Origin of the sequence: Paenibacillus sp. MY03, assembly GCF_002165585.1 — a bacterium.
In the GTDB taxonomy this organism is placed as follows: domain Bacteria; phylum Bacillota; class Bacilli; order Paenibacillales; family Paenibacillaceae; genus Pristimantibacillus; species Pristimantibacillus agaridevorans.
This window is the reverse complement of the sequence record NZ_MXQD01000032.1, coordinates 1-57,671: the sequence shown is the minus strand read 5'-3', so window position 1 is coordinate 57,671 and position 57,671 is coordinate 1. Positions and strand designations below refer to the sequence as shown.

Sequence of the window (57,671 nt, the reverse complement as noted above, 5' to 3'; positions counted from 1 at the left end):
AAATTTGGACAAGCCGTTCGCAGCCAAGACATTTGTACGGAAGTATCTCTCCCATACCTCGTCTTGCACGTCGGCGTAGTTCATCATTTCATAAATCCCCATGTTGTTGATTAAAATATCCACATGAGGAAAAGCTTCGAACAACCGCGCCCTCTGCCCGCTATCGACCAGATCGGCCGCGGCATTGCGCGGGTTCGTATCCGGGTAACGTTCCTTCAGTTCCCGGACGACACTTTCAGCTTCATCCGCATTCCGACCGTTTACGTATATATGCACGCCTTCCTTGGCAAGCTCCAACGCGATCGCTTTCCCGATCCCTTTGGTGGATCCCGTTACCAACGCCGTTCTATTCGCCAACCCCATCTCCATATCACATGTCTCCTTTTTTTTCGGTCTATGTAATAGGTTACCTTGTTCGAGGCGAAGGGTAACTAGCATGATGCGTCAATGTTCTTGCGAAACGCGCCAATATGCCGGCGTAACGCCCTCCCAGCCACGGAAAGCGCGATAGAATGAGTTTTGGTCCTCGTATCCGACTAGGAAGGCGACCTCCTTAATATCCAGCATATCATTCGCCAGGTAGTGCAGAGCCTGTTCATGCCTGGACTGCGACAACAGCGCCTTGAAACTTGTAGCCTCTCGTACAAGACGCCGCTGGAGCGTTCGTTCGCTCATGCCCAGCTCTTTGGCGACGGCTCTCATCTCGGGTCTTCCACTTGAAAGCATACCCTTTATTATATATTTCACCGCATTGCTGATGGTGCGGACGGCATTACGCTGGTCTAATGCGTCCTCCAGCACGGGAGTCAAGATTTCCAACAACTCTTCGTTGTAAGAAAGGAAGGGAAGATCCAGATCGCTCCGCCGAAGAGTCAGACGATTGTTCGGTGCGCCGGTCCGTATTCTACAGCCAAAATAAGCTTCCAACGCTTCCACGTCGTCACCCATGTCTTCTGTAAACTCAACACTCTTCGCCGTTAAATGACGGCCTGTTCCCCGGCGACCAAGCTCCATCAGGCATGCCAGCGTAATCCCTGCCAAGACGGGCGGCCCGCTCTTAAAGGTTTGCTGCCATCCAAGCTCGATCCTGCATATATCCCCTTCTTCATGGATAGTCAGACTCTCGGGAGGACATAGCTGCTTGTACTTGGTCATTCGATTTAGAGCATCCCGGAAGTCGCGGGCGTGATAAGTAGCTAAGACGGATGGCGGATACTTTGCCGTCTCGAAAGCTGTTGCCAGACCAATGATTGCCTGGGCGGTACTGCCCACAAGCTCCGCAAACGCCCGCCAAATCGCGAAATAATGCGAAGCGGACACCTCGGCACCAGTAATTTCGTCCAGCGGAAGTCCCGTTTGCCTGGCAATATCCCCAGGCTGTATCCCCATTTGGCGAATGCTTCCCCATAATCCAAGCGGCACCTTCACGCGGTCAGAGGTAAACGTCATGTTCCCTGAGAACCCCCCTTTTGCAGCAGTGTGATACTGTTTGTTTTACATAGCAAGTGTTTTAATTTGCCGGCGCATCCTCCGCTCCTACCGGCAGTCGCACCTGGAATTTTGTACGAATGACGTTGCTGTCCGCCGTTATCCTCCCCTGATGCTGCTTCACGATATTGCGCGCGATGAACAGGCCGAGCCCCGTGCTGCCCTCATGATAGGTTCGAGCCTTATCGCTCGTATAGAACATGTCGAAAATATAGGGCAGATCCTCCGGTGCAATAAAGTCGCCGTAGTTCGTAATCTCGACGACAACCTCTTCGCCCTCCAGTCGGCCATGGATGTCGATAAATTGGCCGCCGCCGCCATAATGGACGGCGTTGCTGATCAGATTCTCGAATACCCGGGCCAGGAGTTCTCCATCGCCTTGAATGACAAGCGAAGGAGCCACATCCATTCTCGCGGTCAATCCGCGGTTCTCCAGCTGTGGATAAAACTCTTCGCTCATCTGATGCAGCAGCTCGCTCAGATCCATGGGATTGCGAACGATATCGAGCTTTCCGTAGTTCATGCGCGTCACTTCGAACAATTCGTCGATCAGATGCTCCAGACGCTGAGACTTCGAATAGGCTATCATCGCATAATGTTGAATCTGTTCCTGCGGCAAGTCCCCGTTTTTTAGAATAAAGTCCAAATAACCGATCACCGAAGTGAGCGGCGTGCGAAGATCATGCGCCAAATTCAATACTAGCTGCTCCTTGCTGCTCTCGGCGGCATCCCCCCGCTCCTGCGCTTCCATCAGCTTCTCTCCGGCCAGATTGATATCCCGCGCGATATCGCCGAATTCATCCGTCGAAGCAATATGGACCTTAGCATCGAACTGCCCCGCCGCAAGAGAACGAATGCCTCCGGATATGTCGTGGAAGTAACGAGCGTACCGCTTCGTCAGCAAGAAAAAAAACCAGACCGCCAATGGGATAAAGAAGATCAGGAAGAAGTTGACGTCACCGACCTGGCGGATGAAATACCGGATCTTGGTCGACGGGTCTTCTAGCTTGGTCGTATAGTAATAAAGCTGGGAGACTCTGTAGATCGCGAAGGTGATCGCGGCCGCGAATCCCATGCTGAGTCCGAATAACAGCAGCATTCTGAACCTGAAGCTTCGGAATACGTTACCCATGGAATGAATACCCGACTCCCCATATGGTTTTGATCAGCTGGTTCTTGCTGGTATCCTCGCCCAGCTTCTTGCGCAGAGTGCGAATATGCACCATGACGGTATTATTGCCTTCGTAATAAACCTCGCCCCATACATGCCGGAAAATATGCTCCGAGCTGAACACCTTCTTGGGATGGCTGGCCAATAGATGAAGAATGTCGAATTCCTTTGGCGTTAAGTTGACGGGACGTCCGTCCACGACAACCCTTCGTTCGTCAGGATGGATGACGACGCCTCCGGCGCCGACAACGGGTCTTTCGGCAGCGTCGGCCTTGCTGAACTGAAGCGACCTTCTCAAATGCGCGTTTACGCGTGCGACAAGCTCCATGGGGTTAAACGGCTTCGTCATATAATCGTCGGCCCCTTGAACGAGGCCTGTTATTTTATCGAGATCGGAGCTTTTTGCGCTCAGGAAGATGATGGGCATATGATGACGATCCCGAATATGTTTGGTCACCTCATAACCGTCCAACTTCGGCATCATAATATCCAGAATCGCCAGATCGATCCGATGCTTGACGACTGCCTCCACGGCAGCCTGCCCATCCGCCGCCTTGATGCAGCTGTATCCTTCCTTCGACAGATGCATCTCCACCAGATCCGCGATCTCCGTGTCGTCGTCCGCGATCAATATCGTAATGGCTTTCAATTACTTGCCCTCCTATGGCTGCAGTTGTCCATTTATTGTATCAGATTGTCCCAATCCGCGCAGCCCGCGGCTTCTCTTGAGCTTTGTCCTGGCCCTTGAGCCATCCTCGACATCGAAAATACAGCCTATAAACCAGGTATCCGTTAACGCCTCCGAAAGTGTTCAAAAGGATATCGTCCACATCGAAAGAGCCGATGGCAAACGTAGCCTGCAGCAGCTCCAGAAACAAGCTTAGGACGAACGCATTTTTCGCCGTTGCGGCCAGGGCTCCCCCACTTCGATTTTTCATCATGCCAAGCAGCATGCCGAACGGGACGAAGATGGCGATATTCCCGTAAACGTTCAGGTACCCATGGTTCGTTCCCAATTCTAACGCGCGCTTAATCTCATGCAAGGGAACAAGATTCCCCTGCCCCATCCGATCCGCGATTCGAAAGGGATCCTGCAAGCTGGCTCGAAGCTGCTCTCCCAGATACATGAGATCAATGCTATAGCCCTTGAATAGGACTATTTTGAACAGCGCATAGATATAGAAGGCAAAAATCACGTACAGCAAGACGATTCTTAACTTCATGCTAGATAAAACTCCTTTCCAGGATAATTCGCTATATTCGTTAAGGATAAGGATATCGGAGAATATTTAAATAATTGAACGGTTAGTTCTAAAAAATTTATTAAATTGGCATCATAGCCCAGCATGTTGACTCCATTACTGCAATATTTCCTAAACAGAAATAAAACGGCAGTCCGAATACGCTCATTCGGACTGCCGTTTGTTGTTTTCTACACCTTGATCTTAAGCAAAGCATGCTGCAAATGCTGTGCCATCTCGCTCATCGCTTGCGACGAACGGGTCATCCCCTGCACGGCCTCCAGCTGGGAAGCGGCCAAGATCGCCACCTCTTCGGAACGCTGGGCAGCCATCGCGGCAATGTCGGCGATCGTATGGGCTGCGGATGCAGCCTCCTCCGTGCTCGCGGACATCTCCTCGGAAGCTGCCGAGAGCTCCTGCGATTCTTCCGCGACGAATTGGAACCGGTCCACAAGCGCCCTCATCGTCTCTTCCGCGTCCTGAGACAACCGCACCCCTTCCCGGATCTCGTCATTCCCGGCTGTCATACGCTCCGCAATCGTCGAAGATTCCTCTTGGATGCTGGTCAGGAGCGAAGCGATATCCGCCACGGCCGTACCCGACGAATCCGCCAGCTTGCGGACCTCGGCCGCGACGACCGCGAATCCCTTTCCGTGCTCGCCGGCTCTGGCCGCTTCTATGGACGCGTTTAAGGCCAGCAGCTTCGTCTGTTCGGCGATATCCCTTATGGATATGAGCGCGTTGACGATGGCATCGGAATGGCTCTCCAGCATATGGACGGAATCATGGGTCCCCCGAGACACGTCCTCGATTCTGGCCATCTGTCCTCTGATGCCGGCGATGGTGGCCAAACCTGCCGAAGCTTTTTCCAGCGCGGAACGCGATGCATCTGCAACAAGCAGGGACGAGCGGGATACACGCTCAACGCCGGATGTAATATCCTCCATCGATCGGGATGTCTCCACCGTGCTTACTTGCTGGGCACGAGCGCCATCCTTCATCTGCCCCATCGCTTCATCGATCGTACGATTCATGTCCAGCAGTCCGGCGGACTGGTCGGCAAACTGCCCGCTCGTCTCCACAAGCTGCCGGGAAGTCCGATTCGCCTGGGATACGATGTCCCGGAAGATAACGTTCAGCTTGCCGGACATGTCCGCCATCGCGCGATAGGCCGCTCCGATCTCGTTTCGGGAACGGAAGTCGCTGCCCTGCAGCAGCTTCTCCGCCTCTGCCAGCCTGCCTGAAGCCATATCCTCTGCAGCCGTGACGATCACCTTAAGCGGACGCAGCGCCCGCGACAGCAGGAAGAGAATGGTCAGGATCGCGATTAGCGTCAATATTGCAATCGCTATGAAGACAGGCACGCTGTCCCCGATAACGGAGTCCGCGATTTCCTTAACATCCGCAGCTGCCGTATCGATGCCGATTACGCCGATCACCTCTCCCACTTCGTTTCTGACGGGAGAATAGGTTGAGATATAATCTCCGTATTCCGGATTGCTGATCATAGGAGAGGCCGCAATCTTGCCCTGCTGCAAGTTCGCTATTGCGGCGGGAGGGATATCCGTCACCTCTCCGATTGGCGAAGCGAGCTCGGAGCCCTTGGGCTGACCGTCGATTAATATGACGGGGTTGTTCTGTTCGTCAATAACGACGAAATATACATATAAAGCGCCGATCTGGGATCTGTACCGATCCAGCTCGGCCCGAAGCGTCCAATATTGTTCGTTCTCCTTCGGCTGCTGCAGGAATTGTTCATACGCAGGCGCATTCATTCCGGCGGCATAACTCTCCGCAAGCTTCATTCCGTAGCTCCGTATGGCCGACTCGCTTGCTTGTTTGGCATTGCCGATCTGGGTTACGGCGGCGGCCGTCAACAACAACAGCATGATGGCCACAATCGCCGATGCCAACCTTACGACCAATCTCCCTTTTTTTCTGTCTGCAGATTCCATGAGCGCGCATTCTCCTCAATTTCACGTTTGTTAAGATTGCATTTGACAAAGTTCGACCTAAAGACCCTGTTTTCCTGCTAGTTCGCTATACCTAGTCCTACGAAATTCAGCATCATTATCGTCCTCCTCACCTCAGTGAAAGCACAAATGGGTGAAGATTAAATGAAAGTTTGATTTCTTCATTGATATCGGACAGGAATCGTTTTATAAAGAGAGTAGAGCAATGATTAATTTGCTACTTCATGAAGAGATGAGGAGATGAACGCATGGACGGAACAGTTACTACCAGCGGAGGCAAATGTCCGGTAATGCACGGCGGCGCGACCAGTCATCAATCTAGCGGAACAACGAACAGACATTGGTGGCCGGGACAATTGAATTTGAACATCCTGCACCAGCACGATCGCAAGTCCAACCCGCTAGGCGAGGACTTTGATTATGCCGAGCAATTTAAAAGTCTGGATTTCTACGCGCTTAAGCAGGACCTTCGCGATCTGATGACGGACAGCCAGGATTGGTGGCCCGCCGACTACGGACATTATGGCCCCTTCTTTATCCGCATGGCATGGCACTCCGCAGGTACGTATCGTACAGGCGATGGCCGAGGCGGAGCTGGCTCCGGCACACAGCGTTTCGCTCCGCTTAACAGTTGGCCCGACAACGGCAACCTTGATAAAGCACGAAGGCTGTTATGGCCAATCAAACAAAAGTATGGCAACAAAATTTCGTGGGCGGACTTGTTCGCGCTGACCGGCAATGTCGCCATTGAATCCATGGGCGGAAAAACGTTCGGCTTCGGCGGCGGACGTCCCGACGTCTGGCATCCGGAAGAAGACATCTATTGGGGAGCCGAAAAGGAGTGGCTCGGCGATTCCCGCTACACGGGCGACCGTGAACTCGAGAATCCGCTCGCCGCGGTACAGATGGGCCTCATCTACGTTAATCCGGAAGGGCCCAACGGCAATCCCGATCCGCTCGCGAGCGCGCGCGACATTCGCGAAACGTTTGCGCGGATGGGAATGAACGACGAAGAAACCGTCGCGCTGGTTGCGGGCGGCCATACTTTTGGCAAAGCGCATGGCGCCGGCGATGCGGCGCTGGTGGGACCGGCTCCCGAAGCGGCGCCGCTCGAAGATCAAGGCCTGGGATGGATCAGCGCACATGGCAGCGGCAAAGGCCGCGACACCATTACTAGCGGCGTGGAAGGCGCCTGGACCGCTAATCCGACGCAATGGGACAACGGCTTCTTCGAGTTGTTGTTCGGCTACGAATGGGAGTTGACAAAAAGCCCGGCAGGCGCCCACCAATGGGCACCGGTAGATCCCGCCGATGAGCATCTGGCACCGGATGCCGAGGACGCCTCCATCCGCGTGAAAACGATGATGACGACGGCGGATATGGCGCTCCGCATGGATCCCGCTTACGAGGCGATCTCGCGCCGTTTCTACGAGAATCCCGAGGATTTCGCGGACACCTTCGCTCGCGCATGGTTCAAGCTCATGCATCGCGACATGGGGCCTCGCTCCCGATATCTGGGTCCCGAAGTACCGGACGAAGTGCTGATTTGGCAAGATCCCGTACCGACTGTCGATTATGTATTAACGGATGCGGATGCCGCAGAATTAAAAACCCTGATTCTGGATTCCGGCTTGACCGTAGGCGAACTGGTCACGACCGCTTGGGCTTCCGCCAGCACCTACCGCGGTTCGGATATGCGCGGCGGCGCCAATGGCGCTCGCATCCGGTTATCCCCTCAGAAGGATTGGGAGGTCAACCAGCCGCTCCAGCTTGACAAGGTGCTCACGATTCTGCAAGGGATTAAGGACGACTGGGAGAAGGAGGTCAGTCTGGCCGATCTTATCGTACTGGGAGGCAGCGCAGCCGTCGAGAAGGCAGCGCGGGATGCCGGTTTTGACGTTTCGGTGCCATTTACTCCCGGGAGGGGCGATGCTTCGCAGGAGGAGACGGACGTTGACGGCTTCGCCGTGCTGGAGCCCCTATCCGACGGATTCCGCAACTACCAGCAGAAACACTATGCCGTTACGGCGGAAGAATTGTTGTTGGATAAAGCGCAGCTGCTGGGCCTGACGGCGCCGGAATTGACCGTTCTCGTTGGCGGCATGCGCGTGCTTGGGACCAACTACGGAGGTACGAGGCATGGCGTGTTCACGGATACCGTAGGAACGTTGACGAACGACTTCTTCGTAAACCTGCTGGACATGAACGTCGCTTGGAAGCCCGTCGGAAGCAACACGTACGAAGGCAGAGACCGCCAGTCGGGCGAGGTAATCCGCACGGCGACACGGGCCGATCTTGTATTCGGCTCCAATTCCGTTCTGCGCGCCATAGCCGAATTGTACGCTCAAAACGACAATCGCGAGAAATTCGTGCGGGACTTTATTGCCGCTTGGGTAAAAGTGATGAACGCGGATCGATTCGATCTGGCTTAGTAATACTCAAGGCTAAACGGCTGACTCCAAAGTGTAAGTATGACGTGAGAATATTCACATATACAAGCGAAAGCCACATATACAAGCGAAAGGACCTCAGTTCCACTTCAAAGTGGGGGCTGAGGTCCTTCTTCTTGAAGAAAGGTGTTTCCAAAGGGGCGGAAAAAACGCCATTCCATAGACGTTTATAACGACTATGGAGCATGAAAAGGCTGCAAAACCATTCCATAGGCGTTTTTAACGACTATGGAGCATGAAAAGGCTCTGTCAGGGATAAAACACACAGACTGTTCTCAACCGCCTAGGTATGAATATCCGATCGGACAATCTCTTACTTATAGGTTTCACCATCTCCCATAATAAACTCGTTGCCGGGGCTGTAAGTGGCATGGTCCGAAAATCGGCCTCTCATCACATTTGTGCATTTCTCCCCAATTTCTTAGACAAATGGGAACCCTGCAAAGGAAATTGTACGAAAATACACAAATTCTCGCTTCCCATAGGCGTTCGGGGCCTCTTTGAACCAATATTTGTGTATATATGTATAAATGTACGAATAAATGGCTCTTTCCTCATCATAATTGTGTATTTTCGCTCAATTGTTGTACCGTAAGTGAAAATAGCCAAGGCGCACACTAGTGCCAGCACTCCGCCAATCCAGCACTGCTATAAAACAAGGCGTCTGCAAAGCCATCCCATAGACGTTTATAGCGACTTTAAAACTTTCAAGAGCATCCAGCGGCCTGCCACTTTTAAGCCCCTGAATGCGGCCAGCCAATAAAGTAAAGGCCTGTGACCAGATGTTCCAGCATGGAACAAACGGCGTCACAGGCCAAGTTCATTTTCCTTCATGGGGGTCGCCGAATGGACATAACAGCAGTTAGAGATAGCCCCTTGTCCACGCGTACGTTTATTTGTTCCCCGTCACTCCCGCTTTCGCTACCTTAAAGCGGTGAGCGGCATCCTTTAATTCCGTTGCCATGACATGAAGCGCCTGCGAAGATTGCGATATACTTTCCATCGATGCGATCTGCTCCTCCGTCGAGGCGGAGATCATCTCCGAGCTTTCGGCCGACTGGCCTGCCACGCGCTCCAGCTCCTGCAACGATGCGTAGATTTGCTCCGTGCTGGCGGACATCTCTTCGGCAGAAGCCGAGGCTTCCTGAATTTGCGCAACCACTTCCTGGGTCGCCTCCACGATCCGGGAGAAGGAATCGCCCGTCTCTTCGATCTCAACCATGCCCTGCCGGAACTGATTGCTTCCCGTCTCTGTCGAGCTAAACGCAGCCGAAATGTCGGCCTGGACATCGTTTACGAGCGTATTGATTTGCTCCGCCGAGAGGCTTGACATCTCCGCCAGCTTTTTCACCTCCGCCGCCACGACCGCGAAACCTCTTCCCTGCTCTCCCGCTCTCGCCGCTTCGATAGAAGCATTTAACGATAACAGGCTTGTCTGCGAAGCAATCTCGGACATCGTCGTCACAATGCCGCTAATCTCCCTCGATCGTTCGCTTAACACGGCCATAATGCCGGAGATATCGTCTATCGCCCGTCCAGCCGTCGCCATTTTGTCGACGGTGAGACGGATGTGCCGGAATCCTTGCTCCGCCGCTTCCTTGGACCGAACCGACGTTTCGTAAGCCAAGGTTGAAGTATCCGCGATTCGCGCGATGCCAAGCGCCATCTCTTCCATGGCCTTCGAGCTTTGTTCCGTGCTGATGGCTTGCGATTCGATCCCCGTGACAATCCCTTGCGTGGACTCCGCGATTTGCCTGGATGCTTGAGTCGTCTCCGCGATTGAGGTCTGCAGCCCGTGCGACGACGAAGAGACGTTGTCCGAGCTTTGGATCACTTGTCTGACCAGCTTGCTTATGGATTGTTTCATCGTGTTGAAGTCATCCGCCAATTGCCCGATCTCATCCTTGTTCCGAATGGCAAGCGGCTCCGAGGTTAGATCGCCCCCTGCAACCTTGCGCGCCTCTGCCGCTACTTTTTTGACCGGTCCCGCAATATGGTTGGAAAATAAGATGACCAGGATCGTGCCGACGATGATGCATAATACGAGAGTCGTCAACGTAGAATACAAGATTCGAGTCTGGCCTTCATTGTAATCATGGTAGTAGGACCCCGCGACGATATTCCAGTCCCACTCCGGCATGTTTATGGCGTATGTAATCTTAAGCGCTTCATGACCGTCGCCCCCAAGCGGCCAATCGTAATACGTAAATCCGCCGCCGCTTTGACCTTGCCGAATCACATCCTGTATATAATAGAAGCCGTCCGAGGTTTTTTTGTCCCATAGATTTTCGCCTTCTTGCTTGGGATGCGCGATAAGATCGCCCTTGGAGTTGACGACGTAATAATACCCGTTTTCGCCGAGGTCGATATTTTCGTTGATAGGCCTGGTGCCGTCCTCGTTTCTGCTCCCGAGCATGATGCTTTTCACTTCTTCTTGCGCCTCTTCCAGCGACAATTGTCCGTTCTCCACCATATCATTGAAGGCGGCAACGTTCTGCACCATCAGTTTTACGCTATTCGCCAGATTGTTTCGAATTAATAAATCCGTTTCGGACTTCGCATCCCTATAGGTATCGAATGCAATGATTGAACTTGGAATGATCAGCAGCAGTATGCAGAATAACAACATCTTTTTGCGGATCGTCCAATTAAATTTTGTAACGTAAGCACCACCAGTCTTGCCCATTTGTTCCAGCTCCCCCAGAGATAAATGATGTCGATCAACCCGTCTTTTTTATGTATGATCGCCAATATAGTACTATATTCCTATTATTATAAGATAGTTTTCTGCCAGTGCGGTGTGACATATGTCACGAATTTTCAAACGATTAACGATTAAAATTGACCATATGATTGCCAAATGATAGCGTTAATCATGCAGTTATTCATTTGATATTGCAGGAGGGAATGACATGTCGGAAATCAAGCTTAAAGTTGAATACGACGAATACGAGGACGGCAAACGAATCGAGACGGAACTGGAAAAGCTCGCGGCAAGTCCCGAGGGCGCGGCCCTCGAAAGTTTGATCATCGGAGACTGGGGACAGGCTTACGAGAACAGCTCCGAAGACATTGTAAAGGCTCTCGTAGAGCACAAGGATCGTTTTCCTGCCTTGCGCAAGCTGTTCATCGGCGATATGAGCTTCGAGGAATGCGAGATTTCGTGGATCGTGCAGAGCGATCTCTCCCCTTTGCTCGGCGCGTTCCCTGAACTGCAATCGCTCAAGATTCAAGGCGGCAACGAGCTGGTGTTGAGCAGCCTGAAGCACGACAAGCTGGAAGAGCTGATTATTATAAGCGGAGGGCTGGGCAAAGACGTGCTCGCCTCCATCGCAAGCGCCCAGCTCCCGAACCTGCGCAAGTTGGAGCTCTATCTCGGCGTCGACGATTACGGCTTCGACGGCGGCTTGGAAGACGTGCTTCCGTTGATCGAGCCCGATAAATTCCCTAAATTGACCTATTTGGGTCTCAAAAATAGCGAAATCCAAGACGAAATCGCGCTGGCTGTCGCCAATGCGCCAATTCTGGACCGGCTCGAATCGCTAGACCTGTCGCTCGGCACCTTGACGGATGAAGGCGCGGAAGCGCTGCTCGCCAGCGAGCGGATCAAAGGCTTGAAGGGAATCGACCTGCACTATCATTACATGTCCGAAGAGATGGTGAAACGCTGGCAGCAGAGCGGACTGCCCGCAGATGTCAGCGACAGGCAGCAGTCCGACGACGACGAGGATTGGCGTTATCCTTCCATTACAGAGTAAATCGGCGGAGAGGCCGCTCATCGTCATAGGCATGCCGGGCGACAAACGAACCGGCGGCATCGCGCTCGCGCGGGAGAGGCTTGGACTGCCTACGGCGCTGATTATCCCGTTGGCGGGACTGCTGGGAGAGCAGCCGCTCGACTTGCGTGAGCAGGCGGAGCCATGGCTAAAGACGCAGCGATCCGAGAACGCTCCGCTGCTGCGTCTGGAATCGCCCGGCGGCAGCTTCGAGATAGAGCGTGCGATTATCGCGCTCGGCGCTCCCGACGGGATCGCCTGCGAGGAGGATGACTCGCTGCACCCGTACAGCGGACGCCCGGACCCGCAGCCCATGAGCGCCGTTGCCGCGCTGCGGCTGAAAGAATCGCCCGGCCGGTTGTACCACCCGGCGCAATGGTATCGCGGCTACTGCCGCTTGCTGGCGAGGCTTCGGCGGCAAGGGGCGGAGCTGCATGGTGCGGAATGGCAGAACGATCCCGCGGATATTGCGGCGATGACGGATAAGCGACGAACCCAGGAGCTGCTGGCGGCTGCCGGCATCGCGATACCGAGACCGGTCGTCGGTGACGAGCCCATCACAGGCTATGAGTCGTTGCGCAACGCGATGCTGAAGGCGCGCATGCACCGCGTCTTTACTAAGCTGGCAAGCGGCTCCGCCGCTTCCGGAGTTATCGCTTACCAGCTCCACCCCGTAACGGGTGCCGAGATCGCCATGACGACGATCGGCATGGAACGTTACAACGCCCGTCCGCCTATCTTTTACAACTCTGGCAAGTTGAAACGATATACGGAATCCGCTGACATTGCCGCTATTATGAACTGGCTCTACCGACATGGCGCATACGCTGAGCAGTGGATTGCCAAGCGAGGTCATGACGGCCGCGCGTTCGACATCCGGCAGCTCGTCGTAGGCGGCAAGCCTTGCCACGCCATCGCTCGCGTCAGCCGGACGCCGATCACGAACCTTCACCTGCGCAGCGAACGAATGTCGCTGGAGGAGGCGGGCTTGGCGGAGGAAGCGATTCGGCGTGTCGGAAGCACTGCGGCGGCCGCGGCGGCCGTCTTTCCCCGCAGCGCGGTCGCGGGTATCGATGTCCTCGTTGCGGAAGGCTCGGACCGCTGCTACGTGGCCGACGTCAATCCGTTCGGCGACCTCCTTTATGGGGCCCTGCACGAGGGTTTGGATCCCTACGAATGGGAAATGCGCGGACTGTTCGGACATCAGGATAAGCTGGCGCAAAGGATGAATGAAACATGATCACAGATATGAATGCCATTGTCGGCACGCACGATATTTTGATGATTACGCTGGACACGCTTCGTTACGATGCGGCCGTGCTGGAGGAGAAAAACTGCCCGAATTTGTGCGGCGGCGGCTCCTGGGAGAAACGCCATACGCCCGGCAGCTTTACGTATGCCGCGCATCACGCGTTTTTCGGCGGCTTCCTGCCGACTCCCGCCACGACGGACAAGTCGGGGCATATCCGTCTCTTCCACTCCAGCCGCACCGGCATGAAGACGGATCCCCGCACATGGCTGTTCGATACGCCGGATATCGTATCTGGACTTGCGGCCGAAGGGTATAAGACGGTTTGCATCGGCGGGGTTATTTTTTTTAGCAAAAAAGTGCCGTTGGCCCGCGTGCTGCCCGCTTACTTCCAGCACAGCTATTGGCGCATGAACTTTGGCGTAACCAATCCCAGGTCCACGGAGCATCAAGTGAACCATGCTCTGGGGCTGCTTGACGGAACGCCGCTGGACCAGCGGCTGTTTCTGTTTATGAACGTGTCCGCGATTCATGGACCGTCCCATCATTATGTCGAGGGAGCGCGCCGGGACTCCGTCGACACCCAGCGCGCCGCCCTTCGTTACGTGGACGGCGAATTAGGCCGGCTTTTCCAAAGGCTCCGTGAGCGCGGCAAGCCCGTCTTCTGCCTCGTCTTCTCCGATCACGGCGAAGCGTTCGGCGAAGACGGCTACCATGGGCACCGGCTTGCGCATGAGACCGTATGGGACGTGCCTTACCGGGAATTCATTCTTTAAAGGTTGTTCAAAAAGTCCGCTTCCCATTACAAGTATATTTCACAAGTTCCGAAAGGAGGAATGCAATATGTCTGGGTCGATCCAGCGTGCTTCGGCGGACCGACAAACTTTGGGCCGTCCTTGCTCCGATTCCGAAGTTGATCAGTGGGCAGAGCGGATCAAATCCAATCCTTACCGCTCTTACCTCTATTCTTATCCGCACAAGATGGCGTACCGCGAGCTTTCTCCCGCCTTGCCTCTGGAAGAACTGTGGCGGCAGGAGCCGGCGGAATCGTATTTCCTATATATGCACATCCCGTTCTGCGGCGCCCGCTGCGGGTTCTGCAACCTGTTCACGCTGCCGGACAAACGCGATGACGTCCATATCCGGTACGTGGACGCGCTGGAGCGGCAAGCGCGCCAGTGGTCAAGCATCATCACCGGCAAGCCCTATGCCCGCTTCGCCATTGGCGGAGGCACACCGACGTTGTTGTCCGCAGAGCTGCTTAGCCGATTATTCTACATTGCCTATGACGTGATGGGAGTGGATAAAAACTCCGTCTCCATTTCGGTAGAAGCGTCGCCGGAGACGATTACGCCGGAGAAGCTGGATGTCCTGAAAGCCGCGGGCGTCGACCGTGTCAGCATGGGCATCCAGAGCTTTGTCGACGCGGAGGCGTCGGCCATCTACCGGCCTCAGCCGCCGCAGGTCGTGCATCAAGCGCTTGCGATGCTGACTTCGTACGATTTTCCCATTCTCAATCTGGACTTGATCTATGGGCTGCCCGGTCAGACGGTCGAAAGCTGGCTGTATTCGCTCGAGGAAGCTCTGCAATACGATCCGGAGGAAATTTTCCTGTATCCCTTGTACACTCGCGACCATACGATCGTAAAGCCGGAGCGGATCGAACGGGAGCCCGATATCCGTTTGGCTTGTTATACGGCTGCCAGGGACATGCTCTCGAAACGAGGTTACGCGCAATCCTCCATGAGGAGATTCGCCAAAGCTTCCGCAGCTTCCACGGTCGGCGGAGACAAGAAACTATTGGACTATAGCTGCCAGGAGGAAGGCATGGTCGGACTCGGCTGCGGGGCAAGATCCTACACGCGGGATGTCCACTACGCTTCCCGTTACGGGGTAAGCCGCAAAGCGACGGAGAGCATCATTGCCGACTATGTAGCCGCCGAACGGTACGATACGGCGGATTACGGCATTGTCCTGAGCAAGGAGGAGCAGCGGCGCCGTTTCGTGCTTAAGGCGATCCTGCATAGCGAAGGCTTGCGTCCTGCCGACTACGCTTCCCGCTTCGGCACGGATCTGTGGAGCGACCTGCCGGAGCTGTCGCTGCTGCCTAGGTCCGGACTCGCCTCCCTGGAGGACGGCTTGCTTCGTATGACTCCGGAAGGCTTCTCCTATTCCGACTCCATCGGCGACTGGCTCATCTCCGGAGAGATCCGCGAACGAATGGAAAGGTTCGTGGTATTATGAACGCCGTGCTTTATTACCGCGGCAGCCTCTCTTCTTGCAACTACGACTGTCCGTATTGCCCCTTCGGCAAAACGAAGGACAACGCCGAGACGCTGGCGAAGGATCGCAAGCAGCTGCGCGTCTTCGTAGATTGGGTACGTGAGCAAGGACAAGCCGGCCATCGGCTGTCCATCTTCTTCAACCCTTACGGGGAGGCGCTGATCCACCGCTGGTATCGCGAAGCCATGGTGGAGCTGTCCCATATGCCGCATGTGGCCAAAATCGCCATTCAAACCAATTTGTCCGCGCGGCTCGACTTCGCTCGCGAGCTAAACCCCGGCAAAGCCGCGTTTTGGGCGACCTATCATCCCGGCCAAGTAACGGAGGAACGTTTTTTGTCCCAATGCATGCAGGCCCGAGAGCATGGCGTTCCTTTCAGCGTAGGCAGCGTCGGACTTCGCAGCGCGATCCCCGCGATCGCCTCGCTCCGCGGCATGCTGCCGGAGTACGTCTATCTCTGGGTCAACGCCTACAAGGATCAGCCCGATTATTACGGGGACGAGGACATTGCCGCCTTGCAGGCGATCGATCCCTACTTCGGCATTAACGCGATGGATTACGAAAGCATGGGCAAGGAATGCCATGCGGGGAGCAGCGTGTTCTACGTGCAAGGCGCGGGTCTCGTCAAACGATGCTACAAGGACCGCGGATTGATCGGCAATCTCTACAGAGACGGCCTGGAAGGACTCTCCGCCAAGCGGGCATGCCGGATGAAGGTGTGCGATTGCTACATCGGCTATATTCATATGCCGCATCTGGAGCTGGCCGGCATCTATGGGGATGGACTGCTGGAGCGAAATCCCCGACGTGATGGCGGCAGGCTGGGCGGCCTGCCCGCAGGTGCGCAGGTGTCCGTTTCCGGAGGGAGGATATAAGGATGACCTATCTAAGTACGTTCGAGATGTCGGGGAAGATCGTCCCGGCGGCTCGTTCCGACAAGGAACTTCCAGACCAAGATAGCGGCTCGTGGAGCGACGGGAGCGAAAGCATCGGCACCACCCTTTGGTTCACCGGTTTGTCCGGCGCCGGGAAAAGCACGATCGCGTCCGGCGTCGCGGGGCAGCTTCGGGAACGGGGGCTTCGCGCGGAGTGGCTGGACGGCGACGAGCTTCGGCGCATATTCGGCCAGTCGCTGGGCTTCAGCCGCGAGGACAGGTTTCAGAACATCAGCCGTGCGGTCTACATCGCCGGTTTGTTGAACCGGCACGGCGTCAACGTCGTCGTTTCCATGATCACTCCCTATGCGGAGATGCGAGACTATGCGCGTTCGGAGCTTCCCCGTTTTGCGGAGATCTATGTGGATTGCCCGCTTGCCGTCTGCGAAGCCAGAGATGTGAAGGGACTATACGGGAAGGCCCGGCGCGGCGAGATTCAAGCGTTCACCGGCATCTCCGATCCGTACGAGGCGCCGGCGCAGCCCGACCTTGTCCTCCGTACAGCCGAAAACGATGCGGAAGACTGCGTCCGATTGGTGCTGGAGACGTTTTTTCCCTTACGCACGGGAGGTATGCCCGAGCGGTGAACGTGCTTGAACGCATTCCCCTTGGCGGAGAGGCATACTGGCTAACGGACACAAACGTCGCTATTTGGTCGATTTATCGGGTTTTGGGATTCTAACGGACCACACAGCCACTATTTGCCCGCTTTCGGCGATTTCTCGCTTCATTTTGGCCCATTAAGTTTCCTGTTGTCCGTTAGATTTTCAAAGTGTGTTCATCCGGCATTATAGCGATGCTGATGTCCGTTAGCCGCTCGTGCTCGTGCCCGTATACAAAAATCGACCTGCTCTATAGCCGATGCAGACTATAAGGCAGGTCGATTTGGTTATCGTCGACGCTAGGTTCCAGCTTTATTTCCCGTTTTATCCAGCAGCTCTTCCAACGCGTCAAGCCGATCGGACCAGAATTCCCTATAGTTCTCGATCCAGGAATCGACCTCTCGAAGCGGTTCGGGACGCAAGTAATAGATTCGCTTCTGCGCTTCCTGCCTGATCCCCACCAAAGCGGCATTTTTCAGGATGCCCAGATGTTTGGATACAGCCGGTTGACTGATGGCCAAATGGCCGACCAACTCGTTGACCGATCGCTCTCGTACGCGCAGCAGTTCGATCATCGTCCGTCGATTCGGCTCGGCGATGACCTCGAAAATGCTCAGCTTAGCGGCTCCCATGAAGCAGCCTGTCCCTATAGATTTCCCCCAGCTCTTTCTGTCTGTCCCAAGGGAACTCCCCGCTTTTGCCTTGCAGCACGAGATCGACTACGTCTAGATGTACATGCCAGCCCGACAAGAAATTCGATAGATCGTCCGTCTTGTAGAACACATGTTTTAGCGTCAACAACGTGCCCTGCCCGCTGCTTTGCAGCGCGAAGCTCAGCTCTGAATTGCCGGACGAATTTTCCTCCCACGTATAGGCCAGCAGAAAAGGAGGTTGATATGTCGTCACCCGCCCCGTCACGATGTCGCCATTTTCCCATTGGAGCTTCACATTCCCGCCTTCGGCGAGTTCCATCGTTGCTTCGGCCGTTAACCATTGCTTAATCATGGCAGGTTCCGTTACCGCCTTCCAAACGTCTTCCGTCGAATGCTTCAAATAACGCTCAAACACGATGACTTTCCCTCCGGGTACATCCGCGACCCGTCCTTCCATTATCATGCCTTATGCCTCCATCCCGGTAATTTGTATTTTTTGCTTTGTATTTCGTTTGCGATGTCTTTATATTACCACATAGTTATATAACCTTCAAATCATATTTATTTATCTCGCGAATGAACTTCGAATAAACAGGAAAAGAGCCGTCACGATCGTAACGGCTCTACCCTATCGTAACAGCTCTGCCTCTACCGGCTACTCTACTTCTCAACCCTGCAAATCGAATAACTCTTGCCCTCTTCGGCCTCAAAAGCAATGACGCCTTCCTCTATCTGTTCCCAATCCCGGCCTTCTGCCTTAACAGGCACGGAGGTCCGCACCTGGCAGCGGCCTGTTCGGGCGGCACGGATAACCGCGCGCGTAAGCTTACCGTCGCTCCATTCGAGGTCGAGCTCGTAGCCGCCGCGGGCGCGGATGCCGCCGATCCGTCCGGATGGCCATGCCTTCGGCAGCGCCGGCAGCAGATGCAGCTCGCCCGCATGGCTCTGTAAGAGGAGCTCGGCAATACCCGCGGAAGCCGCAAAATTAGCCTCGATGGTCAGCGGATAAAACGTGATTTTCGGATGCCGGTGCGCATTAAAGAGGTTAGGGAACGGGTTGCCGAGCAGCTTCGTCAAATAACCATGCGCCGTCTCCGCATCCTCCAGTCGCGCGTACAGGCTAATATTCCAAGAATAACACCATCCGATCGTATCCTCGCCTTCGTAGACCCGGCGCCGATCGAGGCTTGCGCGGGCAGCCTTGGCTAATTCCGGCGTGCCGCGCACCGTGATCAATTTACCCGGATGCAGCGGGTACAAATGGGCCGTATGGCGATGCCCGGGCTCGGCTTCCTCGAAGTCGCGGTACCATTCCTGCAATTGGCCATGCCGCCCGATTTGGAACGACAGAAGGCGCTCCAGCGCGTCCTGCAGCGTTACGCGGAAGTCCGCATCGGCATTTAGAATGCGGGCGGCCTCCGCGCAGTTCCCGAACAGCTCCCTCATCAGCGCGATATCCATCGTAGAGCTCATGCTGACCGCCGAACGTTGCCCGTCCGGCGCGATAAAGGTGTTCTCCGGCGACGTCGACGGAACGGATACGAGATTGCCTTGACCGTCCTCGACGAGATAGTCGAGGCAGAACAACGCCGCTTCCTTCATGATGGGATAAGCCGTGTCGCGAAGAAACTCCTCATCGCAACCGTAGGCATAATGCTCCCACAAATGCTGGCACAGCCACACGCCGCCCATCGGCCAGAACGCCCAGCTCGCGGAGCCTTGCGACGGGCTCGTATTCCGCCACAAGTCGACGTTATGATGAGAGGCCCAGCCCCTGCATCCGTAGTAGGCCTCGGCCATCCGCGCTCCCGCGACCCGCAGATCGCCGAGCAGATCGAACAGCGGTTCGTGAAATTCCGCGAGATTGCATACCTCGGCCGGCCAATAGTTCATCTGCGTATTAATGTTGACGGTATAGTTGCAAGACCAGGGCGGCTTCGTCATGTTGTTCCAGATGCCCTGCAGCGTCGTCGCCTGCGTGCCGGGACGCGACGAGCTGATCATCAGATAGCGTCCGAACTGGAAAAACAGTTCGGCAAGCCGTTCGTCGGTTTGGCCGCCGCTCACCGCCTCAATACGCTCGTCCGTCGGGATGCCGTCCCGATCCGGCGCGTCAAGCTCCAGCGTCACGCGATCGAAATATGACGAGAAATCCGCGATATGACGATTCCGCAGCTCGGCATAACCCGCGCTTTCAGCTTTTTGCAGCCATTGATCGCAGCGAGGTCGCGGATCCAGACCGTCCAGAACAGGGTCGCGGTCGAAGCCGTTAAAGCTGGTGGCCGCGGTCAGCAGCAACGTTAACGCATCCGCCCGCTTTACTTCCAGCCTTCCGCCATGCGCCTCGACAACTCCGCCCTCGGGTATGGCCTTAAGATGAATCTGGAACCGGATGCCTTTATCCTCTTCGTAAACGACCGTATCCTCCGAACGTTCTTGCTCGTGATCCAGAAGGCTCGGTGCCGCTCCCGACAGGATAAGGCGGTCCACTCCCGATTTCTCGACGCGATATTGGAGTCTGCTCGTGAGCGCCGCCTCCAAACCGATGGCTCCCGGACGGTCGGCTTCCAGCCGCACGACCATGACCTGATCCACCGCCGATACGAAAACCTCCCTCGTTATCCGCGCGTCGCCCGACATATATTCCGTCCGGCATAACCCGGTACGAAGATCAAGCTCGCGCCGATACTCTTTTGCCAAGGAGGGATGGCTCATGGACAGCTCGAGATCGCCCATAGCCTGGAAAGCATTTCCTGCAGGTCCCAGCATATGCTCCTCTATAACCGATTGAGCCTCACTATACCGCTCCTCGAATATAAGCCTGCGGCTCTCCTCCAAATAACGCAGAGGTTCCTCCCGCTCCGCCCCGCGTTTGGTGCCGGACCACAGCGTCTCTTCGTTGAGCGCGATCGTCTCGCGCTTGACGCCGCCATGGACCATGCCGCCCAAACGTCCGTTTCCGACCGGCAGCGCCTCCACCCATTCGTCGGCCGGCTGCCGGTACCACAGCTTCATGGAATTGCCGCCTGTATTGTCTCTCACGGGTTCAGCCCCTTGCATTGATGTGTTTGATGAACCAATCCCGCCTTATGCATCCGCAACTGACAAAATCCGGACATCCAGCGCGGCCAGCGGGAGCTTTCCGTTGTGCGGCGTACCTGTTAACAAATCGACATAGAGGTCCGTTCCCAATTCGACTTCCGTTGCCGCATCGTTGTGATTAAGCAAAAACAAGAAGGTTCTTCCGTCTTTAACCCGGACGGACGCTTCTACGCCGGGCGGCGTATCCAGCAAAGGCCTAATGCCGCGAGTTTCGCATACATGCGAGATTAATCCGTCCAGCATGGACGGCTCCGGCGAAGTCGCGACATACCAGGCTTCGCCCGACCCGAAGCTGTTGCGCGTAAGCGCAGGGCATCCCCGATAGAAGTTTCGTTCGAATACGGCCATCGTCTCGGCTCCTTCGGCATGCACGACATCGCAAAGCACGCCGCAATTATAGGAGCCTTCCAGTTCGCCAAGCCTTGCGGTCATAACGACGCGGTTGCGCTGATGAGCCATCGGCACATCGATCTCCTCCACCCATACGCCCAGAAGCTTCCGAAGCTCTCCGGGATAACCTCCCGTCGTAACCAGGTCGGTTTCGTTGACAATGCCGCTAAAGGTTGTCATGACCAGCGTGCCGCCCTGCGCCACGAATTGCTCCAAACGTTCGGCATAACCGGGATGAATTAAATAGAGCACAGGCGCCACGACGATATCGTAAGCGGTCAAATCCGCCTCCACGCCTACCATGGCTACCGGTATATTGCGGCCGTAGAAGGCAGCGTAATACTTTTCGATTTCTTGGACGTAACGCAAATCCACGGTAAGCCCGCTGGAGTGCTCCAGCGCCCACCAGTTGTCCCAATCGAACACAATGGCCGCGCGGGCTTCGGAACGCGCCCCAAGCAGCGTATCGCCCAGCTGTCCCAGTTCGCTCCCGATGTCGGCGCATTCCCGAAACACGCGGGTATTCTCGTGTCCGGCATGATCGATCAAGGCTCCATGGAATTTCTCGAATGCCCCGCGCGAGCGCCGCAGCTGGAAATACATAATGGCGTCCGCGCCGCGAGCGACGGCATGATAACTCCATAAACGGTTGACGCCGGGCTGCTTAAGCGAATTGCGGGGGCGCCAGTTCAGTTGCGACGGGCACGATTCCATCAACAGGAACGGATCTCCCCCTTTTAAGCCGCGCATCAAATCATAGCGCATCGCCATCTGGCCCGGGGTCATGTCATCGGCGGGATACATGTCAAGCGCTATGATATCCAGTTCCTTCGCCCACTTGAAATAATCAAGAGGCTTGTACGTGCCGTTGCCTTGGAAATTCGTCGTCACGACCGCATCCGGAATTACGGATTTAATAGCATCCCGCTCCAGCTTGTAGCAGGCCAGGATGGCATCCGAATTAAATCGGTCATAATCGAGCGAGATGCCTTGGAACGCCGTCTCGTCCGAATTTGTTGGACTCAGGTGCTCGCTGAGTCCGCTCGGCAGCACGATCTCGTTCCAGTCGTAGAAGGTATGGCCCCAGAATCTCGTATACCAGGCCCGGTTCAACTCCTCGAGCGTGCCATAACGGTCCCGCAGCCATACGCGAAAGGCTTTCTCGCAATTGTCGCAGTAACAGCGCAATCCGTATTCGTTATTAACATGCCACAGCAACAAGGCGGGATGATCCTTGTAACGCTCCGCCAGCTTACTCGCCATCCGCTCCGAATAAAGCCGATAGGTCGGACTGTTCGGGCAGGAATTATGCCGGCGGCCGAACTTGCGACGGCGGCCGTCATGCTCGACGAGCAGCACATCGGGGTAACGCGTCGCCATCCATGCGGGATGAGCCGCCGTCGATGTGCCCAGGCACACCTTGATCCCGTTCGCATGGAGCTTATCCATCATCTCGTCCAGCCAATCGAAGCGGTAGGTGTTCTCATCCGGCTGATTAAGCGCCCAAGAGAACACGTTGAGCGTCGCGATGTCAACGCCCGCGAGCCGGAACAGCCGCATGTCCTCGTCCCGGATTTCATTTGGCCACTGCTCGGGATTGTAGTCTCCGCCATACAATATTTTGGACAGCCTCTCCGTAAACATTAGCGGACCGTCCTTTCCGCTTCCAATAGCCTCTTGATCGCCAACACGCTGCGGCGCGGACTGGATAACACGGGTTTGCCGACGCGATCCGCCAGCTGCGCCTCCATACGCGCCATGGAGCCTTGCGCAAGCACCAGCGCATCGGCCTGTTCCGCGACCTTGACGGCTGTCTCCATCAGAATGCGGTCATGCTCATCGGGCCGTCCGCAGACAAGAGCGTCATAGGCGCCGGCTGCAAGACCGTCGATCAATTGCACGGGCTTGCCGCGCTGCTCGGCTTGCTGCCGCAAAAGCCGCATTGTCGGCTGAAGCGTAGTGGGAAGCGTCGCCACAACGCCGATCGTACGATAAGACTCAACCGCTTCTTCGGCCATGCTTTCATCGATTTTTACAAGCGGTATGTCGAAGAACGGGCGCGCGTCGCTGGCCACTTCGCCTACAGAAGAGCAAGTATTGAGAATAATGGAAGCGCCAAGATCGGCTCCATGCTGATAATATTGCATAAGACGCCGTTTCACGCCTGGCGTGACTTCTCCCTCTCGCACAACCTCGGCAATCAAGCTGTCATCGATAATATTGACAAGACGCACGCCGGGCAGCAGCTCATCGAATTGTTTTTTGAGCGGCTCCGCCAGCCCTTGGCCCGTATATACCGCGACTACTGTATCCATTTTCCGGTTCCTCCTTATAGAAAGCGCTGTCTTTCTTTCCATTGTAGTCCCGGAGCAGCCGCATTACAGCGTTCAATCTTAAGGACTTTGCTTTGAATCGCGGACTATCGCGGAATTAACGACTCTCCGTCAGTCCCGGTGCGGCGAAACCTTTTTCGGCATCATCAAGCACCAATACCCAGTCGTTGCCCGGAGCTCTTCCGCCCGGAGGAACGAACTCATGGATTCCCTCGTTGGCCACCTCGCCCAGAAATTCGCTTTCGCCTGATCGCGGATTGTACCACCAGGCAGCCGCCCGCAAACCGGAGAACTGCCCCAGCTGCAAGGTAAAGGGCCGCCCCGAGTAGATATAGGCCATCATATGGCTGCTGCCCAGATTAACGAATAACCGGTCATACCGGTAGCCCGGATCGCCGCAGATGGCCGTCTCATTAGGCATCCGCTCTTCGAACGGCCTGGAGAGAATGAGCTTCTTGAGATGGACCATCTGCGCCGCGCCGTCATCATCAAGCGCATCGTTCCAGCTTCGCGTGCAGTCGTATGCTCCGACGCCCCGCTCCTCCGTATGGAACTGCATGACCGCATTGTGTCCATAGGTATGACCAAATGCGCCGGCAAAAACGGACCAATACGCATAACGTCTCACATCGTCCGCCATCCATCTCGGAGCGTCCGGGAAATGCAAGCCGTGCGGAATATCCTCGTAGGACGGTTCGCCGTCAATCGTGGGTTTCGCCGGCATGATGGCCCAATCCGCCTGCACGAAACGCCAATTGTCTTCGCCGATCAACGTGTCGGGGTTGCTCTCCTCCATCTGAGCATAGCTGCGGTGCCCCGATTGAAACATATTGAAGTCGAGCCACTCCTCGTCGTGGAACCACCTCGAAGAGTCCGTTCTGCCGTAAGGATGGAACGTCATCAGGTGATCCGGAGCAGCTTCCCTAATCGCGCTCCCCATCCGAAGCCATACTTCCGTATTGTCGCTGCCTCGAATATCTCCCCCGTTTAGCCAAATTACATTCGGACGGTTCTTATAGCGGTTGCCAAGCCATGTCCCGTAACGTTCAGCCGTCTCGGCATCGGTGGAATAATGCTCCACTACGCTGCCCCACACGGGGACAAGCGCAACATACAGCCCTTCGCGCTCCGCCATGCCGATCACTTCGTCGGCAAAGGACCAGTAGCTGACATACGTTTCCGACTCCTCCGCATCGGGCTGGTCCAGGTCCAGCTCCCGAAACGGCACTCTCCCGTAAGCATTTTCGGTAACCAGATCATGCACAAGCATAATCTGGATGACGTTAAAACCCTTTGTTCTCCGATCGCTAAAATAGGCTAGCGCCTGTTCTCTCGTCGTTCGCTTTAACAGCAGCCATGCCGTATCCCCCAGCCAAAAAAACGGGGTGCCGTCGGCATGCCGCAAATATCGACCGTTGTCCGTGACCGTCAGTTTCCCATTATTCCATGGCATTTTATTGAGCAAGGTTAGTCCTCCCGTATTCGGTTTGCGAGTTATTTGCGAGATGATAGAGTTTCGTTCATTTTATAGTGCTGCCGGTATTCGCTCGGCGTAACGCCGCAATACTTTTTGAAAACGCTGAAAAAGTGCCGGACGCTCTCGTACCCCACTTGCTCCGATATGCGATGCAAGGAATCCTCCGAATCGCCAAGCATCAGCGTCTTGGCCTTTTTAATCCGAAATAGATGCAAATAATGAATCAGCGTCAGTCCCGTCTCCTTGCGAAAGAGCGAGCTGATGTAATTGGGATGCAAATATACATGCTCGGCAATATGATCGAGCGAAATGTTTTCCTTATAATGCGACTCGATATGCCGGATAATTTTTTTGACGTTTCTGGACATCTGATCGTAATCGACGCCGGGAACGTTGTGATCCTGATCGGCTTGGCTTGGCGAACCGGCCTCGTCTTCGGCAGCCAGCAGTTCAAGCGATAAATTGCTCATGACGTCATAAAGCTCCGCTTTGTTAATGGGCTTCAGCAAATAATCGATCACCTTGCAGCGTATCGCCTGGTGCAGATAGGCTGGGTCATCGTATCCCGTCAGAATGATGAAGCGGTTGCATAACCCTCGCTCGCGAGCTTTTCGAATCAGCTCCAGACCATTCATTTCCGGCATCTGAATATCCGTAATCAGCAAATCAGGACGGTAGTTCTCCAGCTTCTCAAGGGCATCGAACCCATCATTCGCGCTAACGATCTCGGAGCATGGCGTTTGCCCTTTCTCAATGATATTAATCAGCCCCTTCAGCATAAAGGGCTCGTCATCTACGATCATCAGATTAAGCATGTTCTATCCCTCCCGGATCTCCTATCCATCCAATCATATCATTTCACTGAAAATTCTATCAATCGCTTCTATTAAGTGACGGCATATAAGCGGACGGGACCGTAGAGGCCGCCAGCCGCAAACGCCTTCTCCCAATGCTCCGGCATGGAATCAGGCTGCCAGTAGGAAACCTTCGGATTAACGGAGCCTCCAACGTTGCTAGAAGGACGGCCGATTTCGTAATGGGTGCCCAACGTGTTCGTTACCCGAATACGTATATGGTATTCTCCGCGTCCGGCATCCAGCTTGAATCGGTAAGGTCCCCATGCGCGCACGCCAAGCGGGTTGCCGTTAAGCCATACTTCGGCCGTGCCCCGGACATGCCCCAGCTCAAGGATCGCGCCATTCTCTTGCTGCCAATCAACCGTAGTCTCGTATTCGACGACGCCGCTGTGATGGGGCAAGCCCAGCGCCGTCCGCCAATCGCCGAGCTCTCCCCGAATCGGCGCCACATCGAATCTGATCGGAGCAAGCAGCACATCGGCTTCCGTGCTTGTATCGGTAGGAACAATGCGAAGCGCGGCCATCGTTCCGGCAAGCTGCGGCTCGAACAGGGCGATGTCGCCTTGCAGCGGCACCCGCCTTCCCGCTATCCAGCATTGGCATTCGCCCGCGCAAGCAATGCGGAGCTCCCTGGCTCCGGCCGGGAGCGGAAAACGAAACCAGATCGGCCTCCCGGGCTGAGCCGCGTCGCGGACAAAAGGCAGCGGACGGGACGCCGGCTCCGCATCCGGCATCAGCCAGCCGACATTCGGCAGCGGATGCGCGCGGCCGGGAAGCCACATCGTCTCCGTCTCGGCAAACTGCAGAACCGCTTCATGGAGAATTTCGGAGTGCTGACCTTGTTCATTTAACCACGAAGGGCCTGTGCAGAACATATGCCGGGTTCCGTCCGCCCGCTCGATGACGCCGTCCACCATGGCCACGCCTTCGCCCTCCGGCATGACAAGCTCAATCACATTGTCGCCGTCACGCCAATAGGGCGTTAGATCGAGCTCTTCTTGCCCTTGCCGGATATACGGATTAAAATCGCCGTGCTCGCTTACTGGTTGGCCGTTGACATAAAGCGCCACTCGTTCCTTGGCGCAAAAGATGACGCGCACCCGGCTGATGCCAGCGTTATCCGACTCGGTTATCGTATACGATAACCGGGTTTTCGAATGCGGACTGGGCGAATAAATCCATTTGGGCAGCGGCTCTTGCTCTTCCAAGCATAGGGTAACTCCTGCCCTGACGTATCCTTCGGCCAACGCCTCCGCGCACAGCGACAGCGAATTGGCTCCGGCTTTCAGCTTCACGGTCGACGTTTGCTCTTCAGGCCCGCCTTCCCATTTAATTTCTTCGCCGTTCGCCCAAAGTGCGATTGCCGCGTTGCTCTCCGTACGGACCCAATACGTACCGTCCTCCGGAGCAACCACATGGGTTCGCGCCCATATCTTATCCCCGGCTTTCGCCATTCCCAAATTCAAAAATTTGCGCGGAATCCGTCCCATTCTGCCCGCCCATGTCCGGAACGATAAGTCTCCCGTCGTATTGCTATAGACGACCGGCCATACGGCGCCTTCCCGAAAGCGTTCGTCGCTTGATGCTTCCCAATAAGCTGCCTCGCTCCACAAACGTTTCATCCAACCCGAATCATCCAGTTCGCTCCTATGCCAGCCCGCGGCTTCGCCGTCCGCGTCGCTTTCTTCGCGCGCGACGAGCAATTCGCGTCGCTCGATCGGCGCCAAAGCCGACCTGCCGCCATGCAAATCGAAATCGCCGTAACGGTTATCCAGCGTAGGCACGACCGCTACCTGCCAGTCTTCGAGCTCTGCCGCCGGCTTCTGACTCGCGCCTAGCGCGGGAACTTCGGCTGGCTGAGACGGATTATCCAACTCGCGCGAGGAATTGGCGGGTACTTCTCCCGCCTCCGTTTGATCCCATCGGCATACGACAAATGCCGCCGGCCAACTGTCGAACGAAACTTCGAGCTCGATCCAATCGCCGTCTCTGTCGTATAAAAGCTCGGAAACTCGCCCGGTCACCGGATCCCATAGCTGCGGATATCCTGCCGTACGGAGGCGATAACGGGCACTCCTCGGAGGCGTCGCACGTTCACCCGAAGGCTCGTGCATCGGCAGCAGTTCTCCCGCTTCCGGCAGCAGCAAGAACAGGTCAGCGTCCTCTACCCTCCGCATCAACGGCATATCCGGTCCTTTGGCACGCCCCGGCAACCTGGCTTCCAGAAGCTCTATCGCTTCGCCGGCAGAGTCGACGTATACGGCGCCTTCCAATACCGGATCGTCATCCACGCATTGCACGGCAATCACCAAACCGCCGGCTGCCGTCCATTTCTCTACCTTGGCGCGGGCAGCATCATCCATAATGGCGGTGCCGCACAAGAGCAGCGCCGAAAACGTCTCTTCTCCGATTCGCAGCTTGCCGCCGGACAACTCCGCCCTCTCCAACGCCGAATCGTCCGTCACGTCAAAGTCGATGCATGCGGTACGAAGCGCGCCCGGTTTGTTGCGCTCCTTGCGATTCCAGCGCCCCGTCAACGTCCGATACACGTCTTCGATATGACGGAGCCGCTCATTAGGCATTTTGTTGGCAACGACCATGGGATGCTCAAGCGGGCCTCCGTCGGACAGCGACATCCAGCCGCATGCCGCATGCGAAGGATAATGGACAGCGACGTCTGCGATATGCGTGCCTTGCGTCAACAGCCAGCACGCGCGGCTCACCGTATCGGCAAACACGCCGTAATGCTCATAATACGGCTGCCGCCATCCCGTGTCGGGAGGCGCCCACTCCCACCAGCCCCCGCGCGTACTGTAGTAGACGGAGTGGGGACTGTACAGCGTTACGCCGGCTTGCAGCCAAGGCACCAGCCAGTGCATCGTCTCTTCCAGCGTCCCGCCCCAGCCGCTCGTATGGAACGACTCCAGAAACACGCGTTTGCCCCCGTGCAAATGAACCATCGAAGCATGCGGCTTAATCTCTCCGTCCATGTCGCAGCCGGCTGCATTATACCAGCGATGCGTCCGCATATAGTCCAGGTAAAGCCGCTGCGCCCCATGCAAATCGACTCGGCGCGCGGGCCCGGCCTGATCGCAGCATTGGAGCATATGATGGCGCTGATGCCACTTGTATTGCAGCTTGAACACCGACTCCTCCGCCAGTTCCGCAGCCAGCTCGTACACGCGCCTGCGAACAAGCTCCGCTCCTTCGACATCCTCGAACAAGGCAGGCAAAGCGGCAATTAGATCCTCGTCATAACGGTCGGCATACAGCTCGGGAAGCCCTTTCGTCCATAGCGGCATCGAAGGCAGCTCATCCTGGAAGCTGCCGCCGATCGTCCGGCCCAAATCATGAGGGAAACGCCGTTCGAACTCGCCGTAAATCCGGTCATACAACTGCTCTGTCGCTCGCTTGTCAAGCCAGTTAAATCCCTGGCGAACCGTTAAGTAGCGGTAACCCCCGATTTCCGTCAGAAGCTCGGCTCCCTCCGGCAGCCCCTCACCGCAAGCTATTCTACGAAGCTGGTAACCGGCCAATTCCGGTTGTTCCGCCACAAAATGCGCCGGCAGGTTTGTTCCCGAGAAGCCGATCTGGTCGTAGAAAAAAAGGCGCATCCCCAGCTTCTCGGCTTCGCGCAAAGCCACCTCGAACATGGACCACCAGCGTTCGCTGAAATAGGGCGGATCGTCGGCTACGCTACCGTATTGAGGTCCCGTCGGCGCAATATTGAGGATGCCGATATTGCGCAAGCCGCCGGCGCGAAATTTTTGCAGTTGCCAGCGCACGCGTTCCGCCGTTATCTCTTCCCCGCTCCACCACCAGAACGGCAAGGGACCGAAGTCCGGATCCGGAGAAGCGAAACCCTCTTGCAGTTTTTTGACATTCATGTGAGGTTCCTCCCGAAATTCCAGCATGATGACTGAAGTGGCCGAAATGCTGGAGCATTCCGGCCACTATGTCGTTCATCCGCTTTGGTTAGAAGTTTTGCTGATATTCTTTATACTTCGCAGTAGCCCATTCTTCCAGCTTCGCCAATCCAAGGCTTTCGGCCTTCTCGAGCAACGCTTCGTATGCCGCTTTGGCCTCTTCCTCGGAATTGGCCATATAAATTTTCACTTCTTCGGTCGTAACCATGTTCATGATTTGAGCTTCGATCGTCTGCTCTTCCGTATCCGGCTCCGTAGAGACCAGCCCCAGCGCCGGGTTGAACTCAAGCGCTTCCCTTGCGGCCAGACCCCATTGCGTCGCTTGAGTATCCGGGCTGTAGCGCTGCAGCGCTTCGTTAACGCCGCTGCTTCCGATCAGCCCCCACCAAACGACGCCGTTTTGTTTTTGAATATCCGTGTTATTGTAGTCATAATTCATGACGGGATATTTTTCGGCTTCGTTCCACTCCCAATCTTCGCCCTCAATACCGTAAAGTCCGAGCTTTTGACCTTCTTCGCTGTACATGTACTGCAGGAATTTAATTGCGGCTTCCGGATTTTTGTTGTTTTTCGTAATGTACATGCCCGCCCAGCCGGATCCGCCCATCGGAATCCCCGCTTTGTCGCTAAGCAGCTTCGTTACTTGCTTCATTTTAAACGGTTTTCCAAGCTCCTCTAATTGAGGGTTGCTTGTTTCGGCTACGCCGCTGCCGTGGGCGAAGGCTTGGCCGTTTAATACGTATTGATCGTCTTGCTGCGCATCCTTAAATGTAAAGTTCTCGGCGATCATGTAGCCTTCGCGATACAGACGGTTCATGTACAAGTAGTAGTCCAGATAGTTCTCGTCTTTCAGGTAGTAACGAGCTGCGCCGTCGATGTCGACAAACCCTTTGCTTTTCTTGAGACCGAAGTTGATGCGCAAATGCTGGCCGATTTGATCTTTATCCCATACGAGCGGGACCATATCCGGGTACTTTTCTTTGACCGAAGCAAGAATGGCCAGGAGATCGTCCAGGTTGTCCAGCTTCGGATTGCCCAGCTCGGTCATAATATCTTCGCGCAGCGTCATGCCGTTTGCGCCTGGTATAGCCTTCGGATTATCCTTCCATTCTTGCTCGGTGGAGAATGCGTTGCGAACGGTATAGAAATTGCCGTCCGGCATCGTATTAACGCCGATACGTTCTTGACTGATTTCGAAATCCGGCGCATATTTATTAATCAGCTCGCCGAACGGATAAGAAACTTCGGGGTCCGCCATACGCGTCAGATCGGTAGCCGTATAAACCAAATCGGGCAAATCTCCCGATGCGATCAACAGCGGAAGCTGCTTATCGTCGGCAGCAACCTGGATGTTGAGCTTGACGCCGGTTTTCTTTGTAATCTCTTCCGGCACCTTGCCGCTCCAATCCTTCAGCGGCCACCAAGACATATTGACGAACAGGTCCAGCTCCACGATTTCTTGTTCAGCGCCTTCGCCGCCGCTTCCGTTGTCCACCTTTTCGTTACCCGTGTTGACCGGCTTGTTTCCATTGCTGCCGCTATTGCCGCCGGAGCAGGCAGTCAGCATCAACGTCATTGCAAGCGCTATCAAGCTCGTCGATTTAAAAAACTTGCTCATTGATATTGCCTCCTTTTTTATCTCTGCATCGAATTTATGTGAAATCGGAATAAACCTTTTGTAAGCGGTCGATTCCGTTCTCAACCCATGTCATGCGAGCTCAGCCCAATTGCCTGCCTACCCTTTAACCGAACCGATCATAATGCCTTGCACGAAATACTTTTGCAGGAAAGGATAGACGATTAGAATCGGTATAACCGCGATAACCATTGCCGTTACCTGGATCGAGAAGGTCGTCACGCCGGTTATCGCCGCAGCCCGCTCCGCGGAAGCCAGGTCGGACGGAATCATGCCTTGGTTGATGACTTCCATCATACGATAAGTTAACGTTCTTAACGAATCCTTGTTGACGAAGTAGGCCGAGTCCATCCAGGAGTTCCACTGACCTACGCCTATAAACAAGCCCATTGCCGCAATCAGCGGCTTGGAGACCGGCAATATCATTCTAAAGAAGATGGTCAGATCCGATGCTCCGTCTATGCGTGCCGACTCCTCCATCTCCGCAGGTATTTCCCGGAAAAACGAAACCGCGATAATGAGGAAAAAGATCGTCACGGCGCCTGGAACGATGTAGACCCAGAACGTATTCAGCAAACCCAGGCTGCGCAGCACTACGTAATAGGGGATAAGTCCGCCCGACGTGTACATGGCCACGATAAAAAACGAAAAATAAAATTTCTGAAACACCAGATTGCGATACGCCAAACCATATGCCGTCAGACAGGTAAACAATATCGTGACTGCCGCTCCGATAACCGTCCTAAGCGCCGAGACGCCAAAGGACATAATCCACTTCGGGTCGCTTAAAAACTTCGTGTAATTGTTAAACGTAAAGTCCCTCGGCCAAAAATAAATGCCGCCCAGCGAAGTGTCGAGCCCGTTATTAAACGAAATAATGATCAAATAGTAGAAGGGATACATCGTAACCAGCGAGATGATAACCAGCAAACTGATATTCACCGTATCCACGACGCGGTCTTCGACGGTTCTGCGATGCATATTAAACTCCTCTCCGCCTTCAGAACAAGCTGTTTTTGGTTATTTTTTTGGACAAAAAGTTGCTGCCGAATACGAGAATGATTGCAATAATCGACTGCATCAAATCTATTGCGGTCGCGTAAGCGTATCGTCCTTGAGCCAAGCCCATCTTAAACGCGTACGTCTGCAAAATCTCGGAGCGTTCGTTATTCATCGCATTGCCGAGCAAATACGATTGTTCGAAGTTGGAGCCGACAAGACCGCCGCCGAGGAGGCTTCCGACTGCCAGTATAAGCACGACCACGATCGTCCCGCGTATGCCCGGCAGCGTGATATGCCAGATGCGGCGAAGCCTGCCTGCTCCATCCATCTCGGCCGCATCATACAGCGACGGATTGAGGCCGCTGATCGCCGCGAGGAAGATGATCGCCCACCAGCCCGCTTCCTTCCACATGGCCGTCGTGACGGCCAGTCCCCAGAAGTAATTCGGACTGGACAGAAACGGGAGCGGCTTGTCGATCAAACCTAATCCCTTCAAGAAATCGTTGACAATCCCGGAGTTCGACGACAAGAAGATAACGAGCAGCCCGGAAACAACAATCCATGAGATAAAGTGCGGAAAGTAGCTGACTGTCTGTGCGAACCGTTTGAAAAAATGAACCCTTACTTCGTTGAACATGATGGCCAACAAGATTGGCATCGGAAAGGTAAAAAACAATTTCAAAAGACTGATTGCCAGCGTATTGGTTACAATGAGCTTAAAATTGTAAGCGCCGACAAATTCTTTGAAATATTTGAGCCCTACCCAATCGCTCGTAAAAATCCCTTTAATGCCGCTTGAGATGGAATAGTCCTTGAATGCCATCAATACGCCGAACATCGGCAAGTAATTGAAGACGAAGACGATCAGCATCCCCGTTAACACGAATACATGAGCATATTTCTGTTTCACGATTTCACGCCAGATGTTTCGTTTTACTGCCGGGAGCTGCCGCGTCCGCTGAGCTGTCTCCATTTTCGTTAGCTGCTCCAACCTATCCTCACTCCTCCCTTTTCCCCCGATTCAAGCTGCTGATTGGAGAATATGACTAAATTGTATAGTCGAATGATTACGATGAATAGTGTTCAAAACTTAAAATACAGCGATCATTTTTAAGATATTTGTAAGCGTAATCATTCTCGCAATTGAGAAGTGATTATTTTTAAGAGGAATGCTTAATAATGAGGATTAAAACGTTTTCATAGATTGCGGAACCCCATTACGGCCACAACCGAAGGGGGTGTCCGAGAAGTGAACTTTCAAGGTAGCCCCGTCAAAAGCGGCTTCATACACAATCCACCAAACACGCCGGCACCTGGCCTTATGTGTATGATAATTCATACACAATCCACCAGAAAGGCCGGCTTCTGGGCTAACGTGTATGAAAATTCATACACAATCTACCAAACAGGCCGGCACCTGCCCAAACGTGTATGAGAATTCATACACAATTCACCAAACAGGCTGGCACCTGGCCTAACGTGTATGAGAATTCATACACAATTCACCAGATAAGCCGGCTCCTGGCCTAACGTGTATGAAAATTCATACACAATCCACCAAACAAGACAACACCTGGCAAATGGCTATCCAAAAAATCAGTGAAAACGGAATGCTGGACGCCCCGTTTGGGTTGAATGTTAAGTGGCAGGCATCCGCCTCGCCACTTTCCCGAAAAAGCAGGTACACAAAAAGTTGGACGGAAGACATTTTCCGCCCAACTTTTTATTTTTGAGACTTATTGGACAGCCCCTTATCTTAACATTAATGAGCCTGACAGCGTTAATTGCCCGCCGTTACTTCTTGCGCGGAAAACGTATAGCTTCCGGACCCCGTCTCGTATATCGCGTGCCCCGCCTCATCCCTCAGCTTCTTGACGCCTTCCGGCAATGCCGGTTCTTCCCCATGACCGCAGATGTTCCAAGGGGCATAGACGATTCCCTTCGAATTGGGCGGAATCGTGACGCGGAGAGACGGTTGATTGGTCTCGTCCTTCTCCCAGCGCACGCTGGCATATCCCGGGCGCAGCCGTTGCCAGGCTTCCGCCCACTTCATATCCTCCGGCATATAAGGTTTGATCCAGATGGTGTAACGTTCGGTTGCCGTATCATAACGGTAATCCATGCCGGCCAAACCTTGATACAGCCACTCCTCCAGATGTCCCAGCATAAAGTGGTTCTGCGACTTGCCGACCACAGGTCCGTCCCATGCCTCGGTAAGCGTCGTTGCGCCATGTTTGATTTGAAAACCGTAACCCGGCTTATCCGTTACTTGGGACATCCGGTAGATGACATCCGATCTGCCGGCCCTGCCAAGCGCAAGCAGCACATAACGGTAGCCCACATCGCCGGCCGTCGTCTGGTAGCCGCGTTCGGCAATTTGCCGCGCGAGCTTCTCGGTCAGCAAAACGCGATGCCGCTCCGGGGCAATCCCGATCGCTATCGGCATGGCAAGCGCGGTATCGCTGCCCGTTGCGTAGCTGGCCGTCTCCTCGTCCCAATATTCCCGTTGAAACGCAGATTGGATGGACGCGGCCAATTGCCCATACTCCTGAACATCCCCCTGCTCATTCAGCATGGCGGCCATTTTCTGCATAACGACGGACAGACCGTAGTAGATCGCCGTCTCCGCCAATGGAACAGGCGTATTTTGCGAAAATCCAGGCCCTGCCGGACCGATGTCATACCAATCGCCAAGTCCCCCGGTTAGGATGTACCCTTCCGACTTTCCGGTCAGATAAGCGATATAACGTTTCATGCCGGCATAGTGCTTCTCGATAAGACCGATATTGCCATACCGCTGCAGCACTTCCCAGGCGGTCAGAATATAAGTTCCGCCCCAAGCGGTCGCATCGCGGAACAGGCTTAGCGAATCGTCGAACACGACATACTCCGGAGCGGTCGTCGGCACCAGGCCGTTAGGCAATTGGGCATCGGCAATATCCTGCAGCACCTTCTTCAGCATCGCTTCCACGTCGTAGTTGTACATAATCGACGGCCCCATCAAATGAACCTGCTCCAGCCATCCCAGCTTCTCCCGATGCGGGCAGTCGGTAAATACGCTTTTGGTGTTGCTGAGAATTGCCCATTGGATGATGTCATGAATCTCGTTAAGCAACGGATCGGAGCATTGAAAGCCTCCTGCGGATTCCAGCTCGGGATACAGCATTTCTCCCGTGATGGCATGCAGCACCGGCAGGGATGATGGGGATGAATCGGCGAAAGCTTGAGGCACCGCTCCTTCAATCATCACGTAACGGAAGCCGGTATAAGAAAACCTGGGACGCCATTCCTCCACGCCATTGCCGCTTAACGTATAACAAAACTCGCTCGGGGCTCCCGTCCACTTCTGGTTGACCAAGCCCTCCTCCGTCAGCAGCTCCGCGCAAGTCATTACGACTTTCGATCCCGCTGCGCCGCTCACCTTTAGTTTCGGCCAACCCGAGAAATTCCGGCCCATATCCGCCACGTAAATGCCGGGCTTGGGATTGCTTATACGCTTGGGCTCGAGGATGCGCATCACTTTAACAGGCGGAGCCGCTCCCGCCGCAAGCTTGCCGGCAGGCCCCGTAATCTCCAGGGCCGGGCTCAACGAAGCGGCACTCTCGTCTTCTCTGCTCGCATCGTACTCCTCGCCGCCATATATACATGTAAAGATTAGCGGACTTTCCCCGGCTTGCCAGCCGCCGTCCGTCCGAATCGTCTCGCTTGTACCGTCGTCATACTCGATGACGATATCCGCCAGACAAGTGGGAGTGCCATAAGAGTCCTTAAACTTCGTATACTTGCCGCCAGGCACATGGTAGAAGCCGTTCCCCAGCTCGATGGTTATCGTATTTCCTCCCGTTTCCAGCATGGACGTGATGTCATAAGTCGCATACAGAACGGTTTGGTCGTAGTCCGTCCAACCGGGATCCAGCTCTCGATCTCCTGCCTTGCGGCCGTTTAACCGAAGCTCGTAGTGGCCGAGCCCGATAATGTATATCCTCGCGCGCGCAACCTTCCGGGCGACATCGAAGTCACGACGAAAGCGGAACGCTCCCTTCGATTCGGCTGTCGCATCCGGATGCGTAATCCACCTGCCCTGCCAGCTGCCCAGCTGTCCCGTCTCCCACCAGGCTGTCGGGCTTGTATAACGCGTCCCTTGCTCGTCTTCTATCGTCACTCTCCAGTAATAACGCTGCCTGGGCTGCAGAGGACTGCCGTCAAAGCTAATCGCCGTATGAGCGCCTCCGCTGACGAAGCCGCTGTCCCAGACATCGGCAGCTCCGCTCTGCAGTCTATCGAAGCTTGAAGCCACCTCGATTCGGTAAGCCCTCTGCCGGAAGCTCGGCGGCAATTGCTCCAGAAAGGACCAGCCCAGCCGGGGATGCCGCTCGTCCAGGCCTAACGGATTGGGCATCCCCTCCGTACGCAAAGCGCCGACCGCGATTGGCGCGGATGTCGCCACCGCGATCGTTCGGAATTCAGGGAAAACGTTGCATGTCGCATCGCCGTCCATAGGCCGCCTGCTAGCGGTGTAAAAATGGTACAATACCCCGTTATGCGTAATAATCGACGGTTTATGGGCGAATACGGAATCGATCTCGTTCCCTTCTCCGACCGTGATTATGGGTTCTGCGTGCTTGCGCCAGTCCAGCAGATTATCCGACAATGCCAGCCCTTCCTGGGCGGCCTTAAAATCAAAGCCGAAATAAAACATCGCCCAGCGCGATCCGTCCCGCAGCACGCAGGGATCGCTGGCGAAGCCGCTGTCCCAGGCATCCGCCGTGACCTTGACGACGGGATTGCCGTCATGGCGCGTCCAATGCACGAGATCTTTGGAGGTCGCGAGGCCGATCTGCTCGGTCCAGCGGCCCTCATCTTTGTCCTTGGCGTTGTAGAACAAATAAAACATGCCTTCGTGCTCCACCAGACATTCCTTGTATAATCCGCCTCTCTCCCATTCTCCTCCGTCCTCCGGCACAAGAATGGGCTCCTTCAGACGGTGCCAGTTCATCAGGCTTTCGTCTTCGGTCCAGGCAAGCCCGATCTTGGCCGAACCCGCCTCGTAGCCGTCGCCGGGATAGGAGTGATAGGCCAGCCAATACTTTCCGTCCCACTTTTTCAGATGGCCAGGACCATGCATATCGTTGTCCCTAAGAATCCAGGTGCCCGCGATATTGCGCGAATCCCAGGCATCCCCTTCCTCCTCCCGGGTCAAAATGGTCGACAGATGCTCCCAATGAAGCAGATCGTCGCTTGCGGCCAGCGCCGTCTGATAGCCCGTTCCGTCGAAACCGACGTACATCATGTAGAAACGGTCAAGATGCCTGAATACGAAAGGGCAGTCTACCGCCCGGCTGTCGAAGGCTCCGTCCGTTCCGGAGCCGACGAGCACGGGCTTCTTCCATTTGTGCGGGGTCAAACAAGCTGCTATGTTCATCATCAACGACCTGCCTTTCCGAATTTGTCCATAGCCCTCCGCACGACGGGATGCCGATTCGCGCATTGCTCCAGCGTAACGCCGTCCACGGCCGCTTCCCATGCCAGCTTCATGCTCTCGAAGCCGGCGGCCGCGCCGTCCGGATGAGCCAGCATGCCGCCTCCGGCCAAATGCATGACGTCTGCCGTTTTTGCGGCGTTATAGGTTGCGTGCGCCGTACCTGCCCATTGGCCCGAGGAAACGACCGGCATCGCCTTATAGCCGCCAAACAGCGGCTCCGTGCAAGCCTTGACGGACGCCGTGACGGATTCGTTGCTTTCGTAGAACTTCCCGTCAAGACCGTTGACGTGCAGATGATCCGCGCCCGCGAGACGGCAAAGCTTTTGGTAAGCCGTAAATGACAGGCCAAGATGGGGCGAGCGAGTCATCATTCCCCACTGGTTGCGATGACCATGGATGGGCACCTCGCTGTAGCCGTTTAGATGCGCAAGCCCGGGGAGCCCCACGCTCAATATGCTGACCATCACGCAATTGCCCCCCGCGCCGACGACAAGGTCGTGATTGCGGCGAAGCTCATCCCAATCGCCTGTAATATTGAAGGCATACATCAGCTTTTTGCCCGTCGCGTCCGCCGCGCGTTCGATCGCGGCGGTCACGGCCGCAACCTTCTGATCCAGCGGAGCATAAGGCGGATTGGCGTTCAGTTCGTCGTCCTTAATGAAGTCCAGCCCCGCCCTGGCAAGCTTCTCGACCATGACCGCCAGTTCCTCGGTAGATAAACCGATGCTGGGCTTTACGATGGTGCCGAGAAGGGGACGATCGTACACTTGAAGCAGCCGGCGCGTCCCTTCAATGCCGAATTTAGGCCCTGCGTAACGCTGGGCGAACGCCTCCGGCAATTGAAGATCGAGCAGCCGCAATCCCGATATTTGCTGCAGTTCGTATAAGTTGCCGGCGATCGCCGACATGAGGTTCGGGATCGACGGGCCGAAATTATGAAGCGGGAAGGAGATGACGACGCGGCCGCGATGATAACGACCGTCGTGACCAGCGGGCGCAACCGTCCCCGGCAAGCTGGGAGCGTCATGGTCCTCCAGCCGTTCGATCCCCTCGACGACGGCCCCGTGCTCCCTCTTCAAAGCATCGCTCTCTCCCGGCACCTTGGTGAAGGTGCCCGTCGACTGTTCGCCCGCAATGATCTCTGCGGCCTGCTCCAGCGGGTACGGCGTTTCAACCCAATAAGTAGCGGCAACGCGTTGTGAATCCATACGGCTACACTCCCTTCGTGCTCAATGCCGATGCGCTGCTGTTTCCGCGATCGGCAGTTATGGTCAATCGATAAGCGGCTTGCTATACGCTTGCTGTAACGGGAACATGCTCGCTCGTGAACGCGTAGCGGCCGGATTCGACGCGGAACGCCGAGCCTCCCTCCTGTACTTCCAGCCTGGCAATAACTTCCGGCGATTCGGTAATTTCCTTGCCGTCCAACCGTACTCCGCTGCCCGGAACATGAACGGTCGCCCTCGTATTTGGCGGCACTTGTACGTCAAGCCGAAGTTCTCCGCTTGCCGCCAGTTCCCATTCGACGGAGATGGCGCCGTATAACGACTCGTACGAAGCCTTGACGCGCGTCAGCCTGCCGCCCGGCCTTGGCCGAATCACGACATGGCTGAACCCCGGTTCGGCCGGATCGGCCTCGATGCCCGCCATGTAACGGAACATCCACTCGCCTACTGAGCCGAGCGAATAGTGGTTGAACGAATTCATGGAAGGCGTCTGGAACCCGTTTTCCTCCGTCCAGCCGTCCCAGCGTTCCCAGATCGTCGTCGCGCCGTGTTTGATGGAGTACATCCAGGACGGGAACGCCTCCTGGGTCAGCAGCTTGTAGGCAACGTCGAGCTCCCCGGAGTCGCTTAGCGCCGGCAACAGGTAACCTACGCCGAGGAAACCCGTGGACAAGCGGTCGCCCCGCTCCCGGATATTGTCGGTCAGGCGGCGGAGCGCTTTATCCTTCAGCTCTTTCGGCAATAATCCGAATTGAAGCGCGAGCACGTATACCGTCTGCGTCTCGCCATGGATGGAGCCGTCCTGCAACACAAAGGCCCGGCAGAACGCCTCCGAGATATCGCGGAACAACGTTTCGTATCGGCGCCTATCCTCCGTCTTGCCAAGCGCACCGGCAATGTATCCCATCAGCTTCGTACTGTACGCGAAATAAGCGGTCGCCAGCACTTCGTTCGGCGTGTCGGCCTCGATCGACAACCAATCTCCGTAGTTGGCGTAATTCGGCCGGATCAGCTCCACGCTATTATCCTTTAAGTAATCCACCCAGCGCGCCATCGCGCCGTAATGCGTCTCCAGAATGTGCGTATCCCCGTACATCAGGTACAGCGTCCAGGGGATGACGACCCCGGCGTCGCCCCAGCCCGCGTTGTCCGGCGCGAACCAGTTCAGCCTGGTGCTCCACATTTTGTAGCGCATCCAGCCGGCATCGGGAGCCACGTCCGTGAATGCGCCCGACGGCTGCTGGCAGTCGATCATGTCTCCCATATATTTCGCGAAGAAACGCGACACGTCCATGTTGTAGGAAGCCGTCCGCGCAAAGATCTGGGCGTCCCCCGTCCAGCCGAGCCGCTCGTCGCGCTGCGGGCAATCCGTCGGCACGGACAGGAAGTTGCCTCGCTGTCCCCAGGTAATATTGGCGTACAGCCGGTTGACCATGTCGTCCGAGGTCTCCAGACTTCCTGTCGCCGGCGTGTCGGAATGAATGACCTTCCCCGTTAGGGTCGTCAGATCCGGTTCGCCGGGGTAGCCGATCAGCTCCACGTACCGGAAGCCGTGGAACGTAAAGTGCGGCTCGTACCGCTCCTCCCCGTCGCCTTTCAACACGTAATGATCCTGTTGCACGGCCACCCTGAGATTATCCAGGTACAAGGTGCCGTCCGGATTAAGCATCTCCGCGTGGCTCAGCGTAATTCTCGCGCCTCTCGCCCCGGTCGCCCGCAGCTCCGTCCAACCGACCATGTTCTGGCCCATATCGTAAATAAAGGAGCCCGACGCCGTGCGGGTCACCGCAACCGGCGTGATGCTTTCCGTTATCCGGATGGGCGGCTCCATCGTCGCCGTCAGATCCCCGTTATAGCCCGAACGGATATCGGGCGCCTCCCAAGAGGACGAATCGAAGCCGGGCAGATCCCATCCTTCCAGCTCCAGTCGGGCATCGTAGCTTTCGCCCATGATCATGTCGGAGTAGCGGATCGGTCCCTCCGCGACCCGCCAGGAGCCGTCCGATACGACAAGCTGCCTGCTGCCGTCCTCGTATTCGATCGCCGCTTGCAGCAGCAGGAATGGACGCTCGCCGTACACCCGGCTGCCCAGGAAGCCGACGGTTCCGGCATACCAGCCGTCGCCTAGCATAACGCCGAACACGTTCTCCCCCTGCTTCAGGAGCTCCGTAATCTCGTAGGCGTGCACCTGCACGCGCTTGTCGTAATCCGTCCATCCCGGCGCGAAGAGATGTCCCGCCTCTTTGCCGTTAACCTTTAGCCGGAACAGCCCCAGCGCCGTGACGTACACGACGGCGCGCCGGACGGCGGACGGCGCGTCGAAGGCATGGCGAAGATACGGAGCAGGCTGCAGATCGGGAGACGTTCCCGGGCCAAGCCGCGGCTTGCGCCCGATCCACTTCGCCTTCCACTCCCCGCGGGACAGCAGCCCCATCGACCAGTTGGATGGCTCGCTCCAATCGGAAACTTGGCCCCGTTCATCCCAGACCCGGACCTTCCACCAATATTGCCGCTCGGATTGAAGCTCCTGTCCCGCGTAGACGACATGAACGGAGCTGCGGGATTCTACCTTGCCGCTGTCCCAGCAATCACCTTCGCCGCCGGCGAGCTTGTCGCGCGAAGAAGACACCAGCACTTGATAGGCTGCCTGCCTCGCGCCTCGTTCATGGGACTCCAGCTTCCAAAAAAGGCGGGGAGCCCGAACGTCGATTCCGACGGGATTGACTTCGTATTCCGTCTTGCAAGTTGAGATTCGCATAGGCCTGTTAGCCCTCCTTGTGTGATGAATGGGCGCGCCGGATCGCGGCCGCCCGCGATTCGTCGTTCCAGAACGGCTTGAGCCGTACGGTATATGTCATGCTTTCGGCGGATATCAAATAGGACGGCAGGGTCGGCGCGTAGCCGCAGCTATGGTTGCCGAGTCCCGATTGTCTCCAATCCGCCAGAACTTCGATTTCGTCCGACGGGACAAGGTCGGCATGATGGTTTGTTTCGCCGAGCGCCTTCGTCCCGTATCGGTTGACGCCCAATTGTCCCAGCATTCCCTCCGCGGCTCCCGCCACGAGCAAACCGGCGCCCCCGGCTTCGGCGATCGTCGCCCAGCGCACGTCCGCCTTGCTTCCGCTCTCTTGAGGCTTGATATACGGTACGAATTGTTCCGAAACCTTGCCTTCGTAGACGCCGAGCTTGCCGCTCGCCTTGCGGTCGGGGTAACATTCGTGCGGGCCTCTGCCGAACCAGGCGAAACGGTCGAACGACTTCGCCATCGCGAACCGCATGCCCGCTCTGGGCAGCGGCGGCAGATCCTCCTTCAGGGGGATGATCCGGTTCTCCAGTCTTACGTCGCCATTGCCGCCAATCGTGTACAGCTGCTCCGTCCGGAACAACATGCGGGCCCCTTTGACGCCCAGCATGGATTCCACTTCGATCCGAACGGCCGAACCGCCTTCGGCGATCTCCGAATCGACGCGGCGAACATAGGCGGTTAACTCGTGATACCCCGCCTCTCGCCACCGCTTCGCCAGATGGACGTCGTTGTCCACCGGCGCGCGCCATAGATGGATGGCGGGCCCCTTCGCCAGCAAGGATGCGCCCCTGCATTCCCAGGCGACGATCTCCCCGGCCAGCTTGTCGAAGACCAAGGCGAAGCCGTCTCCGGCAACCGATAGAGCGGCATCGTTCTCCGTCAGCGACAATTCGTTCTCTGTACGCGACAATCCGGTCTCCGTACTCGACAATCCGGTCTCCGTACGCGACAATTCACTCTCCGGCTTCGCGACAACGGCATTCGCCGCCTCTTCCCTGGCTGCCCTGGCTGCCTCGGCTGCCATGGCTGCCGCGACTTCCGGGACATGCATAGCTTCCGTACTTCCGGAACGGGTCAGCGGCACGTCGGCCCATGCGACCTCGTGTCCCGCTTCCGCCCATGCCGCGTGCTCGCGAAGAACGAAGCTGACATGGAGCCAATATTCTCCCCGGCCTGACGGCACGGAGCGATAAGGAATCGCGACGAGCTCCCCGTCCCCCGGTGAAATCGGTAAAGGCGGAAGCTCGCCCTCCTCTATGACGTCGCCGTTGCGATAAACCCGCCAACGAGGCAGGAGATGCTCCAACGTGACCGAATCATAGCGATTGATTATCCGTAATATCCCTGTTTCCGGTTCGACCGGCCGCACGACGACGGGTTCGATCGCCTTTTTGAATTCCGCTAAAGCCGGTTTGGATGACCGATCGGGGAACAACAGCCCGTCGATGCAGAAGTGGCCGCTATGCGGTTCGTCGCCGAAGTCGCCTCCGTACGCGTACCTGAGACTGCCGTCGTCCATCTTGCGGCGAATCGCAAGATCGGACCATTCCCAGATCAGTCCGCCGCAGAGCCGGGGATACCGGTAGACCGCGTCCCAATACTCCTGCTGATTGCCCAGCGCGTTGCCCATCGCATGACCGAATTCCACCATCAGATACGGGCGCGTATCCTCCTTTTCCCCTTCGGCGATCAACATGTCCACGGAAGGATACATGGAGCTGACGATATCGACGACGGGAGACTCTCCCGCCCGCTCGTAATGAATTGGGCGCGTGGGATCTGCCGCCCTGGTCCAAGCAGCCATGGCATCGTGATTGACGCCGTAACCCGATTCGTTGCCAATCGACCAGACGATGACGGAAGGATGGTTTTTGTCTCTTTCCACCAATCGCGCCATCCGGTCCAGGAACGCTTCCCTCCAAGCGGGATCCTCGGCCAGCGTGCTTTCGAACGCGGTTTTCTCGTCGGGATTGTTTATCCAGCGGCTGATCTCTCCCAGAAACACGCAGCCGTGCGTCTCCAGATCCGCTTCGTCGATGACGTACAGCCCATAACGATCGCATAAGTCGAGCCAACGTTCGTCGTTGGGATAATGCGAGCAGCGCACGGTATTGATATTATGCTGCTTCATTAACGCAATGTCCCGGATCATGTCCTCCATCGTCGTCACGTGGCCGAGATCGGGATGGAATTCATTGCGGTTCACCCCGCGAATAATGATGGGGTTTCCGTTGACGAGCACCTTTCCGTCCTTCACCTGAACGTCGCGGAAGCCGACGGAGAAGCGCTGTACCTCGGTTGCTTCGCCCTGTCCATTCTTCAAAGTCAGCAGAAGCGTATAGAGAGCCGGCCACTCCGCCGACCAAAGCTCGGGAGCGGCAACGGGTAGCTCGGCGCAGATGACGGTTTCTTCGCCTGGGTCCGGACCGGCCGCGGCAATCGCCGCGCTTGCAATGGCAGCCATAGCCGGACTCAGGAGCTTCGCCTCAATAGAGCAGGTCTCCTCGCTTCTTGCTGCGCGGCCTTGCGACCGGTTGCGTATCGTGACGGCAACCTCCAAGGCGCCTTCTCGGTACGAGTCGCGGAGCCTGGTGACCAACTTGGCGTCGAATAGATGAGTACCCGACACGGACAATAGATGCACATCCCTGAATATGCCGCTGAGGCGCCACTTGTCCTGATCCTCGAGATAACTGCCCGTCGACCATTGATAGACGCGGACCGCCAGCTTGTTCTCGCCCTTGCGGACAAGCGACGTAATATCGAATTCCATGCGATTGTGGCTGCCTTGGCCGAAGCCGGCCTCCTCTCCGTTCACCCACAGATGGAACGCCGCGTCGACGCCATCGAAAGCCAGAACGAGACATCGCTCCAGCCATTCGTCTCCCAAAGAGAACGTCGTGACATAGCAGCCAGTGGGATTCCGCTTCGGAATATGCGGAGGATCCACCGGGAACGGATATTTGCTGCTGCTGTACAGGGGCACGCCGTAGCCGTGCAGCTGCCAATTGCTTGGAACCGGCAGCGTCGCCCAGTCTTCGCAGCTATACGAAGGCTCGTGAAATCCAGCCGGAGCTTCAACGGGACTTTCCGCGTAATGAAATTTCCAATCGCCGCTCAGGCAGCGATAATAAGGGGAAGCCAAACCATCGTTTTCGAGCGCAGACCGTTCATCCGCGAACGGAACGGCTGCGGCTCTGGGACGTTCGGTCCCCCGCTGAAGCACGTTTAAATTCTCATAGTCGGGCAAGCTTGCGGCCTCCCGTCTTGTCCGTTTCATCGTCTCCCGCCTCCTGACCATAAACCTCTCGCCCCCGATGCCGTTCCCAGTCGCACTCGCTCCAGGAAGTCGTCGCTTCCCACCTGTCCCCCTTTGAGCACCAGCTCCAGCCCGTCGATGGACGGATCATGACAATGGGCTCGGCATAACGGTCCTCCCGGCTCGATCGCAGCTTTGCATTCCAGAGCGTAAATGCCGATCGTCCGCGAGACGTACCCCGACGTATCCCCGCCGGCGATGACGATGCGGGAAATACCGGCTTCTGCAACGACCTGCCGGCAAATAGCGCCAAGCGCCTCGCCGAGCAGGCGGCTGCTTGCCTCCGCGCGTTGCCCTAGCGCCGCCAGCGCGTCCCGCAGCGGGCCGATGCCCTCGTCATGGGGACCCAGCGCCGAATACAGAATGACGCTGCGCCCCTCGGCAAGCTGCTCCAGCGTCTGCTTTTTCAGGTTCGCGATCGCGTCCTCCCGGCGTTCGGGACTCAGCAGCTCTTCTCCGGCGACGCGGATGCCGGCATAACCGGCATCGAGCGCATAACGAATCTGCCGCTCGGTAACCGGCGAGCAGCTACCAGACACGACTAACAGCCTGTCGACCGCGCTCACCGGCTCTACCGCCGGGCCCTCCACGGGCGCCAGCCCTTCCGCGCGCCAAGCGGATCCCAGCGCGTATTCCACGCCGGAGGAACCCGCCACGAAGAGGCCTTCGCCCTCCGCCGCCTCCTCCCAGATGAGCCTGCCCGCCGCGGCCAACCGCTTCTCGTCGATCACGTCGAAGAGCACGATATCCGGCTCCTCCTCCGACACAAGACCATTGAGACGCATGCGCACGGCCTCATGCTCGCCGTCTTGCGCCGCGATGTCCAGCAGGGAGATGGACAAGTCGGTCTGCTTTCCCAAGTGCAGACGCAGATCCGATTCCGCCATGGGAGTAACGGGATGCCTCTTCATCGTCGGGTGGCGGTCCAGCCGATGCACCTCGCCCCCCGCTCCCGCGAAGTGATGCCCGAACACCGTATACCGGCGCAAATAGGGGACGCCGACCAGCAGCGGCACGAACTTGCCTCGCTTGCGGCTATCGAACACATCGCTGCCGATCTCGATCGCCCGGCCTATGCTGCCCGTGTCCGGGGATGAATCGAACGTGGAGCAAATCTTGTAATGGACGATCGCCGCGTTCGCCGACCTCAGCGTAGCCAAGACGGGACGAAGCTCGCGCTCCATCTCTTCCGGCGGCAAGGAACGGCTTACTCCGGCCACGCCGAAGCAATCCGCGTCCCGGAATTTCCCCTGGAGCAGCTCCGGTTCCGGCGGTTCCAGGAACAAAATCGTGCGCAGGCCCGTACGGTACAGCGCCTCCAACACGTCCGTCGACCCCGTAAAGTCGTCGCCGTAATAACAAAGCAGCCGTTTTACCATACGAATTCGCGATCCAGTCGGCGATAATCGCCTCCGCGCATCGGGGCCCGATCGAAAACTTGCCGCCCGCTGTACAGCGGCTTTTTCGTGCCCTTCGGGGTAATCCCCACCACGTCGTCGCCGCGCCATTCCGCCTCGAACGTTTGGCCGACGGCGTTCTCCAGCGTCTTGCGGAAGCTTAACGGGAAGGTCACCGTAATTCGTTCCCCGGTGGTCGCCTTGCCGAGCGAGAGGAAGTGGCGGTTAACCCAGCTGCTCTCCTCGCTGCCTTTGCCTTCGGCCAAGATCCCCTCCCGCTCGCGGGTGTACTTGATCTTTGTAAAACCGGCCCACTCCGGTATGCGGATCAGAAGCCTTGCGATGTCCGAGCGCACGTCCAGCACGATCTTGCCTTCGTGAGGCAGATGGCTGCTGACGTCAAGCCACTTCGAACCCCGGTTCAGCAAAAAATTGACGCTGACGGTCCCGTTTTTCTCCGTAATCGTGTTGCTCCAGCCCATGAATAAGCCGCGCGTGCCCGATCCCAGGCAGCAAATTTGCAAATCGCTCGTGTGGCCGCGCCCTTCGTTGACGTCGCATACAAAATCGTTCGGCGCCGAATAACCCGCGAAGGAACCCCGGGTGCGCTCCGCCACCTTGTAGAAGGTTGTGTGGGCCTGTATATCGTTCGACTTGTCGTCCGTCTGCTCCACCCAGTCAAGATCCAGCAACTGCGATTCCGCCAGATGGTTGCGCAGAAACCGCTCGACGACGCCCCAATATTCCACGTAACCGCTCTTGGCCAGCGTAATGCCGCAGGCGATCAGGTCCACGAGCGAGCACGTCTCGTGCTCGTAGGCCTGCTCGTGCAGATCGCCCGGCGTCCAGCCGAACGCCGTGCATTTGGTCAGCGCCCAATCGTAGCTTTTCTTGACCCAGGCGATCATCGCCGCGTTGCCGGAGTGCATGCCGAAGCGGGCGATGGCGTCGAGCGTCCCCAAACGGGTATGGAAGTGGCCGCTGCGGTAAGCCAGCGAATCGTTGAAGCTGCCGTCTTTGTTGAAGACGCCGCTCCGCTCCATGATTAGCGCGGTAAAAAACTGGCAGAGCTCGTAAGCGTCTTCATTGCCGGTCAGCTCGTGGTACTTCAGCAGCGGCATGACCAGCCTGCCGCAAAATGCCGCGGGGTCCGGCGCCAGTCTCAGCTGCACGCCGTTCGCCGAGGGCCATCCCGTCTCCTTGTATTCGGAAGCCGGATAATACCAGACGTCCCGTTCCTTGACGGCGATTCTCTTCAAGGCCGCCACATGGCGATCCGCCGCTTCCTTCACCTTGGGATCTCCAGATTCCATGTACCAGGTCGTCAAGGACAGGATGACGGCGCGCTGGTCGATCAGGTTGGCGTTCGGCTCCCAGTCGCGGGTCGGGTTGATTTGGCGATAGCTCATCCCGTCCTCCTTGAAGAACGACAGCAGATTCTCGCGATACCGCTCCTCGACTTCCTTGCCGAACGTCTCGCCGGACATATGCCTGGCCAGAATCAGGCCGTCGATCATCCTGCCGTGTGAGGACCCGTAATCCCAATCGCCATGCTGCATATAGGCGGGCTTGTGCATCAAGTCCGCGCTAAAGAACGGGATGTAGCCATGATCGCGGTCGGCCAGCCCGATCATCGCGTTGATGGCGTGGGCCGCCCTTTCCTCCAGCATAAGCGTATCCGGAATCTCGCTCATTCGTTGTTGCTCCATTCGATCTTCACTCCTTTTATCGTTATCCTTCGCGCGCGGCGGATCCGCCTAAGGGAGAAACCGTCAGCCTCAGAATATACTTCGTGCCCTCCCCTTCGCAGCTCTCGATCAGCAGCCGCGTATGTCCGCCGTAGAACGCGCGAATGCGTTCGCTGACATTGTACAGCCCGTGACCGGAATTCTCGTTCTGCAGCTCCTCGCGATCCCGTTCGTTGCTCAGCACGCCCCGGATCAGCTCCAGCCTTTCTGCGGGGATGCCGGGACCGTTATCGGCAATCACGATCTGGAGCTCCGCGCCTTCTCTTCGGACGACGATATCGATCTCTCCGCGCTTGCGGCTCTGTCCGATGCCATGCTGGATGCAGTTCTCCACGAGCGGCTGCAGAATAAAGCGGGGACAGCGGATATCGTCAATCTCCGTCAGCACCTGGATGGAGAAGCTTAACCGATCCAGCATGCGCAGCTTATGCATGTCCAAATAGTGCTTCACGTTATCGATCTCATGCTGCAGCCTCGTCTCGTTGTCGCCGGAGTTCAGCGTGTACCTAAGCAGCCGCCCGAACGTGTAAGTCGCGTCCACGACTTCCTGATCGTTGTTGATTTCGGCGAGCATCCTTATGGATTCCAGCGTATTGTACAGAAAATGGGGCTTAATCTGCGCTTGCAGCACCAGATAATCCGCTTCCTTCTTCATCAGCTCGGCTTTGTGCACGGTATTTAGCAACTCGTCAATTCGCTGGACCAGCGAGTTGTAGGATCGGGTCAACAAATCGATTTCATCGTTGGATTTGCCTACTTTGTAGAAGGTCAGATTGCTCTCGTCTCCCCGTCTCATGTGCTTGGCCAGTCCGAGAATGCGGCGAACGATCGAGGAGGCCGTCGCGTAATAGATGCCCGTCAGCACCGCAAGCGATACTAACAGGATCAGAGCAAGGACAAGCGTCTTGGTCCGAATATCGACGAACACCTCGTCCATCTGGCTAAAGAAGTAGAACGTCGTGGACAGCTCCGGAATCGTCAGCGAATTCACAAGCGCCCTCTGCTTGCTGGAGTAAGCATAACCTTGATCGCTTTCATCCGCCATGGCAAGCAAGCTTGCCGTCAATTCGTCGTCCTGTCCGGCACCTTCGCTGCTGTATGCCGTTTCTCCGCCCTGCATGATCCGCACTTGCATGTTGTGATTGACATCTACCGCCTTAAAGAAATTGCTAATCAACGATTCATTCGTTTTGATCTCCAGCACGGCCAGCGGCTTCGTATAGCTGTTGTTATAGATGCGCTGGTAGTAGCTCAAGCTCGGAAGCTCGGCAATATCGGAGCTTGCGCTCCGCAGCCAGACGCCTTCGTCCACTTTGACCCCTTCCAGCAACGCCAGAGGCTCTTCATTTATCCGCTCCAGATCTTCGAGCTCTCCGTCCACGGAGTGGACCTTAGGCAGCGTTTTGTACAACTTAAGAGAAGAGATCCCGTTATCGCGCGATTGCGCGTATATAAATAGCGGACGTATGTCTTTGAGATAGTTGTATACATGCTGCAGCTCCGAACTGTAGTTTCCATTTAAATAATCGATCAGTTGCTGGTTGTTCATGAACAAGGCATGAATGGATTCCACCTGCTTCAGGCTGGACCGGAAGCCGTCGCCGGCTTGCACCACCAGCTTCTGCTTGCCTTCGGAATATTCGGACATGACGTCCATGTAGAACTGATTGTACAAGTAACCGCCGAAAACGATAATCGGCAACAACACGAGAAGCAGGTAACCTAGCGCCATTTTCTGAACGATCCTCATATTTTTCACTGCAACAGCCTTCTTTCGCATTCGGAGGCTTCGCTTGAAGCGCTTCCATTCTAGTTGCAATTATTATACGAAGGAACTTTGGCGGTAGACAACTTCCCTTTTGCAGCCCGCCCGCCGCGCGCGAGTTCATTTGGTTCCGGCCGCATGCTCCAATTCCGCCTCCATCCTCCTTCTCCTTAGCTGATAGCGGCTGCTTTGGGGGACTTAACTTCATTGTATAGACGAGCGCTTGGCATGAATAGTGATGAAAACTTAGAAACGAGCGAACATTTTTAAGAACTATGTAAGCGCACGCACAGATAAAAAAATGGCGGGCCTAAAAGATATAAAAATGATAGCGAGACAGCTAAAGCACACAGTTAGACACGAAAATGGTCGGTCAGGATACCTACCCTTGACCGACCACTGCAACAACAACATCCCATAGGCGTTATTAACGACTATGGAGCTCGTAACCGCAACAAATACATCCCATAGGCGTTATTTACGACTATGGAGCTCGTAACCGCAACAAATACATCCCATAGGCGTTATTAACGACTATGGGGCTCGTAACCGCAACAAATACATCTCATAGGCGTTATTAACGACTATGGAGCTCGTAACCTCAACAAATACATCCCATAGGCGTTATTATCGACTATGGAGCTCGTAACCTCAACAAATACATCCCATAGGCGTTATTATCGACTATGGGGCTCGTAACCGCAACAAATACATCCCATAGGCGTTCTTAACGACTACGGAGCTCGTAACAGCAACAAGTACATCCCATACATCCCATAGGCGTTGTTAACGACGCTCCTGCTTTGAGGCCTGCCGAAAGTAAGCCTTGAGGTCGGATGGCTTTCGCTCGCCACAATTTGCCCAATAAGGCGGCAATAGACCAAAAGCCAGAAATGGCGGTGCAGGGGTAACGCCCTAGCACCGCCATTTCTTCAGTTTTTGACGTTTCATTCTACAAGTGAGCTATTTCATCAAGCGAGCGTCATACTTTTGAGACAGCTCGTCCTTATACGGCCCGCGTGGATTGCCTTACGACAAGCTGCGTATCCACCGATATTTTGTTGCGAATGGTGCTGCCGGTCTCGATTTCCTGCACGAGCGCGTTGACCGCCCATTTGGCCATGCTCTCCTTTTCGACATGCACCGTCGTCAGCTCCGGCGTTACGATCCGCGCTTCCTGGATGTTGTCGAAGCCGATGACGGACACGTCATCCGGAACGCGCAACCCCATTTCAGCAAGCGTCTTGACCGTACTGATGGCGATATAGTCGCATTCGCAAAAAAATGCGCTGGGCATCGGCTTCCCCGCGCCCAGATAATCGTCCAGCTTGTTCTTAAGCGTCTCCTGGGCAACAAGAATGGTCGGCTCCACGGTGAACAGGCAATCCGGGTCCAGCTCGACTCCCCGTTCCCGCATCGCATACGCAAAACCGCGCCTGCGCTCCTCGAAATTATGGATGCGGTCGCTGGACGAGATATAGCCGATATGGCGATGCCCCAGTCCGATCAGATGCGAAGCGGCTTCGTATGCCCCCATCATATTATTAATCTCGACGAAGTGAATGGGCAGCGTCTCGTAGCAGTTATCGACAACGACCATCGGCAAGGCTAATTTGCCCGAGATATCCGATATCTGCTTGCGGTCCAAATTCGTCCCGAGCAAAATAACGCCTTGGCTATTCCCGCTTTCGGCAATCGACGTTATTCCTTCGTCGAGCTTGTCCAGCGAGATCGTGCTGAACATCAGCGAATACCCAAGCGCCCTGCAGCGCTCCTCCGTAAAGTGGATCAATTCCCGAAAGAAAGGCTGCTGGTAATACGAGTCGACCACGAGTCCGGAATTGGCGAACACCAGGAACGTAATTGCTTTGGAGGCCGCATCGGCCAGCGATTTCCGGGGTTTGAACTCGTAATTATGCTCTTGGGCGATTTGGAGAATGCGTTCGCGCGTCTCTGGCGCCACGCCCGGCTTTCCGCTAAACGCAAGCGACACCGCTGCTTTGGATACGCCTGCCATTCGAGCGATGTCTTCCATTTTCATCGAGATGCCTCCTACTCTTTCAAATCCTAAACTCTAGTGTACAGTCGAACTAAACATTATGCAATCAACTGCACAACTCAACTTAACAAATCGTTTATTTAAATAAACTATTTAGTTTTGTTTATATAAATTTCAGTTGACCCTCATCATATTTCATGCTAATTTAGGTGTGACCTTGTTGTCAAAATAAATTTTTCAGAAAAAAAGCGAAGAAAAGTGAAGTTTTGTTTAGCTAAACAAAATCGTCAATTTAGGAGGACTCTCACTTGAAAAAGCTTAAGCTCGGCTACGCCCCTACACGCCGATTCGTGTTCAGCGCGGAAGATGCTTTCCGGTACAAAGTGATGATTAAGGAAAAGATGCAGAGCTTCGGACTCGATATCGACATCGTGGATCTGGAGGGCATCAACCAAGAGGGATTGTTGTACGACGACCACATTGGCGCGGATCTCATAGCCGATCGGTTCCGTCAGGAAAAAGTGGATGCCGTGTTTTTTCCCCATTGCAATTTCGGCACCGAAGACACGGTCGCGCGGGTGGGCAAAGCGCTCGGAAAGCCCGTTCTGTTGTGGGGTCCCCGCGACGAAGCTCCGCTCGAGGACGGGACGAGGCTGCGGGATACGCAATGCGGGTTGTTTGCAACGGGTAAAGTATTGCGGCGGTTCAACGTTCCGTTTACCTATGTGACTAACAGCAGACTGGACGATCCGGTATTCGAACGCGGATTTACGAATTTTATCGCGGCAGCCAACGTCGTGAGGCAATTCCGCAGCCTGCGAATTCTGCAGATCGGTCCGCGTCCCTCCTCCTTCTGGACGATGATGTGCAACGAAGGAGAGCTTCTGGAGCGTTTCGGCATTGAGCTCCATCCTATTACGATCGTGGATATCCAGCGCGCGGCGAAACGAATCGAAAGCGGCGGCAGCTCCGAGCTCGCCGAAGCCGTGGATTATATCAAAGCCAAGCTGGACTGGTCGGAGGTGACGGAGACGGATGTCAAACGGATTGCGTCGTTAAAAGTTGCAATGAAACAATACGCCGTTCAGACGGGAAGCACCGCGATCGCGATTCAATGCTGGTCGTCGCTGCAGGATGCCATGGGCATTATGCCTTGTCTGGCCAACGCGATTCTCACCGATGAGCAAATCCCCGTCACCTGCGAGACGGACATTCATGGCGCCATCACCTCGGTCATGACGCAAGCGGCCACGTTGAATCAGCATCCGACCTTTTTCGCCGATCTTACGGTCCGACACCCGGACAATCCGAACGGCGAGCTGCTGTTCCATTGCGGCAATTTCCCGGTATCCCTGTCAGTCGAGGACAAACCCAAGCTGCGAAAACATTTTCTGTTCGACGATCATTCCCCCGGCACTCATGAAGGCGAAATTAAAGGCGGCGGCATGACGCTTGCCCGCTTCGATGGCGATCATGGAGAATACAGCCTGTTCCTTGGCAAAGCCAAAGGGATACAGGGGCCTTACACGCGCGGTTCTTATGTGTGGGTGGAAGTCAACGATTGGCCTTTATGGGAAGAGAAGCTCGTGAAAGGCCCCTACGTCCATCATGCCGTCGGCATTCATGCCAATGCGATTCCCGCTTTATACGAAGCATGCCAGTACATTCCCGGACTTGCGCCCGATCCCATCGATCCGACGGAAGCGGAGATTAAGGCATGGCTCCGAGGATCGGGCCTGTAGAAGGAGGATTACGCATGGATATTCATCACCTGCAATTAAAAGCCGTTCAAATCCGAATGGACCTGCTTCGCATGATCCATAAGGCAAAGAGCGGACATACGGGCGGCTCGCTCAGCAATACCGATATTGTTACCGCGCTTTATTATCGCGTCATGAACATCGAACCAAGGCGGCCGAAGGATCCCGACCGCGACCGTTTTATCGCCAGCAAGGGTCATGCCGTCGAATCGTTATGGTGCATTCTCGCCGACCTCGGCTTCTTCCCCAAAGAAGAACTGGATACGTTCGGACAATTCGGAACAAGGTTAATCGGTCACCCCAACAATAAGGTGCCCGGCATAGAGATGAACACGGGCGCTCTTGGGCATGGTCTCGCGATCTCGGTTGGCATGGCGCTTGCGGCCAAGAGGGACAACAAACGTTATCGCGTCTACTGCCTGATGGGCGACGGAGAGCAAGCCGAGGGCTCCGTATGGGAAGCAGCGATGGCCGGCGCGCACTATAAGCTCGACAATTTGATCGGCATCGTCGATCGCAATCGCTTGCAAATAAGCGGCACAACGGAAAACGTCATGGGACTTGACCCGCTGGACGAGAAGTGGGCCGCCTTCGGCTGGAACGTCGTTACCTTGGAGGGCAACGATATGGGCGCGCTCGTAGAGGCGTTGGAAGCCGCGCCTGCCGCTCCCGGCAAACCGACGCTCATACTTGCCAATACGGTTAAAGGCAAAGGAATCTCCTTCGCCGAAAACGTCCCGCATTGGCATCACCATGTACCGAGTGCCGAAGAACTGGACCGGGCTCTGGTCGAATTGTCGGCCGAACGGGCCAGGTTGACGAAGAGAGGAGCTGAGCAACATGGCTAACACGATCGCCAATCGGCAGATCATCTGCGACACCTTGCTCGACATCGCCCAAGAAGATAAAACCGTAATGGTGCTCGCAAGCGACTCCCGGGGCTCCGCGGCTATGGGGCCGTTCGCGGATGCCTATCCGGAGCAATTCGTCGAGGTCGGCATCGCGGAGCAGAACATAGTCGGCATTGCCGCCGGACTTGCCCATAGCGGCAAAAAACCTTTTGTCGCCTCGCCCGCCTGTTTTCTCAGCATGAGAAGCATCGAGCAGATCAAAGTCGACGTCGCCTATTCCGGCACCAACGTCAAGCTTGTCGGCATTAGCGGCGGCATTAGCTACGGCGCGCTTGGCATGTCGCATCATTCGGTGCAGGATCTGGCCGTCATGCGCGCCATTCCGGGCATAACCGTTCTTATGCCTGCGGATCGGCATGAGACCAAACGGATGACGGAAGCGCTCGTCGCCCATGAGGGCGGCGCTTATATCCGAATCGGACGCAATCCCGTCGAGGATGTCTATGCATCCGGGGATTACGAGTTCGAAATCGGCAAAGCCGTTACTCTGTTGGAGGGCTCCGACTTGACGATGATCGCCTCCGGCGAAACGGTAAGGATAGCACTGGATTCCGCCAACGCCTTGCGGGAGGAGGGAATCTCTTGCCGGGTGCTCAACATGCATACGATCAAACCGCTGGACAACGAGGCTGTTCTGCGGGCCGCTCGCGAGACCGGACGTATCATTACCGTCGAAGAGCATAGCGTCCATGGAGGTCTCGGAGCAGCGGTCGCGGAGCTTGTCGGGCAGCATTGTCCGGTTCCGATCAAAATTATCGGCATTCCCGACGAACCTGCGATCGCGGGCAAAACGGCCGAAGTATTCTCGCATTACGGCATCAGCGTCAAGGGGCTGCGACGATCGTCTTTACAATTGCTGGGGCGGCAGGAGTCATGAGCGAAGCTTATCTATTAACAATCGACCAGAGCACTTCGGGAACGAAAGCGCTCGTCGTATCGGGCAGCGGACAAATTCTGTCCTCCAGTTCGATGCCGCATCAGCAGTATTATCCCTCGCCTGGATGGGTAGAGCATGATGCGGCCGAAATTTACGGAAATGTGCTCTTGTGCGCCGGAGCTGCCATCGACAAAGCGGGGATCGGCTCGGAGCAGCTCTCCGCAGTAACCATAACGAATCAGCGGGAGACCGCTCTTATCTGGGATAAAACGACGGGGGAACCCGTCGGACCGGCAATCGTATGGCAATGCCAGCGAACCTTTGAGATGTGCGAGAAGCTAAAAGACTCTGGCCTCGAGCCAACTGTTCAAGCCAAATCCGGCTTGTTGCTCGATCCTTATTTCTCGGCAGTCAAATGGCGGTGGCTATTGGATCATACCCCCTGCGCGGACGGGAAGCTGGCGAAAGGCGATTGGCTTGCCGGCACGATGGACAGCTGGCTGCTCTGGAAGCTCTCGGGCGGGAAGGTTCACGCGACCGATTATACCAACGCCAGCCGAACCTCCCTATTTAATATTCATACCTTGCAATGGGATCAAGAGCTCTGCCGCTTATTCGGCATTCCTCGCGAGCTCCTTCCCGAGACAAAGCCCTCCGACGCAGTCTACGGGTATACGTACGGGGCTGCGCCGCTCGTCGACGGCATTCCGATCGCTGGCGTCATCGGCGACTCGCAGGCCGCTTTGTTCGGGCATTTATGCCTCGAAGAAGGATCGGCCAAAGCAACCTACGGCACGGGCACGTCCGTCCTGATGAATACCGGCTTCACACCGTCGGCTTCGAAGCCGGGTCTGGTCCAAGCCATCGCCTGGGGGCAAGGCGGTACGGTCACTTATGCGGCGGAGGCGATTATCCGAACCTCTGGGGACAGCATGAACTGGCTGCGGGATAACCTCGGCTTGTTTCAATCGATTTCTGAGCTTGATGCACTGCTGCTGCAGGCTCCCGATAATGAAGGCGTCTATCTCGTTCCGGCCTTCGTCGGTCTTGGCGCTCCTTATTGGCAGCCGGATGCGCGCGCGGCGATTGTAGGGATGAGCCGGGGAACGGGCAAAGCCCATATCGCAAGAGCCGCTCTGGAAAGCATCGCTTATCAAGTCAAAGACGCCATTGACTTGTTGCAGCATGCAACAGCTATCCAGCTAAGCGAGCTTCGGGTGGATGGCGGCGCATCAAGCAACGATATCCTCATGCAATTCCAGTCGGATCTATTGCATATTGAAGTCAAACGAGCAGGCGCAGCCGAATTGTCCGCTCTGGGCTCGGCCTATATGGGCGGGCTCGCGGTGGGCATTTGGTCCTCGCTGGATGACTTGCGCCGTATAGCCGAGCAAGGGACGTCCTTCCTTCCCGCCATGGATCCCGCCGATCGGCAGCGGCATTATGCCGGCTGGAAAAAGGCCGTTGAATCCGTTATCGGCAGCCAGCTTTGACGAAAAGGAGCATCAACGCAACATGCGGTGACGCTCCTTTAAGGATCAGAACGACTTGCAGAATCGCGCGAGTGCGTTAGATTGGCGCCAAAAAAGGCTAAAAACGTTACTCTTGTCTGTTCGATCCCCTTTTCGAATAAGAGGAAAAACGCCCTCTATTGGCCCCGTCTGCGCACTTGCATGCCCTTTAGTGGGAAATCCTACCTCTAATCCAGGTCGAATCGCTGGATTCGGTCGGAATTCCCCCCATTAAATGGCGTTTTTCCATCTAAATCGAGCGGATAGCCCGTTTTATCCAGATTAAAGGGAGCTTTTCCACTAGCGTTGCATCAAAGCTTACACTT

At 56.0% G+C, this 57,671-nt stretch carries 37 protein-coding genes (1 of these 37 running past the window's edge); 11 read left to right on the top strand and 26 right to left on the bottom strand.

Annotated elements, in window-relative coordinates:
- The 6 genes from B1748_RS22345 to B1748_RS22320 form a co-directional block, all read right to left on the bottom strand.
- On the bottom strand, positions 1–369 hold the beginning of the coding sequence (locus B1748_RS22345; RefSeq protein ID WP_087570165.1) for an SDR family NAD(P)-dependent oxidoreductase. 426 nt of this gene lie to the left of the window's left edge; the window shows 369 of its 795 coding nt (coding positions 1–369); the start codon lies at positions 367–369; its stop codon lies off the left edge, out of view.
- Positions 370–444: 75 nt separating this feature from the next.
- Positions 445–1,449: an AraC family transcriptional regulator gene (locus B1748_RS22340; protein WP_256975869.1), complete on the bottom strand. Its 1,005-nt coding sequence runs from the start codon at positions 1,447–1,449 to the stop codon at positions 445–447.
- Positions 1,450–1,510: 61 nt separating this feature from the next.
- Positions 1,511–2,620 carry a HAMP domain-containing sensor histidine kinase gene (locus B1748_RS22335; RefSeq protein ID WP_087570164.1) on the bottom strand — a complete coding sequence of 370 codons (1,110 nt, stop codon included), beginning with the start codon at positions 2,618–2,620 and terminating at the stop codon, positions 1,511–1,513.
- Positions 2,613–3,308: a response regulator transcription factor gene (locus tag B1748_RS22330; RefSeq protein WP_087570163.1), complete on the bottom strand. Its 696-nt coding sequence runs from the start codon at positions 3,306–3,308 to the stop codon at positions 2,613–2,615. The genes B1748_RS22335 and B1748_RS22330 overlap by 8 nt, the downstream gene beginning before the upstream one ends.
- A 40-nt stretch (positions 3,309–3,348) precedes the next feature.
- Positions 3,349–3,882, bottom strand: coding sequence for a VanZ family protein (locus B1748_RS22325; protein WP_087570162.1), 534 nt, complete (start codon positions 3,880–3,882; stop codon positions 3,349–3,351).
- 209 nt (positions 3,883–4,091) lie between these two features.
- Positions 4,092–5,855, bottom strand: coding sequence for a methyl-accepting chemotaxis protein (locus B1748_RS22320; protein ID WP_087570161.1), 1,764 nt, complete (start codon positions 5,853–5,855; stop codon positions 4,092–4,094).
- A gap of 266 nt (positions 5,856–6,121) precedes the next feature.
- Between B1748_RS22320 and katG the strand changes: the two genes are divergently transcribed.
- Positions 6,122–8,305, top strand: a complete 2,184-nt coding sequence (gene katG / locus B1748_RS22315; RefSeq protein ID WP_087570160.1) for a catalase/peroxidase HPI — start codon at positions 6,122–6,124, stop codon at positions 8,303–8,305.
- A gap of 910 nt (positions 8,306–9,215) precedes the next feature.
- Here the strand turns inward: katG and B1748_RS22310 are convergent.
- On the bottom strand, positions 9,216–11,009 hold the full coding sequence (locus tag B1748_RS22310; RefSeq protein WP_087570159.1) for a methyl-accepting chemotaxis protein: 1,794 nt from the start codon (positions 11,007–11,009) through the stop codon (positions 9,216–9,218).
- A 226-nt stretch (positions 11,010–11,235) separates the two neighbouring features.
- On the opposite strand from B1748_RS22310, the gene B1748_RS22305 reads away from it, so the two are divergent.
- From B1748_RS22305 to cysC, 6 genes are all read left to right on the top strand, one after another.
- Positions 11,236–12,081 carry an STM4015 family protein gene (locus tag B1748_RS22305; protein ID WP_087570158.1) on the top strand — a complete coding sequence of 282 codons (846 nt, stop codon included), beginning with the start codon at positions 11,236–11,238 and terminating at the stop codon, positions 12,079–12,081.
- Positions 12,017–13,339 (top strand): STM4014 family protein, encoded by a 1,323-nt coding sequence (locus tag B1748_RS22300; protein ID WP_179215742.1) that lies wholly within the window; start codon positions 12,017–12,019, stop codon positions 13,337–13,339. Before B1748_RS22305 ends, B1748_RS22300 begins: the two co-directional genes overlap by 65 nt.
- The gene (locus B1748_RS22295; RefSeq protein WP_087570238.1) at positions 13,339–14,124 is read left to right on the top strand and encodes an STM4013/SEN3800 family hydrolase; all 786 of its coding nucleotides are present in this window, start codon (positions 13,339–13,341) and stop codon (positions 14,122–14,124) included. The genes B1748_RS22300 and B1748_RS22295 overlap by 1 nt, the downstream gene beginning before the upstream one ends.
- 67 nt (positions 14,125–14,191) lie before the next feature.
- On the top strand, positions 14,192–15,592 hold the full coding sequence (locus tag B1748_RS22290) for an STM4012 family radical SAM protein (protein ID WP_087570156.1): 1,401 nt from the start codon (positions 14,192–14,194) through the stop codon (positions 15,590–15,592).
- The gene (locus B1748_RS22285) at positions 15,589–16,506 is read left to right on the top strand and encodes an STM4011 family radical SAM protein (RefSeq protein ID WP_179215741.1); all 918 of its coding nucleotides are present in this window, start codon (positions 15,589–15,591) and stop codon (positions 16,504–16,506) included. The genes B1748_RS22290 and B1748_RS22285 overlap by 4 nt, the downstream gene beginning before the upstream one ends.
- 2 nt (positions 16,507–16,508) lie before the next feature.
- Positions 16,509–17,153, top strand: a complete 645-nt coding sequence (cysC, locus tag B1748_RS22280) for an adenylyl-sulfate kinase (RefSeq protein ID WP_256975867.1) — start codon at positions 16,509–16,511, stop codon at positions 17,151–17,153.
- A gap of 314 nt (positions 17,154–17,467) precedes the next feature.
- Here cysC and B1748_RS22275 read toward each other — a convergent pair whose 3' ends face one another.
- The 19 genes from B1748_RS22275 to B1748_RS22185 form a co-directional block, all read right to left on the bottom strand.
- Positions 17,468–17,800: an ArsR/SmtB family transcription factor gene (locus B1748_RS22275; RefSeq protein ID WP_087570155.1), complete on the bottom strand. Its 333-nt coding sequence runs from the start codon at positions 17,798–17,800 to the stop codon at positions 17,468–17,470.
- Positions 17,787–18,284 (bottom strand): SRPBCC family protein, encoded by a 498-nt coding sequence (locus tag B1748_RS22270; RefSeq protein ID WP_087570154.1) that lies wholly within the window; start codon positions 18,282–18,284, stop codon positions 17,787–17,789. Before B1748_RS22270 ends, B1748_RS22275 begins: the two co-directional genes overlap by 14 nt.
- A gap of 197 nt (positions 18,285–18,481) precedes the next feature.
- Positions 18,482–20,863, bottom strand: coding sequence for a glycoside hydrolase family 95 protein (locus B1748_RS22265; RefSeq protein ID WP_256975866.1), 2,382 nt, complete (start codon positions 20,861–20,863; stop codon positions 18,482–18,484).
- 45 nt (positions 20,864–20,908) lie between these two features.
- On the bottom strand, positions 20,909–22,957 hold the full coding sequence (locus tag B1748_RS22260; protein ID WP_087570153.1) for a beta-galactosidase: 2,049 nt from the start codon (positions 22,955–22,957) through the stop codon (positions 20,909–20,911).
- Positions 22,957–23,628, bottom strand: a complete 672-nt coding sequence (locus tag B1748_RS22255) for an aspartate/glutamate racemase family protein (RefSeq protein ID WP_087570152.1) — start codon at positions 23,626–23,628, stop codon at positions 22,957–22,959. Before B1748_RS22255 ends, B1748_RS22260 begins: the two co-directional genes overlap by 1 nt.
- A gap of 115 nt (positions 23,629–23,743) precedes the next feature.
- A complete protein-coding gene (locus B1748_RS22250) occupies positions 23,744–25,111 on the bottom strand; it encodes a glycoside hydrolase family 140 protein (RefSeq protein WP_218781652.1) in 1,368 nt (455 codons plus the stop codon).
- Between the two features lie 29 nt (positions 25,112–25,140).
- Entirely contained in the window at positions 25,141–25,938 is a 798-nt protein-coding gene (locus tag B1748_RS22245) for a response regulator transcription factor (protein ID WP_087570151.1), read from the bottom strand.
- Positions 25,939–26,009: 71 nt separating this feature from the next.
- Positions 26,010–29,867 carry a carbohydrate-binding protein gene (locus B1748_RS22240; protein ID WP_087570150.1) on the bottom strand — a complete coding sequence of 1,286 codons (3,858 nt, stop codon included), beginning with the start codon at positions 29,865–29,867 and terminating at the stop codon, positions 26,010–26,012.
- 88 nt (positions 29,868–29,955) lie between these two features.
- On the bottom strand, positions 29,956–31,524 hold the full coding sequence (locus B1748_RS22235; protein WP_087570149.1) for an extracellular solute-binding protein: 1,569 nt from the start codon (positions 31,522–31,524) through the stop codon (positions 29,956–29,958).
- Between the two features lie 117 nt (positions 31,525–31,641).
- The gene (locus B1748_RS22230; RefSeq protein WP_087570148.1) at positions 31,642–32,523 is read right to left on the bottom strand and encodes a carbohydrate ABC transporter permease; all 882 of its coding nucleotides are present in this window, start codon (positions 32,521–32,523) and stop codon (positions 31,642–31,644) included.
- A gap of 19 nt (positions 32,524–32,542) precedes the next feature.
- Positions 32,543–33,535 (bottom strand): ABC transporter permease, encoded by a 993-nt coding sequence (locus B1748_RS22225; RefSeq protein ID WP_306299338.1) that lies wholly within the window; start codon positions 33,533–33,535, stop codon positions 32,543–32,545.
- A 789-nt stretch (positions 33,536–34,324) separates the two neighbouring features.
- On the bottom strand, positions 34,325–37,969 hold the full coding sequence (locus B1748_RS22220) for a family 78 glycoside hydrolase catalytic domain (RefSeq protein ID WP_256975865.1): 3,645 nt from the start codon (positions 37,967–37,969) through the stop codon (positions 34,325–34,327).
- Positions 37,969–39,234 (bottom strand): ribulose-bisphosphate carboxylase large subunit family protein, encoded by a 1,266-nt coding sequence (locus tag B1748_RS22215; RefSeq protein ID WP_087570147.1) that lies wholly within the window; start codon positions 39,232–39,234, stop codon positions 37,969–37,971. Before B1748_RS22215 ends, B1748_RS22220 begins: the two co-directional genes overlap by 1 nt.
- Before the next feature lie 82 nt (positions 39,235–39,316).
- Positions 39,317–42,010 (bottom strand): glycoside hydrolase family 78 protein, encoded by a 2,694-nt coding sequence (locus B1748_RS22210; protein WP_087570146.1) that lies wholly within the window; start codon positions 42,008–42,010, stop codon positions 39,317–39,319.
- 7 nt (positions 42,011–42,017) lie between these two features.
- On the bottom strand, positions 42,018–45,338 hold the full coding sequence (locus tag B1748_RS22205; RefSeq protein ID WP_256975864.1) for a glycoside hydrolase family 2 TIM barrel-domain containing protein: 3,321 nt from the start codon (positions 45,336–45,338) through the stop codon (positions 42,018–42,020).
- The gene (locus B1748_RS22200; protein WP_087570144.1) at positions 45,335–46,756 is read right to left on the bottom strand and encodes a four-carbon acid sugar kinase family protein; all 1,422 of its coding nucleotides are present in this window, start codon (positions 46,754–46,756) and stop codon (positions 45,335–45,337) included. The genes B1748_RS22205 and B1748_RS22200 overlap by 4 nt, the downstream gene beginning before the upstream one ends.
- Positions 46,750–48,483, bottom strand: coding sequence for a glycoside hydrolase family 127 protein (locus tag B1748_RS22195; RefSeq protein WP_256975863.1), 1,734 nt, complete (start codon positions 48,481–48,483; stop codon positions 46,750–46,752). Before B1748_RS22195 ends, B1748_RS22200 begins: the two co-directional genes overlap by 7 nt.
- A 22-nt stretch (positions 48,484–48,505) precedes the next feature.
- Positions 48,506–50,272 (bottom strand): sensor histidine kinase, encoded by a 1,767-nt coding sequence (locus B1748_RS22190; RefSeq protein WP_256975872.1) that lies wholly within the window; start codon positions 50,270–50,272, stop codon positions 48,506–48,508.
- Between the two features lie 1,021 nt (positions 50,273–51,293).
- Positions 51,294–52,328, bottom strand: a complete 1,035-nt coding sequence (locus tag B1748_RS22185) for a LacI family DNA-binding transcriptional regulator (protein ID WP_087570142.1) — start codon at positions 52,326–52,328, stop codon at positions 51,294–51,296.
- Positions 52,329–52,594: 266 nt separating this feature from the next.
- Here B1748_RS22185 and B1748_RS22180 point away from each other — a divergent pair, with 266 nt between their 5' ends.
- Genes B1748_RS22180 through glpK form a run of 4 tightly spaced genes read left to right on the top strand, consistent with a single transcriptional unit; the run spans position 52,595 to position 57,327 of the window.
- Complete coding sequence (locus tag B1748_RS22180) at positions 52,595–54,028, top strand: L-fucose/L-arabinose isomerase family protein (protein WP_087570141.1); 1,434 nt, start codon at positions 52,595–52,597, stop codon at positions 54,026–54,028.
- 14 nt (positions 54,029–54,042) lie between these two features.
- Positions 54,043–54,894, top strand: a complete 852-nt coding sequence (locus B1748_RS22175) for a transketolase (protein ID WP_087570140.1) — start codon at positions 54,043–54,045, stop codon at positions 54,892–54,894.
- Positions 54,887–55,834 (top strand): transketolase family protein, encoded by a 948-nt coding sequence (locus B1748_RS22170; RefSeq protein ID WP_087570139.1) that lies wholly within the window; start codon positions 54,887–54,889, stop codon positions 55,832–55,834. Before B1748_RS22175 ends, B1748_RS22170 begins: the two co-directional genes overlap by 8 nt.
- Positions 55,831–57,327 carry a glycerol kinase GlpK gene (gene glpK, locus B1748_RS22165; RefSeq protein WP_087570138.1) on the top strand — a complete coding sequence of 499 codons (1,497 nt, stop codon included), beginning with the start codon at positions 55,831–55,833 and terminating at the stop codon, positions 57,325–57,327. Before B1748_RS22170 ends, glpK begins: the two co-directional genes overlap by 4 nt.
- Positions 57,328–57,671: the final 344 nt, after the last annotated feature.

What these genes read in the sequence shown, in the direction of transcription:
- B1748_RS22340 (WP_256975869.1), bottom strand. Translation starts at nt 1,449, where the DNA reads ATGACGTTTACCTCTGACCGCGTGAAGGTGCCGCTTGGATTATGGGGA.
- B1748_RS22335 (WP_087570164.1), bottom strand. Translation starts at nt 2,620, where the DNA reads ATGGGTAACGTATTCCGAAGCTTCAGGTTCAGAATGCTGCTGTTATTC.
- B1748_RS22325 (WP_087570162.1), bottom strand. Translation starts at nt 3,882, where the DNA reads ATGAAGTTAAGAATCGTCTTGCTGTACGTGATTTTTGCCTTCTATATC.
- B1748_RS22320 (WP_087570161.1), bottom strand. Translation starts at nt 5,855, where the DNA reads ATGGAATCTGCAGACAGAAAAAAAGGGAGATTGGTCGTAAGGTTGGCA.
- katG (WP_087570160.1), top strand. Translation starts at nt 6,122, where the DNA reads ATGGACGGAACAGTTACTACCAGCGGAGGCAAATGTCCGGTAATGCAC.
- B1748_RS22310 (WP_087570159.1), bottom strand. Translation starts at nt 11,009, where the DNA reads ATGGGCAAGACTGGTGGTGCTTACGTTACAAAATTTAATTGGACGATC.
- B1748_RS22305 (WP_087570158.1), top strand. Translation starts at nt 11,236, where the DNA reads ATGTCGGAAATCAAGCTTAAAGTTGAATACGACGAATACGAGGACGGC.
- B1748_RS22300 (WP_179215742.1), top strand. Translation starts at nt 12,017, where the DNA reads ATGTCAGCGACAGGCAGCAGTCCGACGACGACGAGGATTGGCGTTATC.
- B1748_RS22290 (WP_087570156.1), top strand. Translation starts at nt 14,192, where the DNA reads ATGTCTGGGTCGATCCAGCGTGCTTCGGCGGACCGACAAACTTTGGGC.
- B1748_RS22285 (WP_179215741.1), top strand. Translation starts at nt 15,589, where the DNA reads ATGAACGCCGTGCTTTATTACCGCGGCAGCCTCTCTTCTTGCAACTAC.
- cysC (WP_256975867.1), top strand. Translation starts at nt 16,509, where the DNA reads ATGACCTATCTAAGTACGTTCGAGATGTCGGGGAAGATCGTCCCGGCG.
- B1748_RS22275 (WP_087570155.1), bottom strand. Translation starts at nt 17,800, where the DNA reads ATGGGAGCCGCTAAGCTGAGCATTTTCGAGGTCATCGCCGAGCCGAAT.
- B1748_RS22270 (WP_087570154.1), bottom strand. Translation starts at nt 18,284, where the DNA reads ATGATAATGGAAGGACGGGTCGCGGATGTACCCGGAGGGAAAGTCATC.
- B1748_RS22260 (WP_087570153.1), bottom strand. Translation starts at nt 22,957, where the DNA reads ATGTTTACGGAGAGGCTGTCCAAAATATTGTATGGCGGAGACTACAAT.
- B1748_RS22255 (WP_087570152.1), bottom strand. Translation starts at nt 23,628, where the DNA reads ATGGATACAGTAGTCGCGGTATATACGGGCCAAGGGCTGGCGGAGCCG.
- B1748_RS22245 (WP_087570151.1), bottom strand. Translation starts at nt 25,938, where the DNA reads ATGCTTAATCTGATGATCGTAGATGACGAGCCCTTTATGCTGAAGGGG.
- B1748_RS22240 (WP_087570150.1), bottom strand. Translation starts at nt 29,867, where the DNA reads ATGAATGTCAAAAAACTGCAAGAGGGTTTCGCTTCTCCGGATCCGGAC.
- B1748_RS22235 (WP_087570149.1), bottom strand. Translation starts at nt 31,524, where the DNA reads ATGAGCAAGTTTTTTAAATCGACGAGCTTGATAGCGCTTGCAATGACG.
- B1748_RS22230 (WP_087570148.1), bottom strand. Translation starts at nt 32,523, where the DNA reads ATGCATCGCAGAACCGTCGAAGACCGCGTCGTGGATACGGTGAATATC.
- B1748_RS22220 (WP_256975865.1), bottom strand. Translation starts at nt 37,969, where the DNA reads ATGATGAACATAGCAGCTTGTTTGACCCCGCACAAATGGAAGAAGCCC.
- B1748_RS22215 (WP_087570147.1), bottom strand. Translation starts at nt 39,234, where the DNA reads ATGGATTCACAACGCGTTGCCGCTACTTATTGGGTTGAAACGCCGTAC.
- B1748_RS22210 (WP_087570146.1), bottom strand. Translation starts at nt 42,010, where the DNA reads ATGCGAATCTCAACTTGCAAGACGGAATACGAAGTCAATCCCGTCGGA.
- B1748_RS22205 (WP_256975864.1), bottom strand. Translation starts at nt 45,338, where the DNA reads ATGAAACGGACAAGACGGGAGGCCGCAAGCTTGCCCGACTATGAGAAT.
- B1748_RS22200 (WP_087570144.1), bottom strand. Translation starts at nt 46,756, where the DNA reads ATGGTAAAACGGCTGCTTTGTTATTACGGCGACGACTTTACGGGGTCG.
- B1748_RS22195 (WP_256975863.1), bottom strand. Translation starts at nt 48,483, where the DNA reads ATGGAGCAACAACGAATGAGCGAGATTCCGGATACGCTTATGCTGGAG.
- B1748_RS22190 (WP_256975872.1), bottom strand. Translation starts at nt 50,272, where the DNA reads ATGAGGATCGTTCAGAAAATGGCGCTAGGTTACCTGCTTCTCGTGTTG.
- B1748_RS22185 (WP_087570142.1), bottom strand. Translation starts at nt 52,328, where the DNA reads ATGAAAATGGAAGACATCGCTCGAATGGCAGGCGTATCCAAAGCAGCG.
- B1748_RS22175 (WP_087570140.1), top strand. Translation starts at nt 54,043, where the DNA reads ATGGATATTCATCACCTGCAATTAAAAGCCGTTCAAATCCGAATGGAC.
- B1748_RS22170 (WP_087570139.1), top strand. Translation starts at nt 54,887, where the DNA reads ATGGCTAACACGATCGCCAATCGGCAGATCATCTGCGACACCTTGCTC.
- glpK (WP_087570138.1), top strand. Translation starts at nt 55,831, where the DNA reads ATGAGCGAAGCTTATCTATTAACAATCGACCAGAGCACTTCGGGAACG.